Consider the following 56,529-nt stretch of genomic DNA (forward strand, 5'->3'; position numbering starts at 1 on the left):
ACGACGAAGCTTTCGGTCACCTCGACCGTGCCCGGCGCGGCGACCCGGCCGACATCGTTGCGGCCCAGGTCCAGCAGCATCAGATGCTCGGCGCGTTCCTTGGGATCGGCCAGCAGTTCGACTTCCAGCGCCTTGTCCGCCTCGGGCGTCGCGCCTCGAATGCGGGTGCCGGCAAGCGGGCGGATGGTGACCTCGCCGTCCTTCAGCCGGACTAGAATCTCGGGGCTGGAGCCGGCCAGCTGGAAGCCTTCGAAGTTCAGATAGAACAGATAGGGCGACGGGTTCTGACGACGCAGGGAGCGATAGAAGGCGAATGGATCTTCGGTCCAGGGGGCGGAGAACCGATGGCTGAGCACGACCTGGAATATGTCGCCCGCGCCAATGTAGTCCTTGGCCTTCGCGACCATTTCGCCGAACGCCGCCTCGTCCACGGGTGAAGTGAAGATCGGCGCCGGCGTTTCCTGCGGCGCGGCGCGGACGGGCAGGGGCTCGCGCAGCGCGGTCTCGAAGGCGTCCAGTCGCGCCACGGCGGCGTCGAAGGCTTCGCGGGGGGCGATACCGGCATCGGGATAGGCGGCGGAGACCAGAACGATTTCGTGGCGCACGGAATCGAAGATGGCGACCAGCGACGGACGGGTCAGAACGGCGTCCGGCAGATCCAACGGATCGGGGTTAGGCGCCCCCAGCGGCTCCAGCAGGCGAACCATATCGTAGCCGAAGACACCGAACAGGCCGGCGGCCATGGGCGGCAGGCCATCGGGCAGGTCGAACTTCGACGCGGCGATCAGGGCGCGCAGCGATTGCAGCGTGGGCAAGGCTTCAGCCGTGAACCGGCCCTCGGCGATGGCCGGCCCGCGCGACAGTTCCGCCGCATTCGAACGACAGCGCCAGACGACGTCCGGGTCCAGGGTCAGGATCGAATACCGTCCCTTGACCGCACCGCCTTCCACCGATTCCAGCAGACAGGCGTAGGGACGGTGGCGACCCAGTTTCAGATAGGCCGAGACTGGCGTTTCCAGGTCGTCGATGATCCGGCGCACCAACACCTGCGGCCGACCGGCCGATAGGCCGGCGTCGAAGGCGGCGAAGTCGGCTTGCCCAGACGCAGCCTCGGTCATTGCGCCGGGGCTGCGGGCGTCGCGTCGGCCGACAGGCCCAGGGCCGAACGGGCCTGAACCGGGTCGTTCTTGGCCTTGGAGCGCTGGGCGCCGGCGGCGAAGGACGTCTCGACCATGGCCTGGACCAGTTCCTGCGTCAGGCGCGGACGAACCTGTTCTGCCAGCGGCCCTGCGACGGCGGGATTGGCGGCAAGGACGTTGTCCACGCGACCGACGACGTAGGCGGTCTGCGACGCGGGTTGCGAGAAGGCCTGACCCTTGGACTGGCCGAACAGACCTTGCAGCACGCCCTGACCCAGCGAGTCCTGCGTCGCCTGGTTGCGGACGACGCCGGTGCGGACCGTCAAGGGCGCATTGACCGAGCGGGCGACGGCGGCGATGTCCTCGCCGTTGCGGACGCGGGTGGTCAGTTCTTCCGCCTTGGTCGAAAGACGACGCATCGTCTCGCGCTGTATCCATTGGGCCGTCAGGGGCTCGCGCACCTCGGCCAGGGTCGGCAGGGCCGACGGACGGATGTCGTTGACGCGCACGGCGAAATACTGGCCCTGGCCGGCGTCGATCACGTCGCTTTCGCCGCCCTTGGTCAGCCCCCAGGCCGTCTCGAAGATTTGCGGCGGGGCGTTCAGCGCCTCTCCGTTCGGCAGCTTGCCGTCGCGGGTGAAGGGCGGCAGATCGACCACGCGTCCGCCGGCATCGCGGGCGGCGTCGGCCAGGTTCTTGCCGGCCGTGCGAGCGGCTTCGTATTTCTCGACCTTGGCGTAGGTCTGGGTCTTCACGTCTTCGGCGCGCAGTTCCTGGACCAGTTCTTCACGTGCGCTCTCCAGCGTCGCAGGCGCTGCAGGCTGGATGGCGGTGACCTTGGCTACGGCGAAGCCTACGCCGGCCTGAACCGGGTCGGAAACCTGGTTGGCTTGCAGGCCGAAGACGGCGCCGGCCGTCGCGGCGTCGCCGATGGCCGACCGGGGCGTGGCGTCGAAGGTAGCGGGCGTGACGTTGTTGGCGCGACCGACGTCGGCCGGCGACTGGCCGGCGCGGAGGGCGGCGGCGATCTTCTGGGCCGTTTCGCGGTTGGGCGCCGTCAAGGTGACGAAGGTGCGGGTCTCGGGCTTGCCCAGAGTGTCCTTCTTGAACTCGAAACGCTCGCGGATGCGGTCGTCCGTGATCGGCGTCGCGGCCGAGGCTTCAGGCGTGAACAGGACGACGGACACCATGCGGAACTCCGGCGCACGCAGGCGCTCGGCGTTTTCCTGGATGAAGGCGTTCAGCTGGCCGTCGGTCGGGGCAGGGACCTGACCCGCCATTGCAGACGTGACCTCGAACCAGCGACCGTCGCGGCTTTCGAAGGCCGAGCCGGCCAGCAGCGCGCCATAGATGCGTGGCACGCGGGCGCCGGCGAAGACGGCGGCGCCGAAATGTTCGGTGACGTATTGGTCGCGCAGATCCTGTTCCAGCATGGCCGGGGTCAGGTTCTGCTGGGCCAGGGCGGCCTCATAGGCCTGTTGGTCGAACTGGCCGGTGACCGAGTTGAAGAAGGCCGGGATCTGGCGGATCTGCTTGACGATCAGTTCCTTGCCGGGACGGATGCCCGCCTTCCAGGCCCAGTTCAGGAAGCCCAGCTGCTGGGTCTGCTCGGTCAGGAATCGGGTGTGGATGTTCTCTGCGACCAATTCTTCGTTGGTCAAAGGACGGCCGACCTGCTGCTGCAGGCGTTCACGCACCTGATCGAAGGCCGTGCGGAACTCCACCTCGCTCATCGAACGGTCGCCCGCATCGATGACGTGCTTGGGACCCAGGTTCGAGAACACGTCCATCCGCGCGCCGACGATCACGAAACTGATCGCGATCAGGACAAGGAGGGCGGCCGCCCATTTGGATCGAGAGAAGGCGCGGAAGGCGGTGAGCATTCGAAAACCCGAGACTGGCCGAGATTGGGGCCGATGTTGGCGTCAGTGGTCGCGTATAGTCGGGCCGGGCACGCTGCTGCAAGGACGGCATCATGTTCGGATTGCGGCGGGGCCCCTTGGCTTCGCGGTTTTCGCCTTCTAGAGAGGCGACCATGAAACAATCCGTGAAGTTGATCGTCGGCAATTGGAAGATGAACGGCTTGTCGGCCGCCCTGGCGCAGGCTGAATTGATAAGGGACGCCGTTAGCGCAGCGGGGCAGGGGCCCAGGGTCGTCCTGTGCCCGCCTGCCACCCTGATCGACCGGATGCGTGCGGCGCTGGCCGGCAGCGGCGTCGCCGTGGGCGGTCAGGACTGCCATGAGAAGCCGGTCGGCGCCTTCACCGGCTCGGTATCGGCGGAAATGCTGGCCGATGCGGGTGCGGCCGTCGTGATCCTTGGGCATTCGGAACGCCGCGCCGCCTTCGGCGAGACCGATGCGGATGTCTCCGCCAAGGTCGAGGCCGCCATCGCTGCGGGGCTGGAGCCCATCGTCTGCGTCGGCGAAACGCTGGAGCAACGCGAGGCGGGCGAGGCCATCGCCGTGGTTTCCGCACAGGTCGAGGCTTCCTTGCCCATGGGTCTGTCAGAACGCCACTTCGCCGTGGCCTATGAGCCGGTGTGGGCCATCGGAACCGGCCTGACGCCGACGTTGGAACAGATCACCGAAGTCCATGCCGCCATCCGTGCGGCCATGATCAAACTGCTGGGCGAGAGCGCGCGAACCGCGCCAATCCTGTACGGCGGCTCGGTGAAGCCCGAAAACGCCCGGGACATTCTGGCCACGCCGGAAGTCGGCGGCGCCCTGGTCGGCGGGGCGTCGCTGAACGCCGAAGATTTCATGCCCATCGTCAAAGCGGCCGCCTGACGTTTGCTCCAGGCCGGCTTCGATGATAGAGGCCGCCGCTTGATCGGCGCAGATCCGCGCCCACATGAATGACGCCATGCTCCAGACCATCCTGCTCGTCGCCATCATCATCATCGCCGTGTCCCTGACGGGCGTGGTGCTGCTTCAACGTTCCGAGGGCGGCGCCCTGGGGATGGGCGGCGGACCGTCGGGCTTCATGACGGCGCGCGGTGCAGGCAACCTTCTGACGAAGGTGACCTGGATCCTGGCCTTCCTGCTGTTCGGCCTGACCATCGTCCTGACCGTCGTCGGCAACATGGATCGCGCTTCGGTCTCGGTGATCGACGCCGACGCCGTCGGCTCGCTGGCCACCACGCCTCAGATGCAGCAGCAGGCGCCCGCTCAGCAACAGCCCGCCGCTCCGGCGCAGCCGACGGCTCCGTCGCTGGACGATCTGGAAGCCAGCCTGCCGTCGGCGACGACGGCGCCGCCGGCCCAGCAGCCCGCCCAGTAAGGGTCAGGCCAAAGACCCGACTTCCCGAAAGCGCGCCGCAGGGCGCGCTTTCTTCTTTTGATCAACAGTTCGATTCGTTCCGGGTCATGCGCCGGCCGCGAATCATGGAGTAAGGTGTCCGCCCATGGCTCGTTTTGTTATTGGCGCTTTGAATAGTCGCCTTTCAACAAGCACTTCGCCCGCCAGCACGGCATTTGAAGGGTAGAACAGCGTGGGACAGCGTTGGACAGAATTGAACGTTTTTAGCGCCCAAATCGGGCGTAACGCCCCGTTTAGCGCTCCGATGGAGGGCTAACTGTATGGCTCGCTATGTGTTCATCACCGGCGGCGTGGTTTCCTCGCTAGGAAAAGGCCTCGCCTCCGCCGCTCTCGGCGCTCTTCTGCAGGCGCGCGGCTACAAGGTCCGCCTGCGCAAGCTCGACCCGTATCTGAACGTCGATCCGGGCACGATGAGCCCGTATCAGCACGGCGAGGTCTTCGTGACCGACGACGGCGCCGAGACCGACCTGGACCTGGGCCACTACGAGCGGTTCACCGGGGTGTCGGCGGCCAAGTCCGACAACATCACCACCGGCCGGATCTATTCGACCATCCTGGAGAAGGAGCGGCGCGGCGACTATCTGGGCGCGACCGTTCAGGTCATTCCCCACGTCACCGACCAGATCAAATCCTTCTGCCTGACCAAGGCCCTGACCGATGATGGCGAGGAGGTCGATTTCGTCCTGGTCGAGATCGGCGGCACGGTCGGCGACATCGAGGGGCTGCCCTTCTTCGAGGCCATCCGCCAGCTGGGCCAGGACCTGCCGCGCGGCCAGTCCTGCTTCGTGCACCTGACGCTGCTGCCCTTCATCAAGACCGCCGGCGAGATGAAGACCAAGCCGACCCAGCACTCGGTCAAGGAACTGCGCTCCATCGGCATCCAGCCGGACATCCTGCTGTGCCGCTGCGAGTTCCCGATCCCGCCCGAGGAGAAGCGCAAGATCGGCCTGTTCTGCAACGTGCGCGAAAGCGGGGTCATCCAGGCGATGGATTCCGCCGACATCTACGCCGTGCCGCTGGACTATCACCGCGAAGGCCTGGACCGCGAAGTCCTGGCCCATTTCGGCATCGCCGACGCACCCGAGCCTGACCTGACGATGTGGCAGGAGATCGCGCGCCGCCGCCTGCACCCCGATGGCGAGGTCACCATCGCCGTGGTCGGCAAATATACGGTCCTGAAGGACGCCTATAAGTCCCTGATCGAGGCCCTGCATCACGGCGGGGTGGCCAACAACGTCAAGGTCAACATCGACTGGGTCGAGGCCGACACGTTTGAGGGCGACCCGGAGGCCTGCGAACAGCGGCTGCAGGGCGCCCACGCCGTCCTGGTGCCGGGCGGATTCGGCGAGCGCGGCTCGGAAGGCAAGATCGAGGCGGCGCGTTTCGCCCGTGAGCGCAACATCCCCTATTTCGGCATCTGCTTCGGCATGCAGATGGCGGTGATTGAGGCGGCGCGAAATCTGGCCGGCTACGCCAAGGCTTCGTCCACCGAGTTCGGCCCGACCAGCGAGCCTGTCGTCGGCCTGATGACCGAATGGACGCAGGGCAACCAGCGCGTCCTGCGCCAGCAGGGCGGCGATCTGGGGGGCACGATGCGGCTGGGGGCCTATGACTCAACCCTGACGGCCGGATCCAAGATCGCCGAGATCTATGGCTCCACCGCTATAAGCGAGCGTCACCGCCACCGGTACGAGGTCAACATCAACTATCGTGAGGCGATCGAGCAGAAGGCCGGTCTGGTCTTCGCCGGTCTGTCGCCCGACGGCGTCCTGCCCGAGACGGTCGAACGACCGGACCATCCCTGGTTCATCGGCGTCCAGTATCACCCAGAGCTGAAGAGCCGGCCGTTCGCGCCTCACCCTCTGTTCGCCAGCTTCATCGGCGCGGCCGTGGTGCAAAGCCGCCTCGTCTGACGGAACACTGTTCAGGGACTCCATCGGGTCCGCGTTTTGCAGTAGACTGCGCGGAACGGATCGAATTGGCACGATCCGAGATGCGGTGGGCCGTCGATGATCGGCGAGTTGCTCTATCACCTGCACAGGCATTTCCGCCTGGTGCTGATCGCCGGCGGGCTGGTGCTTATCGTCGGCGTGGCCCTGCTCGGCTATGAGGCCGCGCGGCACATGGGTGAGCCGTCGGCCCGCCCGGCCGAAGCCGGACGGGCCTGAGCCGTCAGTCGATCTTCAGCCGCATGAAGATCATCGCGCCATCAGGATCGCCGCCGTAAAGCGGCTCCAGCGCTGTCGGCACGCGGTTCATCGCGTAGAGACCGCCCAGGCCGAACCGGACATGTTCGGCGATCTGCCAGTCCCGCACCACGCCGACCGACGCCTTGCCGACCGTGTAGAGCGGGCCGTGGCCGCCGCCGACGCCGGGAACCAGCTCGTCCGTCTCGATCCGTTCGGCGCGGGCGAAGACCGTCCAGCGGTCGTTGGGGTGGACGGCGGACTCCAGCAGCCAGCCGTCTTTCGACTCGTCGTGATCGTTGGTCTTGCGGCCCCAGGCCAGGGTCGAGGACCACCAGCCGGTCTCGCCCAACCGCCGGGTGTGGATGGCGCTGGCCGACCATTTGGTCTCGTCCTCGTCAGGCTCCAACTGTTCCGGTGCGGAGACATCGGCGTAGGAGGCCTGAAGCGACCATTCGTCGGTCGGGTTCCAGGCGGCCCGCACGGACCAGCTGTCCAGCCGTGGCGAATCGATGCCCCAACGTTTCTCGTCCGGTTCGCGGCCCTTGAAGGCCGAGGTTTCGATCTTGAACCGATCATGCGCCCAGCCCAGAGTCGTCACGCCGAAGACGATATGGGTCGAGTCCAACCAGTGGTGGGTGATGGGCGCCTCGGGACTGGCCATCGCGCTCATGCGGTGCATGAAGGCGGGCGGCCCGAAGGCGGGCTCGCCCGGCAGACCGATGTAGCCATAGACGCTGTCCTTGTCGGACAGACGCTTCGAATAGCTGGCCGACAGCTCCATGAAGAGGTCGTGCGGATGCTGGCGATCGACCAGCGGACTGACCCCGTCCGCCGTCTCGCCTGCCGCCAGAAGCAGCGGATAGCCGGACTTGCCCATCAGGGGATCGGGGCTGAGCATGGCGCGCAGGTTCAGCGTCGAACCGTCGTTGAAGTTGCGCCGCGCCGAGGTCATCAACATCCCGGCGACGAAGGTCTTGTCGCCCCCGCGCGGGCCGGACTGGGCGTCATAGACCAGGTTGAGCATTGCATGGGTCATCACCATCCAGTCGCCCCGGACGGTGTGAATGCCGCCATGTTCGCCGGCGTCGGGTTGCCAGCCGGTGCCCGAGGCGTCGCGGCTCATGGGCCATGGGTCATAGGGACTGGTCATCGCATGACCCATGCCGGCGTGATCAACGGGCGTCGCAGCTGACATCGGCATGGGCAAGTCGTGGCCGGCGTGCGGGTCCGCCGATGGTGCGGTCGTGGTTGGTTGAGCGTGTTGGGAGTGATCCTGCGCCGCCACAGCCTGAGCCAGGGCGAGCAGGGATACGCCGGCGCAGGCGCTGGCGAGAATACGGATAGCCATTCAAGGCCTCCTTTAATGATCGTGACGGAATGCGCCCTCGTAAGGCGCGAGCGGTGTCAGACGATCAGGAGGCGGGGTGGGCCAGGTTCGGGCGACAGAAGCCGACCGGCAGGCATGTCGATCAATCCGGCGGCGAGACGCGCGGGTGAGACCTTCAAGCCGGACAGGGGCGCGGGATCCAGTGTCGGAGTCGCCACGCAGGCGACGCAGCAGATCATCGCCTTCATGGCTTTGGGGGCGTGACTGGGGGCCTCGCCCGGCATGGGTTGGCCTGTTTCATGACAGGGCGCAGCGGCGGCAGGCGACGCGGAGGCGCCGACCGCGCCCAGCGCCAGCACCGCCAAAGCGCCGATCAGCAGCAACAGGGATTGAAGGATCTTCACCGCATCAGGATAGGCGTCGGGGTGATGCGCGGCAATGCGTCAACGGGTCGGCTTCTTGTCCACCAGCGGCAGGCCAGGGGCGTCGGGTGCGACCGAGCCGCCTTCGCCCAGCGCCCGCTGCATGAAGACAACGTCGCGCCAGTCGTCATGCTTCCATCCCGCCGCCTTGAACACGCCCGCGTCGGTGAAGCCGCGCGTGCGATGCAGGGCGATGGATCCTATGTTCTCAGAGTCGCCGATCACCGCCACCATCTGACGAAGCCCCATCATCTCGCAGCGCGCAATCAGGGCATCCAGCAGCGCGCCGGCGACGCCGCGTCCCCTGGCCCAGGGCGCGACATAGATCGAGTCCTCGACCATGTAGCGATAGGCCTGACGGGTTCGAAACGGGCCGGCATAGGCGTAGCCGGCAACCGCGCCCTCAATCTCGGCCACAAGTCGCGGCAGGCCCAGAGCTTCCACCCCGGCCAGTCGCGACGCCATTTCGACTTCGTCGGGCGCCTCCAGCTCGAAGGTGCCGCGACCATTGGCGACGCTCTCGGCATAGATGGCCGTTATCGCGGCGATGTCGTCGGGACGGGCGTCGCGAACCGTCGGTGCGCTCACGCCTTCTCCCAGCCCTTGTCGATGGCCCAGACCGCGAAGGCGTAGTCGTGGGCGACTTCCTTCAGATAGTCGAACCGGCCGGCCGCGCCGCCGTGCCCCGCTTCCATATTGACCTTCAGCAACACAGGCTTGCCCGAGGTCGTCGCGGGCCGCAGCTTGGCGACCCACTTCTCCGGCTCCCAATAGGTGACGCGCGGATCGGACAGGCCGCCTGTGGCCAGCACCGCTGGATAGGCCTTGGGCTCGACCTGATCATAGGGGCTGTAGCTCATCATGTAATCGTAGGCGGCCGGGTCTTCGATAGGATTGCCCCACTCTGGCCATTCCGGCGGCGTCAGCGGCAGGGAGGTGTCGCTCATGGTGTTGATCACATCGACGAACGGCACCTGGCCGATCACGCCGGCCCACAGGTCGGGCCGCATGTTGTTCACCGCCCCCATCAGCAGGCCGCCGGCCGATCCGCCCTGAGCCACGATGTCTCCGGCCGCGGCGTATTTGCGGTCGATCAGATGTTCGGCGGCGGCGATGAAGTCGGTGAAGGTGTTCTTCTTCGTCATCTTCCTCGCGTCGAGGAACCAGCCCCAACCCTTGTCGGACCCGCCGCGGATATGGGCGATGGCGTAGATCCATCCGCGATCCACCAGCGACAGCCGGTTGGTCGAGAAGCTGGCGGGCATGGGGATGCCGTAGGAGCCATAGCCGTAGAGCAGGAGCGGCGCCGAACCATCGACCGGCGTCGATTTGCGCCGCAGCACCGTCACCGGCACCAACTGACCGTCCGCGGCCGGGGCATTCAGGCGCTCGACGACATAGTCATCGATATTATGGCCGGACGGGATCTGCTGGGTCTTGCGCAGGGTCCGCTCGCGCGTGGCCATGTCGTAGTCGAAGGTCTGGGTCGGCGTGGACGGCGAGTTGTAGGCGTAGCGCGTGGTGTTGGTCTCGAACTCGGATGCGCCTGCCAGCGACAGGGCGAAGGCGGGTTCGTCGACGGCGATCTCGTGCTCGGCGCCGGCGCGGTCGCGGATGATGATGCGGGTGTTGGCTTCGGCGCGTTCCTGGCGCGCCAGATGGTCGTTCGTCAGGTCCAGGCCTTCGATGAAGCGACCGGGCTTGTGTGGGACGAGGTCGGTCCAGTTGGCCTTCGACGGCGTCGCCGTCGGGGCCTGGACGATCTTGAAATCGATGGCGTCGTCGGCGTTGGTGCGGATCACCCAGCGGTCGCCCCAGTGATCGGCGTCATAGCGAATGGCCACCACGCGCGGCTCCAGCACCACGGGTTCGGCCGTCGGCGTGGCGGCGGGGATGTAGCGGGCCTCGGACGTTTCCTGGTTCTGGATGCCGATGACGATGAACTGGTCGTCGGCCGTGCGCCCGACACCGATGAACATGCCGTCGTCGGCCTCTTCATAGACCAGCGCAGTTTCGCCGCCGCGCGCCGCACGACGGAAGATCTTGTCGGGGCGGCCGTTGTCGTCGCGATTGGTCCAGAAGATCCACTGGCTGTCGGGCGAGAAGACGAAGTCGCCGGTGGCGCTGTCGATCACGTCGGCCAGGACCTCGCCGGTCGCCAAATCCTTGACGTAGATCTTGTGGACCTCGGAGCCCTGCGCATCCTCGGCATAGGCGAACAGGGTGTGATCCGGGCTGTGGCTCGCAGCCGAGACTTCGGAATAGGCCTTGCCCTTGGCCAGTTCGTTGGCGTCCAGCAGCAGTTGGGGCGTGGGGGCCATGACGAAGTTCTTCGTCACCGGCTGACCGTCCACCATCCATGTGCCCTGGCGCTCGACCCGCATATAGCGGGGATGCTGATCGCCCGTCTGGTATTCGACATAGTAGTTCCAGCCCCTGTCCGGCGCCGGGACGGAGCTGTCGTCTTCCTTGATGCGACCGCGCATCTCCGCAAACATCGTCTGCTGCAGGGGCAGGGTGGAGGCCATCATGGCCTCGCGATAGGCGTTCTCGGCCGTCAGATGCTCCTTGACCTCGGCCTTGATCAGGGTCGGGTCGCGCAGCACGGCCTGCCAGTTGTCGTCCTTCATCCACTGATAGTCGTCGGTGCGGGTGCGGCCCAACTGTTCGATGACGACGGGGATTTTCTTGGCGACGGGCGGCTGGGGCATGGGGGATCCGGTGGACTGGCGGGCGAGCGCAGGGGAGGCCGAGGCGGCGAGCGCCGTGGCAGCGGTGGACATGATCAATTGCCGACGGTTCATCGGTCGCTCCCCCTTGATATTCGAAGACCGAAGTTTGGGCGCGGCCGCCCTGGAACGTCAAATGAAGAAAAGCCGTGAGGCCTAACCGGCCAGGGCGTCCACCGTCATCCGTTGCAGCAGTTCGCCGCCCTGGCCGATGGCCGCCAGACGGCTGGAGACGTGGCCCAGCACATTGGCGGCATAGACCTCGTAGAGACCGAGCTTGCCTTTCAGCCAGGCCGGATCGCCGTCCTGCGCATCCAGCTTCGCCTTGGCCGCCAGCGCGCCCTTGGCCAGCATCCAGCCGCCGACGACGTCGCCCAGCAGCTTCAGATAGGCGTCGGCCGCCGCCAGCACGTCTGCCGCTGCATTCGGATCGGCCTTCTGATCCAGCAGCCAAAGGGTGGCGTCCTGAACCGCCTCGATGGCCGTCGCGAACCGTTCGATCGGCTTGCCGCTGTAGAGGCCGCCGAGATCGATCAGCGTCGCCTTCATGTCCGTGATCAGGGCCTTTGCCGATTCGCCGCCATCCATCGACAGCTTGCGCCCGACCAGGTCCATCGCCTGGATGCCGTTGGTGCCCTCGTAGATCGGGGCGATGCGGGCGTCGCGATAGTATTGGGCCGCGCCCGTCTCCTCAATGAAGCCCATGCCGCCGTGGACCTGGACGCCCATCGAAGCGACCTCGCAGCCGACATCTGTGGACCAGGCCTTGGCGATGGGGGTGAACAGGTCCTCGCGGCCCTTCCAGCGACGACGCTCCTCTTCGGTCGCGGCATGTTTCGCCAGATCGGCGGCGACGCCGGTGGACAGGCAGATGGCGCGCGCGGCCGAAATCTTGGCCTTCATCACGCTCAGCATCCGACGCACGTCCGGATGGTCGAAGATCGGGGCGTTGGCCTCGCCGGTCCAGACCGAACGGCCCTGGCGGCGGTCCAGCGCATAGGCGAGGGCGTGCTGATAGGCGCGTTCGGCGATGCCGACGCCCTCGACGCCGACGGCCAGGCGGGCTGCGTTCATCATCACGAACATATGGGCCAGGCCCTGGTTCGGTTGACCAACCAGTTCGGCGGTCGCGCCCTCATAGCTCATGACGCAGGTGGGCGAGGCGTGGATGCCCAGCTTGTGCTCGACCCCGACCGGGCGGAAGGCGTTGCGGTCGCCCAGGGTCCCGTCGTCCTTGACCGCGAACTTGGGCGTCAGGAACAGGCTGATGCCCTTGGGACCCTTCGGCGCGTCCGGCAGACGGGCCAGCACCAGATGGACGATATTGTCGGTGGCGTCGTGATCGCCCCAGGTGATGAAGATCTTCTGGCCGTTCAGGGCGTAGGTTCCGTCGCCGTTCGGCGTGGCGGTGGCGGTCAGGGCACCCAGGTCCGAGCCTGCACCCGGCTCGGTCAGCACCATGGCCCCGGTCCATTCGCCGCTGACCAGCTTGGTCAGATATTTCGCCTTCTGTTCTTCCGTTCCGACCTGCTCCAGCGCCTCGATCGCGGCCAGCGACAGCATGGGGCACAGGCCGAACGCCATATTGGCGGCATGGACGGTCTCATAGGCCGCCAGTTCCAGCGCCTTGGGCAGGGCCTGACCGCCGGCCTCGGTCGAGGCGGACAGGCCGGTCCAGCCGCCCGCCGCAAACTGGCGGTAGGCGTCGGCGAAACCGGGCGCGGCGGTGACCGAGCCATTGGCGTAGGTCGAACCCTTCTGGTCGCCGATCCGGTTCAACGGCGCCAGCACCTCTTCGGAGAACTGGCCTGCCGCTTCCAGCACGGCCGAGGCGACATCGGCGTCATAGTCGGGAAAGGCGCCGGTCGCCGCCACATCGGCCATGCCGGCCACCGCCTCCAGGGTGAAGGCCAGATCTCGAACGGGGGCGCGGTAGGTCATGGGTTTCCTCAATCGTCTTTGCAGCCTAAGTGCCGCGCCGGGGCCGGTCGCTGCAAGCGTCTTGGCGACGCGCCCCATCTAAGTGCAAGGTGACGTAGTGCCGTCACGGAAGGGAAGACATGGGCGAGCCCCGCAACCGATATTCGATCGTTTCCCTGGTGCTGCACTGGGGGATCGCGCTGGCGGTCCTGGCGCAGATCCTGTTGATCACGGCGCACGAGAATACCGAAGGTCCGATCTCCGGGCAGTTCGTGATGCTGCACAAGTCGGTAGGGCTGACGATCCTGGTGCTCACCCTGGCGCGGATCGGGTGGCGTTTGGCCAATCCTGCCATTCCGCTTTCACGCGACATCCCTCGCTGGCAGCGACTCGCGGCGCGGACGACGCATGTCCTGTTTTATGCGGTGCTGATCGTGATGCCGCTGACCGGCTGGCTGGCGTCGTCGGCGGGCGGGCGCGACATCCAGTGGTTCGGTCTCTTTTCCTGGCCCCTGCTGCCGGTCGGCGGCGGGCGGGACGCGGCGCGTGGGTTCATGGCCATCCACGGGCTGGTGGTGAAGGGGTTGTATGTCCTGATCGCCCTGCACGTGCTGGCCGCGCTGAAGCATCAGTTCATCGACCGGGACAATGTGCTGCACCGGATGATCCCGGTGATCCCGCGCCGGCCATGAGCGCCACGCCGCTTCAGGCGGCCGACGCCCTGCGGCGGGGCGAGCTGATCCTGCTGCCGACCGAGACCGTCTATGGGCTGGGCGCCGATGCAGGCGATGCGCAGGCGGTCGCCGCCATCTTCGCCGCCAAGGGCCGGCCACGGTTCAATCCGCTGATTTCGCATGTCGCGGATGCGGATGCGGCGCAGTCCATAGGGATCTTCGACACGCCAGCCTGCGCTCTGGCCGAGGCGTTCTGGCCGGGACCGTTGACCCTGGTCACGCCGATCAGGGACGCGGCGCGGGTGTGCGACCTGGCGCGCGCCGGTCTGGACAGCGTCGCTCTCCGGGCCCCGGCGCATCCGCTGGCGCGGCAGGTGCTGGAATCCTTCGGCGGTCCGGTCGTGGCGCCGTCGGCCAATCGCTCCGGGCGGCCCAGTCCGACGACGTTCGCGGACGCCGTGGACGAGACGGGATTCGCAGTGGCCGCCGCTGTCGATGGCGGCCCTTGTGAGGTGGGGCTGGAAAGCACGGTCGTGTCGGTGCTGGACGGTCGGGTCGCCCTGCTGCGGCCGGGCGCCGTCACCCGGGCTGAGATCGAGGCCGTCGTGGGGCCGCTGGCGGAAGGCGGGGAGGGACGACGCTCGCCGGGGCGGCTGACGCTGCATTACGCTCCCGACGCCCCGGTTCGGATCGAAGCGGTCGAGGCGATGGACGGCGAGATCCTGCTGGGCTTCGGGCCTGATGTCGGGGAGGGGCGGTGGAGCCTCAGCCCCACCGGCGACATGCGTGAGGCGGCCGCCAATCTGTTCCGGCTGTTGCGCGAAGCGGACCGGCTGAGCCCCGACGGCATCGCCGTGTCGCCCATTCCGATGACGGGGCTGGGAGAGGCGATCAACGATCGTCTTCGCCGCGCGGCGGGATTCGTCGGCTAGCCGAAACGGGCCTGCATATCGACGCTGGCATGGCGGCCGACCGCGCCCAGGCAGTTGTCCAGCCATTCGTCCGCCGCCGCCCGACCGCGTGTCTTCAGCTCGTTCAGGAAGGTCCATTCGGTGTTGAACTTGGACCGCAGCGACAGGTCCGACAGCCAGCGATCCGCCTCGATGGCGTGCATCCGCACGTGGCGATACGGCCCCTCGGCGCCCGCGTCGATCTGGCCCTGGCCGATCATCTCGCCGGCCAGGGTGATGGCGCGAAGCTCGGCGACCAGGGGGGCGTTGAAGACGATCTCGTTCAGCCGGTCCATGATGTCGGCGGCGGTCCGGGGCGGCTCGTCGCGCGTCATGGGGTTCAGCGTCACCAGCAGGACGTCGTCGGGCGTGTCGTCGCCGGTCAGGGGCCACAGGGGCGGATTGGTCAGATAGCCCCCGTCCCAATAGGGCTCGCCGTCGATCTCCACGGCCTGAAACAGGTGCGGCAGGCAGGCGGAGGCCATCAGGACATCGGCGGTGATCTCGCCGGACTCGAAGATGCGCGCCTTGGCCTGGCGCACGGCGGTGGCGGCGACGAAGAGCTTGATGTCCGAGGCCTGAACCGCGCCGAAATCCACCGCCGCCTTCAGCACCCGTTTCAGAGGATTGTGGTTCAGCGGATTGAATTCATACGGGCTCATGGACATGGCCAACTGCTCGCCGGCGCGCCAGAAGGGGTTGTCCTTGATCCAGTCCGGCGGCTGGGCGGCGTTCCAGATGGCGCTATCGCCGAAGACGTTGCGGCCGCCCGACTGGTTCACCTCACGCCACAGCTTGTCCAGCGCGGCGCGGGCGTCGCCAGCGGCGAGGCCCGACACCAGGGCGGTCCCGTTCATCGCGCCCGCCGAGACGCCGGAGACGGCGCGGATGTCCAGACGGTCATCCTCCAGCAGGCGATCGAGTACGCCCCATTGAAAGGCGCCGTGCGCCCCGCCGCCCTGAAGGGCCAGACAGATGGGGCGGCGCCCCTGGGGCTTTGGGGCCTTGTCCGTCGGCTCGACGGCCTTGCGTTTGAAGATCGCCATGCCGCCCCCTAGGTCATCGCGCTATTGAGCGGTCCAGCCGCCGTCGATCGAGAAACTGGCCCCGTTGGCCGAGGCGCCCAGGTCGCTGACCAGATAAAGGAAGATGCCGGTCAGCTGGTCGGTGGTCACGAACCGCTTGGTCGGCTGGGCCGCCAGGATGACGTCATGCAGCACCTGTTCCTTGGAGATGCCGCGCGTGCGGGCCTGATCGGCGATCTGCTTTTCGACGATCGGCGTCTCGACGAAGCCGGGGCAGATGGCGTTGCAGGTGATGTTGTCCTGGGCCAGCTCAAGGGCGACGGTCTTGGTGAAGCCGATGATGCCATGCTTGGCCGCGACATAGGCGGACTTGAACGGGCTGGCGACCAGGCCGTGGGCTGAGGCCATGTTGACGATCCGTCCACGCCCCTGCGCCTTCATGATCGGGATGGCGGCGCGAGTGGCGAAGAAGGCCGAGGACAGGTTGATGGCGATGATCTTCTCCCACTGGTCGGTGGGGAATTTCTCGACCGATTCGACGTGCTGGATGCCGGCGTTGTTGACCAGAATATCCAGACGGCCGAGCTCGCTCTGGGCGAAGGCGACCATGTCTGCGATCTCTTCGCCGCGCGTCATGTCGGCGGGATGGTAGCGAACCCGAACCCCGGACGAGGCTTCCAGCTTGGCGCGCGTGCGCTCGATCTCGGCTGGATCGCCCAAGCCGTTCAGGACGACATCGCCGCCCCCCTCCGCCACGGCCCGCGCAAGGGCCAGGCCGATGCCGGAGGTCGAGCCGGTCACGACCGCGACCTGACCCTTCAGATCGCCGATGCTGCGCAGCGCAGGCGTCTCGCCGTCGGCGCCCGTGGATACATTAGGCCGTTGCGACATAGGTCCGCCCTTCAGTTGGTCGGCGAGAGATTAGCGGCAGGACGGGTCGGGGATCAAGAATTTCCCGACCTGATGAATATCCATTCGCTTTCGGTCGATGCGGCCTTGTCGAACTTGTAACCGTCGCGGTCGAAAGCCTTCAGGTCCTCGACCCGTTCCACGCGTTCGTCGATGGCGAAGCGGGCCATGGCGCCGCGGGCCTTCTTGGCGAAGAAGGAGACGATGCGGCTCTCGCCGTTCTTCTGCTCGCGGAACTGTGGCGTCACGACCGGCAGTTTCAGCGCCTTGGCGTCCACGGCGCCGAAATATTCCTGGCTGGCCAGGTTGACCAGGGTGGGATCGGCCTGGCCTTCGGCGTCGGCGTTCAGCTGTTTGGAGATCCGGTCGCCCCAGAAATCATAGAGGCTGGACCCGCGCCGGGTCTTCAGCCGCGTCCCCATTTCGAGCCGATAGGGCTGGATCCGGTCGAGCGGGCGCAGCAGACCGTAGAAGCCGGACAGGATGCGCAGATGATCCTGAGCGAAGGTCAGAGCCTTGGCGTCCAACTCGCGCGCCTTCAGGCCTTCATAGACATCGCCGGCGAAGGCGAAGGCGGCCTGGACGCCGTCGGTCGATTCGGGATCGAAAGCCTTGAACCGCGCGACGTTCAGGGTAGCCAGATCGTCCGATATGCCCATCAGGCGGCGCAGGTCGGCCTTGGTCTGGCGCCGGGCCGTCGTCGCCAGACTGGTGGTGTCCTCCCGGAAGCGGCGCTCCGTGGCGGGAACGGCCGGGTCGGCCTCGGTGAAGTCGAGCCGCTTGGCGGGAGAAAGGACGATCAGCAAGAGGCGGCTCCGTGGTGGCGGGGTCCACATAGGCCGCTTCGGCGACGATTTGAACCGGGTGCGGCCATGCGGACAGGGGTGATCAGCCTCGCGCTTTCGCTGCGAAGTGGGTGGAGGACTGGGCGGAGCGCCGGGCCTTCGCCCGGAGTTCTGTTGTGGTGTTACCGTTTCGACGAAGGATATGACGCTCCGCGCGAAGGGTTGGCCGCAGGCAGGGGGCTTTTAAGCGGCGGTTCTTACGCCTCCCCCCCAATGCCGACGACGGGCAGGTCGGGGCTGCGCGCCCCGATCCCTGGTCCGGCCGTGGTTCCCACCCCGACCCTCGTTACGACGCTTCAGACACCGGGCGGACCCGACCGATAAGACGCCGAACTCGCACGGGCCGTCTCAGACCCGCCCCCGTTCTCTCCGCTCCCGCCGCCGCAAGGTCGCAGGCCTTACGAGCCCTCCATGCGACGAGACAGGCCTAGAATACGCGCGTTTGGGAGGGGGGATGGGAAATGGGGGACATAATTCGCCAACCGGCTGGATTCGTTGGGAAGGGACCAGCGTCATTGTGCGGGTTGGGGCCGGCTGAGCCCTGCCTCCGCCCTACATGCCCCACTCCCGTCATCCTCGGCCTTGTGCCGAGGACCCACGGTTAGGCGGATGCGAACGTCAAAGACGATGCACCACAGTGGATGCGCCTTGCTGCTGATCGTGCGGCGGACGGGTGGATCCTCGGCACAAGGCCGAGGATGACGGGGTGAAAAGGGGAGAGGCGTCTGTGGGACGGCGAGAGCCCCTCCACCACGCTGCGCGTGGTCCCCCTCCCCACGGTGTGGGGAGGAGACGGCCGTGTCTCAGCCGCCGAAGCCGCCTTCGTCGAGGAAGGCCTGTTCCTGCGGCGTGGTTTGGCGGCCAAGGGCGGCGTTGCGGTGGGGGAAGCGGCCGAAGCGGACGATGATGTCGCGGTGGATGCGGCCCCATTTTTCCAGATCGGCGTCGCCGGCGACCAGGGCCATGTAGCGGTCCTGATCCTCGATCCGTTCGGAATGTTCGAAGGGCAGCAGGAGGAAGTTCTTCAGCTCGGGCGCGACCTGCAGATGGAGGTCACGGGCCACAGCCTGCTCGGCGAACATCAGGGCCAGGGGGTCGGTGGCGAATTGGTGCGCCGTGCCGCGAAAACTGTTTCGGGGATACTGGTCCAGCAACAGGATCAGGGCCAGGGCGCCCTCGGCGGTCGCCATCCAGTCGTCCAGTTCGCGCCGCGCGGCGGCCCAGTGGACGGCGCGGCCGCTGTCGCGGAACAGGGTGTCGAACGCCTCGTCCTTGGCGAACCACTTTTCGGGACCGGCGTCTTTCCAGAAGGCGACGACGGCGGAAGGGGTTATGAGAACGGCCATGACCCAGACCATATCCAATCCATTGCCCGTCTTCCATGACCGCGACTGCGACCTGTCGATCATTCGCGGCAAGCGCGTCGCCGTGATCGGTTACGGCAGTCAGGGGCGCACCCATGCGCTGAACCTGCGCGATTCGGGCGTGACCGACATGGTGGTGGGGCTGAAGGCGGGCTCGAAGACACGCGAGCAGGCCGTCGCCGACGGGTTCCGCGTCATGACGGCCGCAGAGGCGGCGGCGGGCGCCGATGTCGTGGCGGTGATGGTGTCGGACGAGGCGCACCGCGACCTGTGGCGCGATGAGCTGGAACCCAACGTCCGGCCGGGCGCCGCCCTGGTCTTCGCCCACGGCCTGTCGGTGCGGTTCGGCCTGGTGGAACCGCGCGCGGACCTGGATGTGATCCTGGCCTCGCCCAAGGGCATCGGGCCGCGCATCCGCGACCTGTACGAGGCGGGCGAGGGGGTGTTCTGCCTGTTCGGCGTGCATCAGGACGCGACGAGCGAGGCCCATGCCCTGGGTCTGTCCTATGCGGCGGCGCTGGGATGCGGGCGCAAGGGCATTCTCGAGACCTCGATGAGGGACGAGTGCGAGAGCGACCTGTTCGGCGAACAGGTGGTGCTGTGCGGCGGGATCGCCGAACTGATCGATGCGGCCTTCATGAAGCTGGTCGACGCCGGTTATCCGCCCGAGGTGGCGTGGTTCGAATGTTTCTACGAGAGCAAGCTGGTCACCGACCTGATGTATGAACGCGGCATCGCCGGGGCCTTCGCCAAGATCTCCAACACGGCGGAATACGGGGCCTATCTGACCGGGCCGCGCATCATCGGCGACGCCTCTCGCGCCGCCATGGATCGGGTGCTGGGCGAGGTTCAGGGGGGCGACTTCGTGCGACGTCTGATGGCGGATTACGACGCCGGTTCGCCCGATCTGCTGGCGCGGCGCAAGGCGCTGGGGCGGCGCAGGATCGAATCCGTCGGGGCGCATCTGAATGCCGTGGCGCGCCAGGCGAAGGAGACGGCGGCGAACGACGACTGACGCATTCAGCGGTCGCGGCGGGTAGAAACCCGCCGTCGCGCCGTCGATATCGATAGAAGAGAAGATGGTCGGAGTGAGAGGATTCGAACCTCCGACCCCTGCGTCCCGAACGCAGTGCTCTACCAGGCTGAGCCACACTCCGACCGTGGGGACGGGCCTGGCGGCGTCGCCCCGAAGTGAGGACGCGGCTTATAGCCATGGGTTCGGGAGGCCGCAAGCGCCCATTTCACCCCATCTTTCCGGCGTGCGAAAATAGTCCTGATGGAGGGTGTTGCATCCCAAAACGGCTTGGCGTATCTGACCGCCTCCGCCGCACAGAGTGCTTCGGAACGCCGGTCCTGCTGGGGAATGGTGTAATGGTAACACTACGGTTTTTGGTACCGTCATTCTAGGTTCGAGTCCTAGTTCCCCAGCCATCCGCCTCTCAAATGCGCGTGGACCCACAAATGTCCTCCTGAAGGACGATGCTGTTCGCGGTCACGGTTTCCTCTCGTCCATCCAATCGTTGCGCGCCCTGTCATAGCGATGGGCGTCGCTTTTGTGTGGTCGGCTTCAAATCGAATGGGAATCGGCGGCTGGCGGAAGCGGTGGGATTCGAACCCACGGACGGCTCTCACCGTCGCTGGTTTTCAAGACCAGTGCCTTAAACCACTCGGCCACACTTCCTCGCCGCCGGAGCGGAGGCGGACGCCATAGCAGGCGAACGGGTCATTAACCAAAGCGGAAATGTCTTCGATCATCCTGTTTTCGTATTCTTTGACGAGGCGGACCGATGACGTGTGGACAGTGGGTGCGCGGCGCCCTGATCTTGGGGCTGTTCTCGCTGCTGGCCGCCTGTTCGACGGCGGGCGGCGCCAGTGTGGGCGCTACGCGCGGCGAGGCGCGCCTGCCCGTGGTCAAGGATCCGGCGCCGATCGTGTCGGGGACGATGCGGCCGTATCAGGTGCGCGGACGCTGGTACACGCCCAAGGAGCAGCCGGACTACGAAGAGGTCGGGATGGCGTCCTGGTACGGCGACGCCTTCAACGGGCGGCCGACCTCGACCGGCGAGCGGTTCGACATGCATGCCCTGACGGCGGCGCACAAGACACTGCCTTTGCCCGGTCTGGTCGAGGTGACGAACCTGGACAACGGGCGGCGGCTGGTGGTGCGGATCAACGACCGGGGGCCGTTCGTGGACAGCCGGATCATCGATTTGTCGCGCGAGGCGGCGACGGAACTGGGGATGCTGTCGCAGGGCGTGGGGCGGGTGCGGGTGCGTTATCTGGGCCGGGCGCCGCAGCAGGGCGGGGGCACGCTGTTGAGGGCGTCGGCGCCCGCGCTGCGCGTTTCGGCGCCGGTGAGTGCGCCTGTGCAGATGGCGGTCGCGCCGGCTGCGCCTGTGATAACCGAGGTCTCGATCTATTGGGTGCAGGCGGGGACCTTCTCGGATCAGGGCGAGGCCCGGCGAATCGCCGACAGCCTGAGCGGCTGGGTAAGGGCGGACCTCAACGGCGGACGGTTCAACGTCGTGGTTGGGCCGTGGGACAGCGCCAATGCGGCAGAAGCCGCCCGACAATCGGTCGTGGCGCGGGGTTACACGGGCGCCCTGTTGATATCCGGCAACTGATCGCGCGCGCGGGCTTGCGCCGGACGGCGCCCGCGCGCCATGAAGGCGCGTGACCCGTGGACAATTCATAAGCTTCGAAGGCGGCGAGGGCGCCGGCAAGTCGACCCAGGTCGGACGGCTGGTCGCGCGGCTGCAAGGCGTGCTGGGCGAGCGCAATGTGGTGCGCACCCGCGAGCCGGGCGGATCCAAGGGGGCGGAGGTGATCCGCAACCTGGTCGTGGCCAATGACGCCGAGCCGTGGTCAGCGATGACCGAAACCCTGCTGATGTACGCCTCGCGCTCGGATCATTTGGAGCAGACGATCCGGCCGGCGCTGGCGGCCGGCGACTGGGTGGTGTGCGACCGGTTCGCCGATAGTAGTCGAGCCTATCAGGGTGCTGGCGGCGGCGTGGCCCAGAGCTTCATCGAACAGATTGACGCGGGCGTGGTCGGGGACGACCAGCCGGACCTGACCCTGGTGTTCGACCTGCCGGTCGAGGTGGGGCTGGAGCGGGCGTTTGGGCGCGGCCTGTTCGAGACGCGGTTCGAATCCAAGGGCGTGGAATTCCATCAGCGACTGCGCGAGGGCTTCCTGCGCATCGTCGAGGCCAATCCGCAGCGCTGCGTGCTGATCGATGCTGTGGGATCGCTGGACGAGGTCGAGGCGCGGGTGTGGCGGGCGGTTCAGGACCGGCTGCTGTGAGCGAGGAGCATCCCCGCGACCGGTTCGATCTGGTCCCTGATGCTGCGGCTGAAGCGGCCTTTCTGGACGCCTGGGAGCGGGGGCGGCTGCACCATGCCTGGCTGTTGTGCGGGGTCGAGGGGACGGGCAAGGCGACCTTCGCCTATCGCGCGGCGCGGCGGCTCCTGGGCGCGGCGGCCGATCCGGCGCGAGGGCCGCTGGGCGCGCGACGCGAGGATCCGGTCAGCCGGCTGATCTCGGCCCAGTCGCACCCGGACCTGCTGGTGCTGGAACGGCTGGTCGAGGGCGGGAAGACCAAGAAGTCGATCTCGGTTGATCAGTCGCGCGACCTGCCGGAGTTCTTTTCCAAGAGCCCGTCGCAGGCCCAGCACCGGGTGGCGATCATTGATGCGGCCGACGACCTGAACATCAACGCGGCCAACGCCCTGCTGAAGGTGCTGGAGGAGCCGCCCGAGCGGGGCGTGCTGTTCCTGGTGACCCACGCGCCGGGGCGGCTGCTGGCCACGATCCGGTCGCGCTGTCGGCGACTGAGCTTCCCTATCTGGACGCCGGAGCGGCTGGAGACCCTGGTGCGCAATCGCACGGGGGCGGAGCCGGAGGAGGCCGAACACGCGGCGGCCATGGCGGGCGGGTCGCCGGGCGCAGCCCTGGCCCTGGCCTCGGGCGCGACCTTCGAGATGGATCAGTTGGCGCGTCGCTGGGTCGAGGGGGATGTGGACCGGGCCGAAGCTCTGGCCATCGCCGACAAGTTCCGGGGCGCGGAAGGGCAGGAGCGGTTCGAGACCCTGATGGACCGGCTGATCGCGGCGGTTCGGATGCGGGCGTTGCAGAGCGCGCCGGGCGCCGGCAATCGCTGGGCCGAACTGTGGGAGCGGCTGCAGCCGTTGCCGGAACGGGCGGCGGGACTGAACCTGGACAAGGCCGATGTGCTGGCCGGGGCGCTGGCGGACTTGAAGCGGGTCCAGGCCCAGCAGGAGCGGATGGGCTGATGCTGATCGACAGCCATGTAAACCTGCACGCGCCCCAGTTCGACGAGGACCGGGACGAGGTGATCGCCCGGGCGCGCGAGGCGGGGGTCGGTCTGATGGTCGAGATCTCGGACAAGCTGACCACCTTCGAGGCGACCCATGGGATCGCCATGGCAAACCCGGACATCTGGTGCACGGTGGGCGTCCATCCGCACGAGGCCAAGGATGCGGCGGACCTGACGGCGGCGACCCTGATCGAGCTGGCCCAACGGCCCAAGGTGGTCGGGATCGGCGAGTGCGGTCTGGACTTCCACTATGACTTCAGTCCGCGCGAGATCCAGGCGGCGGTGTTCCGCCAGCATGTGGCGGCGGCGCGGGAGACGGGCCTGCCGCTGGTGATCCATACCCGCGAGGCGGATGAGGTCATGGGGGCCATCCTGAAGGAGGAGCACGCCGCCGGGCCGTTCAAGATGCTGATGCACTGCTACACCAGTGGGGCTGAACTGGCGGGAATCGCAGCGGAACTGGGGGCCTGGTTCTCGGCTTCAGGGATCGCCACCTTCAAGGCGGCCGAGGATGTGCGGGCGGTGATCCGGGACATGCCCGGCGACCGTATAATCGTCGAGACCGACTGCCCCTATCTGGCGCCCATCCCGCATCGGGGGCGGCGCAACGAGCCGGCCTATATCAGCCATGTGCTGGACAAGCTGGCCGAGATCCGGGGCTGGAGCGCCGAGGATGCGGACCAGAGAACCACCGAGGCCTTCTTCGGCCTCTTTGACCGGATACCGAGACCGGCATGAGCTTCGAAGTCGTCATCCTGGGCAGCGGATCCTCCGGCGGGGTGCCGCGCGGCGACGGCGACTGGGGCGTCTGCGACCCGGCCGAGTCGAAGAACCGGCGGACGCGCTGCTCGATGCTGGCGAGAAAGACCGGGGCGGGGGGGGTGACCAACATCCTGATCGACACCTCGCCGGACCTGCGCGAACAGATGCTGGCCAGCGAGACCAAGCATGTGGATGCTGTCCTCTATACCCACGACCACGCCGACCAGACCCACGGGATAGACGATCTGCGCACCTTCGCCGCGCGGTCGAGGAAGCGGATCCCGGCGTGGATGGATGCGGCGACGCATGGCTCGCTGACGCATCGGTTCGACTATATCTTCGAGAGCAAGTTCGGCTATCCGCCGCTGCTGGACGGGCGGATCATTCCGCCGCACGGGACCTCTTGGTCAGTCGAGGGGGCGGGTGGGGCGATCCCGGTCACGACCTTCGACCAGGCGCACGGGCCGATCCGGTCGGTAGGGTATCGGCTGGGCGACATGGCCTATTCCAGCGACGTATCCGATCTGGACGAGGCGGCGCTGGCGGCTGTGGCCGGATGCAAGATCTGGATCGTGGACGCCCTGCGTTACGCGCCGCACCCGACCCATGCGCATCTGGACCGGGCGCTGGAATGGATCGCCGCCGCCGATGTGGAACGTGCGGTGTTGACGAACCTGCATATCGACATGGATTACAACGAACTGTCGGCGATTGTTCCCGCCAACGTCGAGGTCGGGTTCGATGGCTGGAGGATGATCGGCTGAGGCTGGCATGTTTGGCGGGCGGACAGCGCAGCCTATGCGCCGCCTCTTGTCTACGCCGCCACCTTCGCGCCCATCGACCGGGCGACGGCTTCGGCCACCTTGATGCCGTCGACGGCGGCCGACAGGATGCCGCCCGCATAGCCGGCGCCTTCGCCGGCAGGGAACAGGCCGCGCACGTTCAGGCTTTGAAAGTCGGCGCCGCGGGTCATTCGGATCGGGGATGAACTGCGGGTTTCGACGCCCGTCAGAACCGCCTGGGCGTCGTCGTAGCGAGCGATCTTGCGGCCGAAGACGGGCAGGGCCTCGCGCATGGCGGCGATCACATAGTCGGGCATCAGCGGCGCCAGATCAGTCGGGCGCACACCCGGCTTGTAGCTGGGAATGACTTCGCCCAGCGTGGTCGAGGCGCGGCCCTCCAGGAAGTCGCCGACCAGTTGGCCGGGCGCGAAATAGTCTCCGCCGCCGGCCGCATAGGCGCGGGTCTCCAGATCCCGTTGCAGTTCGATGCCCGCCAGCGGGTGGTCGCTCCCGTAATCCTCGGGCGAGATGCCGACCACGAAGCCGGAGTTGGCGTTCCGCTCGTTGCGCGAATATTGGCTCATGCCGTTGGTCACGACGCGGCCGGGCTCGCTGGTGGCCGCGACCACGGTGCCGCCCGGGCACATGCAGAAGCTGTAGACGGTGCGACCGTTCGAGCAGTGGTGCGAGAGCGTATAGGCCGCCGCGCCAAGATCGGGGTGGCCGGCGCAAGGACCGAACATCGCCCGGTCGATCCACGACTGCGGATGCTCGATGCGGAAGCCGATCGAGAACGGCTTGGCCTCGATATGGACGCCGCGTTCGTAGAGAGTCTGGAAGGTGTCGCGCGACGAATGGCCGATGGCGAAGACCACGTGGTCGGCCTCCAGCGTCTCGCCGGTGTGCAGGCGCACGCCCCGGATAACGCCCTTGTCGAGATCGATGTCCGTGACCCGGTGCTCGAAGCGATATTCGCCGCCCAGTTTTTCGATCTTCTCGCGCATGGCCTCGACCATGGTCACCAGGCGGAAGGTGCCGATGTGCGGGTGGGCCTCGGTGAGGATTTCCTCCGGCGCTCCGGCCGCGACGAACTCGGTCAACACCTTGCGGGCCAGGAAGCGCGGATCCTTGATCTGGCTGTAGAGCTTGCCGTCGGAAAACGTGCCGGCCCCGCCCTCGCCGTACTGCACGTTGGATTCCGGGTGCAGCTTGCCTTTGCGCCACAGCTCCCAGGTGTCCTTGGTCCTCTCACGGACCACCTTGCCACGGTCGAGGATGATCGGCTTGAACCCCATCTCGGCCAGGATCAGCCCGGCGAACAAGCCGCACGGCCCGGCCCCGATCACGACCGGCCGAAGGCGCTCGGTCCTGGGCGCGACCGCGACCGGGCGATAGGCCACGTCTGGCGTCGGCGATACGTGCACGTCGTCCGCAAAGCGGGCCAGCACCGCCGATTCATCCCTCAGCTCGACGTCGAGGATGTAGACTTTCAGAATCGCGGATTTCCTGCGGGCATCGTGCGCCCGCTTCCATATCGACCAGGACACGAGATCGTGCGGCGGCACGCCCAGGCGGGCGGCGATCGCGGCGGGCAAGGCCTCAGGCGAGTGGTCGAGGGGCAGCTTAAGTTCTGACAGGCGCAACATTTGGGGCGTTCTAGCCGGTCGCGACGCCAAAAGCATGAGGCAAGATCCAGAGGGCGGTGCTGGGAACCCCGCCCCTGATGGAGGCGATCAGGGCCTGAAACGATAGGGCTCTGCGCCTCCACCCCAAGTCCGCCATGTGGAACAGAAGACGTGGCGGGGCCCGTCTGATCACCGTCATCCTAGGCCTTGTGCCTAGGATCCATACGCTCGGTGTGTAGCGTCGGGCGCGGTCGGCGGATGTGCGATCGTTCCTGATATTTGAGTCTATGGATCCTAGGCACAAGGCCTAGGATGACGGGCGTTGGGCGTTGGGCGTTGGGCGTTGGGCGTTGGGCGGGGGCGAGGACCCGCTCAATCCGATCCCGCCTTATGCCCCTTCCAGTCGAACAGTTCTTCCAGCACCTGCACCGCCTGGCCCCGCTCGGACGTCAGATCGGGGTCGCGGTTCAGGATCAGGCGGGCGTCGTCGGCGGCGGCCAGCATCAGGGAGCGGTGGCGGATCGGGTCGGCGAAGCGGTAGGCGGGGAAGCCGCTCTGTTTCAGGCCCAGGGGGTCGCCGCCGCCGCGCAGGCGGAAGTCTTCCTCGGCGATGACGAAGCCGTCCTCGGTGCGGCGCAGGGTTTCGAGGCGTTCTTTCGCGGTTTCACCAAGGGCGCCGTCCTGGCCGCCGTACAGCAGGATGCAGGAGCTGGCCTTCGAGCCCCGTCCGACGCGGCCGCGCAGCTGGTGCAACTGGGCCAGGCCGAACCGGTCCGCGTGTTCGATGACCATGATGGAGGCGTTGGGCACGTCCACTCCGACCTCGACCACCGTGGTGGCGACCAGCAGGGGAATGCGGCCGTCGGCGAAGTCGGCCATGACGGCTTCGCGCTCGGCGCCCGGCATCTGGCCGTGGGCCAGGCCCACCTCGACGCCCAGCAGGCGACGCAGGTCGTCGGCGCGGTCGACGGCGGCGGCGAGGTCAATGGCCTCGGATTCGGCGACCAGGGGGCAGATCCAATAGGCTTGGGCGCCGGCGTCCAGCGCCGTCTTCAGCCGGGCGGCGACCTCGCCGATACGGGCCAGAGGGACGACGGCGGTGGTGACAGGGGTGCGGCCCGGCGGCTTCTCCATCAGGCGGCTGACCTCCAGCTCGCCGTACTGGGTCAGTTCCAGGGTGCGGGGGATGGGGGTGGCCGACATGGTCAGCAGGTGGACGGCGCCGATGCGCGGATCGCCCTTGGACTGAAGCCGCTGGCGCTCGCTGACGCCGAACCGGTGCTGTTCGTCGATGACGGCCAGGGCCAGGCGGTCGAAGCGGACGGCGTCCTGGAACAGGGCGTGGGTGCCGATGGCGACCTGGGCGTGACCGGAGGCCAGGGCGGCCAGCTTCTCGCGCCTCTGGCCGTTGGTGTCGCGGCCGGTGAGCAGGACGGAGGCGACGCCGGCCGCCTCCAGCAGGGGGCCGAGTTTCTCGTAATGCTGGCGGGCCAGGATTTCGGTCGGGGCCATCAGGGCGGACTGGAAGCCGCTGGAGGCCGCATCGGCCAGGGCCAGGGCGGCGACGGCGGTCTTGCCCGATCCCACATCCCCCTGAAGCAAGCGGCCCATCTGTTTGCCGGAGGCCAGGTCGCGACGGATTTCGGCGACGGCCTGGGCCTGGGCGTTGGTCAAGGTGAAGGGCAGGGCCTGGAGCAGGTGTTCGGAGGCTGCTCCAGGCGCGATGACGGGCGAGGGTTTGATCTCGCGGGCGCGGCGACGGCGGGCCAGGGCCAACTGGTGGGCCAGGAATTCGTCATAGGCCAGGCGCTGGCGGGCCGGGGCGTCGGGCGTCAGGTCCAGCTCGCCCGCCGGGGCATGCAGGGCGTCCAGCGCGGCGCGCCAGCCCAGCCAGTTCTGCTTCTTCAGCCAGGCGGGGTCCTGCCATTCCGGCAGGTCGGGGGCGGCGGGCAGGGCGGCCTGGACCAGTTTGCGCAGCTGGCGCGAAGTCAGGCCTTGCGTCGCCGGATAGACGGGTTCGGAAGCCGGGATGTCGGCGGCCTTGTCGGGCGTCACGATGTCCGGGTGGACGATCTGGACTTCGCCGTTGAAGCGTTCGACCTTGCCCGAGACCAGCCGGGTCTCGCCGCGCGGCAGCAGCCGGTCGATATGCTGGGGCGAGCCGCCGAACCAGACCAGGTGAACGAAGCCGGTCGGGTCGCTGGCGCGGACCTTCAGCGGTGCGCCGGGGCGGCTGGGGACGAACAGGCGGTCGATGACGATCTCGAAGATTCCGACCTCGCCGTCCACGGCGGTCGCGGCCTCCATCGCACGGCGGACAATGACGCCGGAGGGGCTGAGGAAGGCCAGATCGCGCACCAGCGGGCCCGCCACCTTCTGCACCAGGGGCAAGGCGCGGGGGCCCACGCCCTTCAGGCTGGAGACCTCGGCGAACAGGGGAAAGAGAATCTGCGGACGCATCGCGGGGAACATAGCGTGACCATGACGGGTGGCGAAGTCCGTTCAGGAACGCTATCTGCGCTTCTTCCATTTGAGGATGCTGACGCTCGCCACGCGGTGGCTCGCGGCTTGAGCGTCTTCCAACTTTGCCGGGCAAGGAATCTTGTGGCCGAAATCGACGCGCGTCCTGAAGACGAAATGACCCCGGAGCGGAAACAGCGGCTGGGCCGAATCCAGTTCCGGTCCTGGCGGCGGGGCTTCCGCGAGGCCGACATGGTGCTGGGTCCCTTTTCGGACCAGGTGGCGCCGACGCTGACGGACGCCGAGCTGGACCAGTTCGAGTTGCTGATCGACGAGGAAGACCAGTGGCTCTATGGCTGGATCATCGAACGTGATCCGACGCCGTCCGAGTTCGAGACCCCGGTGATGGCCAAGGTCCGCGCCTTCATGCGCGAGCATGTGGCGGCCGAGGTCGGCAAGGGCATCGGCTGATGGATCAACAGGTCACTGCACAGCACCGGACCGACGCCGATCTGGGCGGGGCGCCCGAGGGGCTGGACGCCTTGGTCGTCGCCGAGCGGATCAAGGCGAACGGCGGGGTCGGCGTCTTCGTGGCGCGCGATTATCAGCGGTCGGGCGGGTTTGTTCAGGCGTTCCGCTTTTTCTCACAAGATATAGAAATCCTTGAATATCCGGCCTGGGACTGCTTGCCCTATGACCGGCTGAGCCCGACAGCGGGCATCGCCGCCCAGCGGATGGCGACCCTGACGCGCTTGGCCCAGCGCAAGACGGGCGACGCGCCGGTTCTGGTGGTCACGACCGTCGGCGCAGCCATGCAGAGGACGCCGCCCAAGTCGGTGACGACCCAGGCGGGGTTCGAGACCAAGGTCGGGCGCGATCTCGATATCCAGGCGCTGGAGCGGTACTTCGCCGCCAACGGGTATGTCCGGGCCTCGACCGTGTCGGAGCGGGGCGAGTTCGCGGTGCGGGGCGGGGTGGTGGATGTCTATCCGCCGGGCTTCGAGGAGCCGGTGCGTCTGGACATGTTCGGTTCGGAATTGGAATCGATTCGCACCTTCGACCCCGAGACCCAGAGATCGACGGGCCAGATGACGGCGGTGTCGCTGGCCCCCGTCTCGGAGGCCTTGCTGGATGCGGAGGCGATCTCGCGTTTTCGCACCGGCTATCTGAAGCTGTTCGGGGCACCCGGCGACGATCCCCTGTATGCGACGATCAGCGAGGGCGCGCGGCGTCAGGGCATGGAGCAGTGGCTGCCGCTGTTCTACGAGACCCTGGATTCGCTGTTCGACTATCTGCCGGATCAGGCCCAGATCTTCCTGGACAATCAGGCCGAGAGCGCGCGGGCCGAGCGGTGGGACCTGATCGCCGACGCCTATGAGGGGCGGACGGAAGCGGCAAAGACGAAGGGGCATGCGGCGGCCAATCGCGCGCTGCCCCCCCGGTCGCTGTATCTGGACGCCGGCGACTGGAATCAGGCGCTGGCGGGACGCGCCGTGCGGCGGTTCACGCCGTTTTCCGGCGGTGGCGAGGACGCCGGCGGCCGGCTGGGCCGGACATTCGCGGCCGAGCGGGCGCAGGACAGCGTCAACCTGTTCGAAGCCGTCGCGGCCCATGCTGCGGCGCTGAAGGCTGACGGCAAACGGGTGCTGTTCGCCTCGTGGACCGAAGGCTCGTCTGAGCGTCTGGCGACCATGCTGGCCGACCACGGCCTGGATCATATCGTCGCCGTGCGCGACTGGGCCGATGTTCAGGCGGCGCCCAAGGACCTGTATCTGCGCGGCGTGCTGCCGGTCGAGCATGGGTTTGCGACGGACGAGGTCGCCGTCATTTCCGAGACCGATATTCTGGGTGATCGGCTGGCGCGGCCGCGCAAGAAGCGGCGGGCGTCGAACTTCCTGGCCGAGGCCTCGGCCCTGACGACCGGGGATCTGGTGGTTCACCTGGATCACGGCATCGGGCGGTATGAGGGGCTGAAGACGCTGGAGATCCAGCAGGCGCCGCATGATTGTCTGGAGCTGTTGTACGCCGGTGAGAGCAAACTCTATTTGCCGGTTGAAAACATTGATCTTCTGACTCGTTATGGGTCGGATTCAGAAGGCGCGCAGCTGGACCGGCTGGGCGGCGCCGGATGGCAGGCGCGCAAGTCCAAGGCCAAGGAGCGTCTGCGCGCCATGGCCGAGGGGCTGATCGCGCTCGCCGCCAAGCGCGCGCTGCGCGAGACCGACGCGGTGGTGCCGCCGCCGGGCCTGTTCGCTGAATTCTGCGCCCGCTTCCCCTACGAGGAGACGGACGATCAGCTGAACGCCATCGGCGACGTGCTGGAGGATCTGGGCAAGGGCACGCCGATGGATCGCCTGATCTGCGGCGACGTCGGCTTCGGCAAGACCGAGGTGGCGCTGCGGGCCGCCTTCGTGGTGGCCATGACGGGGCAGCAGGTGGCCATCGTGGCGCCGACGACCCTGCTGGCGCGCCAGCACTACAAGACCTTCACCGAGCGGTTCGCCGGCTGGCCTGTGAAGGTGCGCCAACTGTCGCGGATGGTGGGGGGCAAGGAGGCGGCGGAAACGCGCGCCGGCCTTAAGGACGGCTCGGTCGAGATCGTCGTCGGCACCCATGCGGTGCTGTCCGAACAGGTCGGTTTCCGCGACCTGGGCCTGGTCATCGTCGATGAGGAGCAGCACTTCGGCGTCAAGCATAAGGAGAAGCTGAAGTCGCTGCGCGCCGACGTTCACCTGCTGACCCTGACCGCCACGCCGATCCCGCGCACCCTGCAGATGGCGCTGTCGGGCATTCGCGAGATGTCGATCATCGCCACCCCGCCGGTCGATCGCCTGGCGGTGCGGACCTATGTCACGCCGTGGGACCCGGTGCTGGTGCGCGAGGCCCTGCTGCGCGAGAAATATCGCGGGGGCCAGGCCTATTATGTCGCGCCGCGCCTGAAGGACCTGCCGGCCATCGAGAAATTCCTGCGTGAGCAGGTGCCCGAGGTGAAGTTCGTCGTCGGCCACGGTCAGATGTCGGCGACCCAGCTCGAGGAGGTGATGAGCGCCTTCTACGACGGCGAATACGACGTGCTGGTCTCGACCACTATCGTCGAGAGCGGGCTGGATATTCCGACGGCCAACACCTTGGTGGTGCACCGCGCCGACATGTTCGGCCTGGCGCAGCTGTACCAGATCCGGGGACGGGTCGGGCGGTCCAAGGCGCGGGCTTTCGCCTATCTGACCACGGATGCAGTCAAGCCGATGACCCTGTCGGCCGAGCGGCGATTGCAGGTGCTGCAGTCGCTGGACAATCTGGGCGCCGGCTTCCAGCTGGCCAGCCACGATCTGGACCAGCGCGGCGGCGGCAATCTGCTGGGCGACGAACAGTCGGGCCATATCCGCGAGGTCGGCGTCGAACTGTACCAGCAGATGCTGGAGGATGCGGTGGCGGAACTGCGCGAGAAGGGCGAGGGACTGACTGTCGATCGCGGCTGGTCGCCGTCGATCAATGTCGGCGCTTCCGTTTTGATTCCAGAGGAATACGTCCCGGACCTGAATGTTCGTCTCAGCCTGTACCGCCGCCTGTCCGACGCAGAACAGGCCGAGGATCGTGAAGCCCTGGCCGCCGAACTGATCGACCGGTTCGGGCCCCTGCCGGACGAGGCGCAGCAACTGCTGAAGATCGTCGGCATCAAGTCGAACTGCCGCCGCGCCTGTATCGAGAAAATCGACATCGGGCCGCGGGGCGCCGTGCTGACGCTGCGCGACAATAGCTTCCCGAACCCGATGGGTCTGGTCGGGCTGATCCAGAAGAACCAGGCGTTCTGGAAGATTCGACCGGATCAGAAGATCGTCGTGACGGGCGACTGGCCGACGGCGGAAGAGCGGCTGAAGGTGGCGGAGCGGATCACCGCCGACCTGGCGCGGGTGGCGGGGGCGTAAGCCCTCAGCGCGTCTTTTCGAACAGGTCGGCGGAGGCGCGTTCCAAGAGGGCGGCCGCGCTTTCGTTCGGTTGCATCTCGGCGGCGCCGACGTCGAATTCGGCGACGAAGGGCGAGCGGTCGGGGCCGGCGTCGAAGGCGGTGCAGCCGATGACGGCGGCGATCCGTTCTGCGGCGAGACGCGCCGGATCGGCATGGGTCGCGGGCAGGGCCAGGGCGAAGACTTCCTTGGCCAGGCGGGCAGGGGTGTCCTCCACCCGCACCAGGCGCGAGACCATGGCGCCGATCTGGGGCATGGCGCGGTCCAGCCAGCCGCCCTGACGCGCCCAGGTGACCGATTCGGTTTCGCGGACACGCAGGACGCAGACAGACAGAGGACGTTTGCGGGCGCGAGACGCGTCTGCGACGCGGCCCAAATGGCTGGCGAACAGTTCGGGGGTGAACAGGCCGGTCGCGGGATCCATCAGTTCCAGGCTGCGGACCGAATCGAGCGTCTTGCGGATGCCCAGGTGGGTACGGTGGGCGCCGGCCAGGGCGAGAATACGCTCGGCCGTCTCGCCTTCCGGCGTATCGACCGAGGCCACGTCGGCGAAGCCGCGGTTGAACAGCTCCGAGAGGCTGATCTCGTTCTTGCCGCGCAGATAGAGCATCAGCGGGATGTGATAGAGGCGGGTGTTGCGCTTCATGCCCGCCGCGATGGACAGGGCCGGCGCATGATCCTCGGCGCCCCACAGCACGGCGGCGTCGAACGGGCTTTCGTGCAGATAGTCGAAGGCGGTGTAAGGGGTCGGGGCGGCGATCACCTCGACGCCGGCGGCGGTCAGGGCGTTGGACAGGGCCAGGAAGCGGCGATCCGCAACGCCGGCGGCCAACACGCGCAGCGGCCCGTCGTCATCGGATCGGGCGTCCAGGCCGACGCCGCGCGTGGCGAAGGTCGTTACGCGCAGGCGGAACTCTTCTTCCGCGATGGCGGCGCGTCCCAGTTGCTCCAGGCGCAGGGCGGCCTGGGCCGGGTGGGGCGGCGTGGACATGGTCAGGTCCGCGCCCTTCACCGAATCAGGGCGCGCGCCGATGACCATGATGGGCAGGCGGCGTGGCTCGGCGGCGGCGCGCAGGCGCAGGGCCGCATCCTCGCCCAGGGTGTCGATGTCGACGATGGCGGCTTCCAGCGGAAAGTCTTGAAGCGTCATTTCGGCCGAGACGAGGTCCCGCGCCGTGACGGTGCGCCAGCCCAGCGCGTCCAGCCCCGCAGCGAGCGGCCCGATCCGGCCGTCGTCAGCCGCCAGGATCAATACACGCGCGTCGAAAGCCAAGCCGGTCGTCTCCGTAAGTCGCCGCGCCCATAGCCGGTCGAAGGCGCGCGGACCATAGCGACGAGGGTGTTAAGGATGCAATGTCGGGTGGGCCGGAAGTGGGTAAAGATGACGCTCACGCGGATGAGACTTTCCCGGCCAACGAAATCCGCTAGGTTCCGCCGCTTCTGGCAACGGTTGTGGGGACCGGTTTGAGTGAACAGCTGACGCGATCGGTCCTGAAGGCGCCCGGATTCTGGGGCGGACTGGCCGTGCGAGCCTTCACCCGCAGTTGGGGGCGAGACGTGATGCTCTACACGGGCGGCGTGTCCTTCTTCGCCCTGCTGGCGGTATTTCCGGCCATCGCCATCCTGATCGGCTTCTACAAGATCGGTCTGTCGATCAGCGAGGTCAGCGCCCAGGCGGCCGCCCTGTCGGACCTGCTGCCCAGCGCGGCGCAGACCATCTTTCAGGACGAGATCGCGCGGCTGAGCAACGCCTCGGCCCGCACCGTGTCGGCCCAGAGCGCGTTCGCCCTGTTCGTAGGCGCTTACGCCGCGCACAGGGGTTTCAAGGCCTTGTTGGCGGGACTGAACCTGATTCATGACGAGACGGAGCCGCATGGCTTCTTCAAGTTCAACCTGCTGGCCTTCTTCGTCGCCATCTTCGCCTTTGCGCTGTTCACCGTGGTGTCCGGCGCGGTGGTGACCGTGCGAATCCTCGCCCATGCCTCGTCATCGGCTGCGGGCGCGCCGATGGGCGGCGGCCTGGCGCCGTTGGACGCGTTTCTGCCGGCGGTCGGTTTGGTGATCGGGCTGACGCTGCTCTACCGCTACGCCATGAGCCACAGGACGCCGGTGGCCTGGCTGCCGTCCATCGCTGGCGGCCTGGTGGCGACGCTGATGTCGGTAGTGTCGTCCTGGCTTTGCGCCATCTATGTCGAGCAGATCGCGCCGCTGGGGGCCACCTATGGGTCGGTCGGCGCCGTGGTCGTGTTGCTGATCTGGCTGTCGTGGAACGTGAACGCCATCTTCTACGGCGGAGCCTTTGCCACGGAGATGGAGATGGCGGCCAAGGCCCGCGCGGTGGTGCAGACGCCGCCGGCCGGAGTGGTCAATCTGTCGGAGCGCCGGGCCAGTCGCCGGTCTCGACCGTAAGGCGAAGCAGGCCGTCGGCCTCGTCCACCGCGATCATCCGGCCGTTGCTCTGTGACATCATAAAGGGCACGTCGATGCGCGCCATCGGATCGGTGGCCAGCAGGACGAAGCGGGAACCAGGCGCGGCGCCGGCCATCGCCTTCATCAGTCTCAGGCTGGGCATGGGGCAGCGGTGGCCCCGCGCGTCGACGACGACGGGGTCGCTCACGCCAGTCGATCCGCCAGCAGCTCCAGGGCGAAGCGGACGCTAGCCAGACGGACGTCGTCGCGGCCGATGTCGCCGAATCGCTCGACCCGGTGGATCAGGCCGGCGGGCCCCTGCGCCGCGAAATGCACCAGACCGACCGGCTTGTCCGCCGAGCCGCCGCCGGGACCGGCGATGCCGGTGACGGAGACGGAGACGGCCGCGCGAGACCGGGCGACGGCGCCAGCCGCCATGGCGCGGGCGGTCGCCTCCGACACCGCGCCGTGGGTGGCGAGGGTCGTGGCAGGCACGTTCAGCATCTGCATCTTGGCCTCGTTGCTGTAGGTGACGAAGCCCCGGTCCAGCGCGGCCGACGAGCCGGGGACGGCCGTCAGGGCCGCCGCCACCAGGCCGCCGGTGCAGCTTTCAGCCGTGGCCAGCATCAGGCCCCGTTCGGTCGCGGTTGCGACGATCTGTTGCGCCAGGCGCTGTATGTCTTGCGGAAACATGGCCTTTTCATAGGCCGCGAGTCCCGCTCTAACCAGAGCCATGACCGAGGCTGTCGATCCGCTGCGCCCCTCCGCCAAGACGTCGGATCGCACTGCGCCGATCCTGTTCGCCGTCGCCATCTTCACCTCGGCCTGTCTGGTCTTCGTCGTCCAGCCGATGGTGACCAAGCTGGTGCTGCCGACGCTGGGCGGATCGCCGTCGGTGTGGAACGCCTCGATGGTCTTCTTCCAGACCGCGCTTTTGGCGGGATACCTCTATGCTCACCTGTTGCAGCGCATCCCCGTGATGCGGATCCAGGTGATGGTGCATCTGGCCCTGCTGGTGCTGGCGGCGCTGTTTCTCCCGCTCAGGGTCAGCGGATTGCTGGGCGACCCCGATCCGTCGCAACCGGCCATGTGGCTGCTGGCGACCCTGGCCCTGTCGGTCGGGGCGCCGTTCGCGGTGCTGTCGGCGACCGCGCCGTTGTTGCAGGCCTGGTACGCGCGGGTGAGGGCGGGGCATGCGGACGGCCAGAACCCCTATGTCCTGTACGCCGCGTCGAACCTGGGCAGTTTCCTGGCGTTGCTGGCCTATACGGTTTTGATCGAGCCGCTCGCCAGTCTGTCGGATCAGCGATTGGGGTGGAGCCTCGGCTACGGCCTGTTCGTGCTGATGGTCGTGGGGCTGGGCGCGCAGGTCTGGCGACGACGCGAGGTCGGGATGGCGGATCCGGCGCCCCTGACGATCAGCCCGCCGATCGCCTGGCGCGAAAAGGGGATGCTGGTGCTGCTGGCCGCCGCGCCTTCCAGCCTGATGCTGGGGGTGACGGCGCATCTGACCACCGATGTGGCCTCGGCGCCCTTTCTGTGGGTCATTCCGCTGGCGCTGTATCTGCTGACCTTCGTGATCGCGTTTCAGGCGCGTCCGGCCATTCCGGCGGGTTTGGCCCTGGGCCTGCAGGCGGCGATGGGGGCGGCGTGCGCCGCCATGGTCGCGTTTCGGACGGGCGAGTGGCTGCTGGTCTTCACGGTCAATCTGGCGGCTTTCTTCTTCACCGCGCTGATGTGTCACCAGCGGCTGGCGGCGCGGCGGCCGGCGCCGGATCGGCTGACGGAATTCTATCTGCTGCTGTCGCTGGGCGGCGTGGTCGGCGGGGTGTTCAACGGCCTGATCGCGCCGGTCGTGTTCAATATGGTGTGGGAGTATCCGCTGGTGCTGGTGGCTGCGGCCCTGCTGCGGCCGTGGCGTCGGGGCGACATTCGGTCGTGGGAGATCGTCTGCTGCGTCGCCGGGGTGGCCATCGCCTTCCTGGGGCCGCTGTCGATGGAGGCCGTGCGCTATGCGCCGGACGTGCGCGCGGCGATCCCGGACGCCCAACTGGTGCGGATCGCGCAGGGCGTGCTGGGCGTGGCGGCGCTGTTCGCCTTTCTGGTGCGGGACCGCGCGGTGCTGTTTGCCGTGGTTCTAGCCGCCATCGCCTGGTCGGGATACCATCTGGCGCGCGGCTATGACTGGGCGCTGTCGGACCGCAGCTTCTTCGGCGTCATGCGGGTGGCCAAGATCGACGATCCGCTGATGGGCGGGCCGGTCCATGTGCTGATGCACGGCACGACCCTGCATGGGGCGCAGGCGCAGGGACGGTCGCACATCTGCCAGCCGACCCTCTATTATGCGACCTCGACGCCGCTGGGTCAGGCGATGCTGCAGATGCAGGCGCGGCGGCTGGACGGCGCGCGTGTCGGGGTGGTGGGCCAGGGGTCGGGGGCGATGGCGGCCTACAAGCGGGCGCAGGACCAACTGACCTTCTTCGAGATCGATCCGATGGTGGACCGGCTGTCGCGCGACCCGCGCTGGTTCAGCTTCATCAATGGTTGCGCCGACGGGCCGGTGCGGACGGTGATCGGGGACGCGCGGCTGACGATGGATCGCGAGCCGGCGGGTTCCTACGATCTGCTGGTCATCGACGCCTTCTCGTCGGACGCGGTGCCGACCCACCTGCTGACGGTCGAGGCGATCCGTGGCTATCTGCGGCTTCTGGCGCCGGACGGAGTCGTGATGCTGCACCTGTCGAACCGCAATCTGGAGATCACTCTGCCGGCCGAGGCGGCGGCCCAGACTCTGAAGGTCCCGCATCTGCATCAGGTCTATATCGAGCGGCCGGGGTTGGGGGCGATGGCCGAAGCCTCGACCGAGGCGCTGTTGATCGGCAAGAGCCAGGCGTCGCTGGAGGGGTTCGGCACGGACGGACGCTGGCGCGTACTGGCGCCGACGACGGTGCGGCCCTGGACCGACGACTATGTCAATCTGTTCGGCTCCCTGGTCCGTCAGATGGACCTCGCAAGCTAGGAAGCGGGCAGTTCGACGGTGGCCACGGCCTGGGCGGCGAGGCCTTCGCCACGGCCGGTGAAGCCCAGGCCCTCGGTCGTCGTCGCCTTGACGCTGACCGCGTCGAGCGGAAGGTCCAGCAGGGCGGCGATCCGGTCACGCATGGCCTGGCGGTGCGGCTTCACCTTGGGGCGTTCGCAGATCAGGGTGACGTCCACATTGACAATGCGGCCGCCGCGCTGGGCGACCAGTTCGGCGGCGTGGACCAGGAACTGATCCGACGAGGCACCCTTCCACTTCGGATCGGTCGGGGGGAAGTGGTCGCCGATATCGCCCGCCGCGATGGCGCCCAGAATGGCGTCGGTCAGGGCGTGAAGACCGGCGTCTGCATCGGAATGGCCGATCAGCGTCTGGTCGTGCGGCACCTCGATCCCGCACAGCCATACCGAACCGCCGGGACCCCAGCGATGAACGTCATAGCCGGACCCGATGCGGGTCTGGAAACGGGCCGCTTGGGGCAGCAGGGCCTCAGCCATGGCGAAGTCCTCCGGATAGGTCAGTTTCATCAGGCGGGCGTCGCCCTGAACCAGCGCGATACGGCCGCCGTTGCGCTGAACGACGACGGCTTCGTCCGTCGGGGCGTCGGGGCCGGTCCAGGCGGCGTCGGCGGCTTCGATTATGCGGCGGCGGAAGGCCTGAGGGGTTTGCGCTCGCCACAGGCCGTCGCGTTCCACTACATCCGTCATCACCTCGGCCTCGCCACGGCGCAGGCTGTCGGCGACGGGCAGGACGGGCAGGGCGCCGTCGGCAGTCTCCAGGGCGGACAGCAGGCGGTCGATGACGGCGCGGTCAAGCAAGGGGCGGGCGGCGTCGTGGATCATCACGGGCTGATCCGGCGCGCAGGTCAGGGCCGCGAGGCCGGCGCGAACCGAATCTGCTCGGGCGGCTCCGCCTGCGACGGCGCGCCAGCGAGGCAGGTCGGACAGTACGTCCGCCGCGCGATCCAGGGCATCGGGGGCGACCACGATGATCAGTTCATCGGCGCCGGCGTTCAGCAGCGCCTCAGCCGACCAGCGCAGGACAGGCTTGCCGCCCAGCGTCCGCCACTGTTTGTCGCCGCCTGCGCGCGAACCGGAGCCGGCCGCGACGATGATGCCCGAAAAAGTCATGCGGCCTTCTAGAATGCGCCGCGACGGGACGAAACCATCAAAGCGCCGCCGTCGTGCTTGACGAAGGGCCATTCGATGCGGCGAAAGACGGAAATGGCCAAGACCCTACAGATCGGCGACGTGACCGTGCCCGGCCAGGTGCTGATGGCGCCGATGACCGGGATCACGGACCTGCCTTTCCGCGTGCTGGCGTCAAGGCTGGGCGCCGCCTATGTCGCGACCGAGATGGTGGCTGCCAAGGAGCTTGCGCGCGCGCGGCCCGATGTCGTGCGGCGTGCGGCGGTGGGCGCAGGCCTGCCGCTGACGGTAATCCAGCTGGTTGGGCGTGATCCCGAACAGATGGGCGAGGGCGCGCGGATGGCCGAGAAGGCCGGCGCCGACATCGTCGATCTGAACTTCGGTTGCCCGGCCAAGGAGGTCACCGGCTCGGCCGCCGGTTCGGCCCTGATGCGGACGCCCGATCTGGCCTGCCGGATCATGGAGGCGGCGGTCCAAGCCACCAATCGGCCCGTGACGGTCAAGATGCGGCTGGGTTGGGACGACGACAGTCGCAACGCCGCCGAACTGGCCAAACGCGCCGAGGAAATCGGCGTCAAGGCGGTGACGGTGCATGGCCGCACGCGCAAGCAGTTCTATACCGGCCGGGCGGATTGGGATGCGGTCGGGGCGGTCAAGGCGGCGGTGGGCATCCCGGTCATCGTCAATGGCGACATCATTACGGCGGACGAGGCGCGCCAAGCGCTGGCCCAGTCTGGCGCGGACGGGCTGATGCTGGGACGCGGCGTCTATGGTCGCCCGTGGCTGGCAGCGCATCTGGAGCGGGCACTGATCGACGGCGTGGCCTTGGACGAGCCCGGGCCTGAGGAACGGCTGGCTATCGTGATCGAGCACTTGCGGGCGTCGGTCCAATTCTACGGCCTGCCGCTGGGCCTGAAGATGTTTCGCAAGCACCTCGGCTGGTACATCGAACAGGCGCCTTGGCCGGCCGATCCGCAACACCGTCGAGAGGCGAAGGCAAGAATTTGCCGGGTCGAGGAGCCGGAGGCCGTTGAGGCGGCCATGGCCGCGCTTTGGCGGAGGGATTTGCCGCAGATCGGTAACTCAGTTGTTGAATATCCGCCACAGGTGTTGGAGACTGCTGTGGCATGACGGATACGCCTTCAGCGACGACCACTCCACCCGACCGCGTGTCGGACGATGGGTCGTTCTGGGGGCGGATGGACGCCGAGCGGGCGCGCACAGGCTTCGGACTGGCCTATTTCCTTGCGGTCGTGATCACGGCGGCGGCGATCTGGCTGGTCGTCGTTGCCCCCGGAGCGACCACGGGCGATGCGCGAGGGTCGAGCAGCCAACTGGCGTTGATCGTTCTGATCGGCAATCTGCTGCTGATCTGCGGTCTGGCGTTCATCGTGGGTCGTCGCGTTCTGGCGCTGGCGAGAAGCACCGAGGAAGCCGGTTCCCGGCTGCATCTTCGATTCGTCGCGTTGTTCTCCATGGTGGCGCTGATCCCTTCGGTGCTGATCGCCCTGGTGTTCGGCGTGTTGGTCAACCGGGGCGTGGACCAGTGGTTCAGCCAGAACGTCCAAGCGTCAGTCGAGAATGGCGCAGTTGTCGGCCGCGCCTACGTCCAGGATGTCGCATCGGGCATGGATGCAGACCTGCTGACGATTTCCGAGCAGTTGGACAGCGCGCGTGGGCTGTTCGACAACCGCATCCAGTTCAACGCCGCGCTGGCCCAGGTGGGAGACATTTTCGGTTACCCCGCTATCTATATTCTGAACGGCGAAGGCGAGGTCTTGGCGCGTGCCGAGCAGCCCGATGCGCCGCCCTATCTCGCCCCGCCGCGCACCTATCTGGAGGACGCCGCACAGGGCGGGAAACCGCCGACGGATGTGACACAACACCCCGACACGGTGCGATCCGTCATCGCCCTGCCGGCCTATGGCGACGCCTATCTGTATCTGGTGCGTCCGCTGCAAGACGGCTTGGTGGCGCGCATGAACGCGTCGGTTCAGTCGATCCAGGCCTATCGTGAAGCACAGGAAAGTCGTGCGCGGATCCAGTCGGCTTTCGTTCTCAGCTATTTGGAAACGGCGCTGCTGGTGCTGGTGGGCGCGGTATGGCTGGGAATGTCGGCCGCCAGCAGCATTTCGGCGCCGATCGGGCGGCTGGCGAAAGCGGCGGGCCAGGTGGCGGGCGGCGACTTCAGCGCACGCGTGGACAGCGACGGCGCCCCTGCAGAGATCGCAACCCTGTCGGACGCCTTCAACAGCATGACGGCCGACCTGCAGGCGCAGCAGACTGCGCTTAAGGCGGCAAGCGACGAGGCCCAGGACCGAAGCCGGTTCATCGAGACGGTGCTGTCCGGCGTCAGCGCAGGGGTCATCGGCCTGGACAAGCGCGGGCGCGTGTCCGCCATCAACGACAGCGCGCTGCAACTGCTGCACATCGAAGATGCCGAAGTGCTGGGTCACGAACTGGCGGCCCTGTCGCCGGAACTGAGCGATCTGGTCCGTCGCGCCGAGGCCCATATCGAAGAAGACATCGACGTCAGCCGCGACGGCGAGACGCGTCGGCTGCGGGTGCGCATTGAGGGCGGGCTGGGCGGCGAGATGGTCCTGACCTTCGACGACATCACCCGGCTGGTGACGGCGCAGAGAAACGCCGCCTGGCGCGACGTGGCGCGGCGCATCGCCCACGAGATCAAGAACCCCCTGACGCCGATCCAGCTGTCGGCTGAGCGGCTGAAGCGCAAATATCGCTCCAGGATCGGCGAGGATGTCGAGATCTTCGACCGCTGCACCGACACCATCATTCGCCAGGTCGGGGACATCGGGCGGATGGTGGACGAGTTCTCGTCCTTCGCGCGAATGCCGGCGCCGCGTTTCGCGCCGGAAAATCCCGCCGAAATGCTGCGCGAGGCCGTGTTCGCCCAGCGAGTGGCGGCCCCAGACATCGTCGTGGACATCACCGAGCCCCTGCCCAAGGCGACCCTGCAGGCCGACGGCCGGATGGTGGGGCAGGCGCTGATCAACATTCTGAAGAACGCGGGCGAATCCGTCGCTGCGCGCCGTCTCGCGGCCGGCGAGGCGGCGGCCTCGGAAGCTGCGGGCGTGATCGCTACGCTGACGGTCGACGATGGCCACGCGACCTTCATGGTCGAGGACGACGGCGTGGGCCTGCCCGCGCGGGACCGCGACCGTCTGACCGAACCCTATGTCACCACGCGCGAGAAGGGCACGGGCCTGGGCCTGGCCATCGTCAAACGCATCTGCGAGGACCACGGCGGCGAGCTGAAACTGGCCGACGCCGAGACGCTTCGCGGTGCGCGCGTGTGCATGATCTTCCCCCTGAAACCCCACGGCAAAAGCGGCGACGGTGCGGAGCGCAGGCTCCAGACCCTGGCCGCCGAATAGCGAGGCAAGATGCGACCAACCGGTTCCGACATTCTCGTCGTCGATGACGAGGCCGACATCCGCGACCTGGTTTCCGGCCTTCTGGAAGACGAGGGGCACGCCGTACGCGTCGCCGCAAACTCCGACGAGGCCCTGGCCGCGATCCGGGCCAGGAAGCCTTCGCTGGCGATCCTGGACATCTGGATGCAGGGCGGCGGTCTGGATGGGCTGGAACTGCTGGAAGTGGTCAAGGAGCTGGACCCTGACCTGCCGGTGGTGATGATCTCGGGCCACGGCAATATCGAGACGGCGGTGACGGCGCTGAAGCGCGGCGCCTACGACTTCATCGAAAAGCCGTTCAAGTCGGACCGGCTGGTGGTGGTCGTCGAGCGAGCGATCGAGGCGGCGACGCTGAGGCGCGAGAACCGCCGGCTGCGCGTCCAGACCATGACGCCGTCGGGCCTGATCGGCCGGTCGCAGGCGGCGCAGGCGCTGCGCAGCACGATCGCCAAGGTGGCCCAGGCCAACAGCCGCGTCCTGATTGCCGGTCCCGCCGGGTCGGGCAAGGAACTGGTCGCGCGCCAGATCCACGAGGGCAGTCCACGCGCGCGCGCCGAGTTCGTCGCCATTTCGGCGGCAGGGATGACGCCGGAACGGCTGGATGTCGAACTGTTCGGCGAAGAGGGGCAGGACGGCCGGCCACGCAAGATCGGCGTGTTCGAGCGCGCTCACAATGGCACGCTTTATCTGGACGAAATCAGCGACATGCCGCGAGAGAGCCAGAGCCGCATCCTGCGTGTCCTGGTCGACCAGAGGTTCCGGCGCGTCGGCGGCGAGCAGGATGTGCAGGTCGATGTCCGTGTCGTGACCTCTACCTCTCGCGATCTGAAGGTCGAGATTACGGAGGGGCGTTTCCGCGAGGACCTGTTCCATCGCCTGAACGTGGTGCCGATCCGCGTGCCGGCCCTGTCGGAGCGGCGTGAGGATATCGCCGAACTGGTGGACTATTTCGTCGAGACGATCAGTTCGTCGCAGGGGTTGCCCAAGCGGATCGTCGGCGACGACGCGGTCGCGGTGCTGCAGGTCCATCCGTGGCCGGGCAATATCCGCCAGCTGCGCAACAATATCGAGCGGCTGCTGATCCTGGCGACCGGTGATCCGAACGAGCCGATCACCGCCGACATGCTGCCTCAGGAAGTCGCCACCTCGAACGGCGGTTCGGCGTCGCTGGGCGCCGAACGCACCATCGCCCTGCCGCTGCGCGAGGCGCGCGAGGTGTTCGAGCGGGAGTATCTGGCCGCACAGATCATGCGGTTCGGCGGCAACATCTCACGCACCGCCGCCTTCATCGGCATGGAGCGGTCGGCGCTGCACAGGAAGCTGAAGTCGTTGGGCGTATCGCCGGCGCGCGGCGGCGAAGAGGAAGAGCCGGCCTGATGTCTCGCGTCGCCTATGTGAACGGCGCCTACAGCCCCCACGGCGAGGCCGTGGTCCATATCGAGGACCGGGGCTTCCAGTTCGCCGACGGCGTCTATGAGGTCTGGTCGGTGTTCGACGGCAGGCTGGCCGATTTCGAAGGCCATATGACCCGCCTGCACCGCAGCCTGAACGCGCTGAAGATCGAGATCCCCATGAGCGCGGTGGCGTTGGGCGTGGTTCTGCGCGAGACGATCCGGCGCAATCGGGTGCGCGACGGCCTGGTCTATCTGCAAGTCACGCGGGGGACGGCGTCACGCGATCACGCCTTTCCGGCGGACATCGCCCCCAGCGTCATCGTCACCGCCAAGCGTCTGGACCTGGCCAAGGGCGACGCGATGGCGATCAAGGGCGCGGCCGGGGTGACCCGACCCGACATCCGTTGGGGGCGTTGCGATATCAAGGCGGTGGGGCTGCTCCCGAACGTGCTGGCGAAACAGGCGGCGCGCGAACGCGGGGCCTATGAGTGCCTGATGTACGACGAGATGGGTCTGATCACCGAGGGGGCCTCCACCAACGCCTGGATCGTGGACGAGGAGGGCAGGCTGCGGACGCGCGATACGCAGGCCAACATCCTGCGCGGCGTAACTCGCGCGGCGATCCTGACGCTGGCCGAGGCCGAAGGCTTCGAATTGGACGAGCGACCTTTCTCGGTCGATGAAGCCAAGCGTGCGCGCGAGGTGTTCGTCACCGCCGCCAGCGCCTTCGTCATGCCGCTGGTTTCGCTGGACGGGGTGAAGATCGGCGACGGCAAGCCGGGCCCCATCGCGACCCGTTTGCGTGAGCTCTATCTTCAACAGGCGCGCCGAGACGCCATTTAGGCCGTTGCCCGAGCGGGGAGGCGGCGGTTATTGTCGACGCCGGTCGCATCGGCCACGCCGCTTCCACGGCGATAAACAACCAAGAACAGGAAAAACCTGCCATGTCGCAAGACAAACGTCAGAACCTTCAGGACACCTTCCTCAACTCGGTCCGCAAGACCAAGACGCCGCTGACCATCTTCCTGGTCAATGGGGTCAAGCTGCAGGGCATCGTGACCTGGTTCGACAACTTCTGTGTGCTGCTGCGCCGCGATGGCCAGTCCCAGCTGGTGTACAAGCACGCCATCTCCACCATCATGCCGTCCGCGCCCGTGCAACTGTACGAGCCCGACGCCGAAGAAGATTGACGCATGGCGTCAACCCTCGGGCTTGTCCCGAGGGCCGGGTGTCGCGCGGAAAGACTGTCGAGCGCCTATATAGGGCGTAGAAACAACGACCACCGCACCGACGGCGGAACCTCCGACCCTCGGGTCAAGCCCGAGGGTGACAGCGGAGGTGGTCCCAAAAGTAGAGACCATTTGAGCAAGCTTATCGACCACGCCGTCCCGCTGATCCGGGCGGTCGTCATCCATCCCGACCGACGCTCCGACAGCCCTCGGCTGGCGAGCGAGCGCCTTGAAGAAGCGGCGGGCCTAGCACGCGCGCTGGACCTTGACGTGCGCGCCGAGGAGATCGTGCGGCTGCGCGGGACTACGCCCGCGACCCTGTTCGGCTCTGGCAAGGTCGAGGAACTGGCCGCCCTGGTCCGCGCCGCCGATGCCGAGGCGGTCATCATCGACGACGCCTTGACGCCGGTTCAGCAGCGCAATCTGGAAAAGGCGTGGGAGGTGAAGGTCATCGACCGCACCGGCCTGATCCTGGAAATCTTCGGGCGTCGCGCGCGGACCAAGGAAGGCCGGTTACAGGTCGAGCTGGCGCGGCTGGACTACGAGCGCTCGCGCCTGGTGCGAACCTGGACCCACCTTGAGCGGCAACGCGGCGGCACCGGCTCGACCGGCGGTCCCGGCGAAACCCAGATCGAGCTGGACCGCCGCCTGATCGCCGACCGGATCGTCAAGCTGAAGGCCGAGCTGGAGGATGTGCGCCGCACCCGCGGTCTGCACCGAAAGCAGCGCCAGAAGGCGCCGTTCCCGACCATCGCCCTGGTCGGCTACACCAACGCCGGAAAGTCGACCCTGTTCAACCGTCTGACGGGGTCGGAGGTCTTCGCCAAGGATCTGTTGTTCGCCACCCTGGATACGACCCAACGCACCATCCGCCTGCCGCAAGGGCGGCCGGCCATCGTCGCCGACACGGTCGGTTTTATTTCCGACCTGCCGCACGAACTGGTCGAGAGCTTCCGCGCCACCCTGGAGGAGGTGGGCGAAGCCGACCTGATCCTGCACGTCCGCGACATCGCTTCGGCCGACAGCGACGCCCAGGCCAGGGATGTCGAGACGGTGCTGAAACAGATCGAGACGCCCGAGGGCAAGACCCGGCGGGTGCTGGAGGTCTGGAACAAGATCGACCTGCTGGACGACGAAGCGCGCGAGGCCGTTCTGGGCCAGGCCGAACGTCTGGCCAAGGACGGCGAGGCAGTCGCGGTCTCTGCCTGGACGGGCGAGGGGATCGAACCTCTGCGCCAGATCATCGCCAGCCTGATCGACGACGATCCAGAGACGCGGCTGCGGCTGGAACCAGAACACGGCGAGGCCCTGGCCTGGCTGTACGAACATGGCCGGATCACCTTGCGTGAGACGGACGAGCTTGGCCGCACTCACGTCACGGTGCGCCTGCACCCTGCGGCGCTAGGGCGATTCGAACGCCTGTATCCCGACCTGACCGACTGAGTTCCCATGCATCTGATCGAAACCGTCCTGCTTCTGCTTCTGGCCGTCGTGGTGTCGGGTTCGGTCGCGCGGATCACGCGCATCGCCCTGCCCCTGGTGCAGATCGGGCTGGGCGCCGTCATCGTTCTGGTGACCGGCACGACGGTGGATCTCGAGCCGGACATCTTCTTCCTGCTGTTCCTGCCGCCGCTGCTGTTCCTCGACGGCTGGCGCATCCCCAAGGAGGCGCTGTTTCGCGACCGGGCGGTGATCCTGGAGCTGGCCTTGGGACTGGTGCTGTTCACCGTCGTGGGCCTGGGCTTCCTGATCTGGTGGATGATTCCGGAGATGCCGCTGGCGGTGGCCTTCGCCCTGGCGGCCATCCTGTCGCCGACCGATCCCATCGCGGTTCAGGCCATCGCCGCGCGGGCGCCGATCCCCAAGCGGCTGATGCACATTCTGGAAGGCGAATCGCTGCTGAATGATGCGACAGGCCTGACCTGCATGCGGATCGCCGTGGTCGCAGCCACGACCGGCGCCTTTTCGATCGGCAGCGCAGTAGGAACCTTCGCCTGGCTGGCGCTAGTCGGCGTGGCGGTCGGCGTTCTGATGACCATGGCCATCAGCTTGGCCAAGACCTTCGTCAGTCGCCGCTGGGGTGAAGACGTCGGGGCGCAGATCCTGATCAGCCTGCTGATTCCGTTCGCCGCCTACCTGGTCGCGGAAGAGGTCCATGCGTCAGGCATCCTGGCGGCGGTCGCGGCCGGCGTGACCATGAGCTTCACCGAGCGGGGCGGCGGCGTGGGCGGCCAGTCGATGGCGATAACCCGCATTCGGCGCGGCGTGGTGTGGGACACGGTCCAGTTCGTGGCCAACGGCATCATCTTCGTCATCTTGGGCGAGCAGATGCCGTCGATCCTGGCGCGGGCGGCCGAGGTGGTGCGGGGCACCAGCCGGCCGGAAGTCTGGTGGCTGGCGGTCTATGTGTTCGCCATCGTCGGCGCCCTGGCGGCGCTGCGTTTCGTGTGGGTGTGGACGTCGCTGAAACTGACCCTGTTTCGGCGTCGCCATCGCGGCCCGCCGGCCAAGGTGGGTCTGCGCCTGACCCTGGTGATGTCGCTGGCGGGGGTGCGCGGGGCGATCACCCTGGCCGGCATCCTGACCCTGCCGTTCGTCTTGGGAGATGGATCGCCGATGCCGTCACGCAACCTGGCGATCTTCCTGGCGGCCGGGGTGATCATCGTCTCGCTGCTGGTCGCCACCTTCGCCCTGCCGCGATTGATGAAGGGCGTGGAGCTGCCGCCGGAACCGTCGCAGGAGCGTGAGGAGGACCGCGGACGGGTCGCCGCCTCCGCCGCCGCCTTGCGCGCCATCGAAGACGCCTCACACGCCATGGCCGAGGGCAAGACCAATCCTGACCTCTATTCCGACATCGCCAGCCGGATCATGGAGGTCTATCGCCGCCGTATCGAGACCCACACCCGCACCGACGAGGACGACGCCGTCCTGGCGCGCAAGATCGATGATGTGGAGCGCCGGCTTTGGCTGGCGGCCCTTGCAGCCGAGCGGGAAGAGCTGGGTCGGCTGGCGCGCGCCCGGCAACTGGACGAGGTCGCCGCCCGCAAGATGATCCGCGAAGTGGATCTGCAGGAGCTGCGGTATCTCTGAAGCCCGCGAGTGACGGCGGCTATCGGTCCATGAAGGCCGCGACGGCGGCATAGCTGGCGGCGATGTGGTGGGCGCCGCGCGCGACCAAGCGTTCGGCATGGCCGTCGCGGATGTGGCCTCCAGCGGTCAGGCCGACGACGGTCATGCCGGCCGCGACCCCGGCGGTGACGCCCGCCTCGCTGTCTTCGATCACCAGAACGCGGGCCGGATCGACGCCCATTCTGTCGGCGGCGTGCAGGAAGATGTCGGGATGGGGCTTGCCGCGCTCGACCACCAGGCCGGTGAAGACGGCACCGTCGAAATGATCGGTCAGGCCGAACAGCTCCAGGCCGACGCCGATCCAGTCGGGACCGCTGGACGAGGCGATGCAGCGCGCCTCGGACCGGGCGGCGACGAAGTCGAGCATCCCCGGCACGGGCTTCAGATGGGTCGGTGCGCGCTGGCGGCAGGTCGCGAACCAGATGGTGTGGAAGTCTTCGGGACAGGCGCGGCCCAAGGCCGCCTCAACCGCCGGTCGGTTATCGCGCCAGCGCTTGCCCGTATAGGCGGCCAGCACGTCGTCCAGGCTGGTGGGCAGGCCGATGGCGGTCAGTTGTTCGGCCATGACGGTGCTGTTCAGCACCTCGCTGTCGGCCACGACGCCGTCGTAGTCGAAGATGATCAGGTCGTAGGTCATGGGCGGCTCAGTTCGCGGGAGCGGCCTTCTCGGCGACCTTTGCGGCGTCCCAGAGGCGGTCCATTTCCTCCAGCGTCGATTGATCGGGGGTTCGACCGTCCTTGGCCAGTTCGGTCTCGATGAAGCCGAAGCGGCGCACGAACTTGGCGTTGGTGGCGCGGAGCGCATCTTCGGGCTCGACGTCCAGCTTGCGGGCCAGGTTGGCGACGACGAACAGCAGGTCGCCCAGCTCCTCGCGCGCCTTGGCCATGTCGCCGGCCGCGATCTCGACGCGCAGTTCCGCGACCTCTTCGGCTAACTTGTCGAATACCTCGTCGGTCGAGGGCCAGTCGAAGCCGACGCGACCGGCGCGCTTCGTCAGCTTGGCGGCGCGGGTTAGGGCGGGCAGGCCGACCGGGACATCGTCGAGCACGCCGGGTTTCTTGCGGTCCTTGCGTTCGGCGGCCTTGATGGCCTCCCAGGCGACGGTCTGTTCTTTTGAAGACCGTTGGGCTTCGTCGCCGAAGACGTGGGGGTGGCGGCGTTCCAGCTTGTCGGCGATGGCGGTGACAACGTCGTCGAAGGCGAACAGGCCCTGTTCCTCGGCCATGCGGGCGTGGAAGACGACCTGGAACAGCAGGTCGCCCAGTTCGCCCTTCAGCTCGTTCAGATCGTTGCGCTCGATGGCGTCGGCGACCTCATAGGCCTCTTCGATCGTATAGGGAGCGATGGTGGCGAAGGTCTGCTCCACGTCCCAGGGGCAGCCGCCGTCAGGGTCGCGCAACCGCTCCATGACGCCGAGCAGGCGGTCGATGGGTTTCAAGTGCGGGCTCCGTCGCGGGCTTCGAGTGCGAGGCGGATCTCGTCGTGGCGTTTCGGCGTCAGGGGATAGCCCTTCAGCACCCAGGCGGCCGCCGCCAGCAGCAGGCCGGGGACCAGGATGAACAGAATCTGGAGCGTCAACAGGGAGAAGTCGCTGTTTCCGCCCGCTTCCGGGATTGCCTTGAAGCCCACCCATTGCAGGATGAGGTAAGGGATCAGGGCCACGACATGGCCGATCTTGGTCGTCGCCGACAGGATGGAGAACATCAGGCCGGTGCGGTCCACGCCGGTCTCCAGACGCACCTCGTCGCCAGCGTCGGCCATCATGGCCCGCAGCAGGAACAGGCCGGCGGCATAGGGCAGGCCGGCGATGAACATGGCGCCTGCCGTCAGGGCGAAGTTGCCGCCGGGGACCAGGGTGGCGGCGATATAGAGGGCCGCGAAGATCAGGCTGGCGACCGCCAAGGCCTTGTCCTTGCCGATCCGCGTGGCCAGCCAGGCCCAGATCGGCGCGCCGCACAGGCCGGCGACGAAATAGAACAGCATGAACAGGCCGGCCTGGCTGTGGTCGTAGCCCTTGATCTGGCCAAAGAAGAAGAACAACAGCGAGCCGGTGATGCCGGGCGCGACGCCCAGCAGCAGGTCTGCGATCAGCAGTTTGCGCACCGTCGGCATCTTCAACAGGGCCAGATAGGCGCTCAGCCCCCCGTGGGGTTGATCGCCCGCATTGACCGGCTCGGGTACGGCGACCATGGCCAGGCCGATGGTCAGGGGCAGGGCGATCAGAATGGCCCAGCCCATGATCCGCACGCCGTCGGCATAGGTCCCGATGCCGGTCTGGACCACCACGGTCGGCAGGACCAGAATCAGGATCACGCCGATAATGTTGAACACCTGCCACCAGCCATAGACGCGGCTGCGCTGGTCATACTGGGGGGCGAGGACGGCGGCCCAGCCCAACTGGCCCAGGGTGCCGATCGAGAAGCCGAGGTAGAGGACCAGCAGCCAGCCGAACAGATAGGCGGGCCCGGCGCCCGGCTGGACCACCACGAACATCATGAAGGCCGACAGCATCAGGATCGGCGTCGAGAGCGCCATCCAGGGGCGATAGCGGCCGAACCGGGTATTGGTCTTGTCCATGCCCCAGCCGATGAAGGGGTCGAAGACGATGTCGATCAGGCGCACGGCCATGAAGACGGCGGCCACGACGCCCAGTTCCAGACCCACATGGGTGGCGTAAAACTCGGGCAGTGTGACGGGCAGGGCAACGCCGAAGGCCGCCAGCGGCAGGCAGGGACCGGAAAAGGCGGCGAGCACCGCATTGGAACGGCGGGGCGCGGTCGGCGCGGCGGTGGACATGCGTCGGTCCGAAAGGCGCGGCGCGAGTCGGCCGCGCGCCACCATGCCAGCGATCGGCGAAGCATGCACTTGTGAGATCGACCGGCTTGGGGCTTCCTGTGCGCCATGTGGCGAAGCCCTCTTGCGTTCCTGTCCCTTTGCTTTGCGTTGGTCTTCGCCGGCGGCGCGCGTGCGGCCGGCCCCTGCCACACCAATGCCGACGGTTGGCAGGCGCAGGGACTGGCGAATGCAGCCTCGGCCTATGGGATGGAATGGGCGCCGTTCGGGGCTGCGGAGTGGGGGTGGCAGGCCTATCTGCCGCTGGTCCAGCACGAGCTGAATACGCCCTGCGGCCCCGGCACGCCGATCTTCGCGTCGCAACTGGCGGGGTTCCAGCAGACTCACGGCCTGGCGCCAACCGGCCTGTTCGACCCCGCGACGTTTCAGGTGTTCAGAGGGCTATGGCAGGAGCGGCGGCCGTTCGTGATGGCGCGGGTCGGCGGCGCCTGTCCCGAGCCGCCGCCGATCAACCAGCTGGGTTATCTGGTCGCGTCCGAGGAACATGCGGACCGTCTGACGCGCCTGTTGCGGCGCGACGTGCTGGACGCCTATCGCCGGCTGGTGGCCGCCGCTCGCGCCGAGGTTCCCGAGGTGGCGGGCAATCCCGAGCTGTTGCAGATTTTCTCGGGCTTCCGCGACCCAGAAGCGGACGCCGCCCGTTGCGCCCAGCAGGGCAATTGCGACGGGTTGCGCCGCGCCGTCTGTTCACCGCACAGGACAGGGACGGCGGTCGATCTGTATGTCGGCCAGGCGCCGGGGCAGGGCGTCGATTCCACCTCGCCGGCCAGCCGCGAACATATGGCGCGGTCGGCGACCTATCGTTGGCTGGTGGCGAACGGTGGACGGTTCGGGTTTACGCCCTACGTCTATGAGCCTTGGCATTGGGAGTATGTAAGGCCGTGGGATCCTTCGTTCGCGCCCTGACCGAGGGTGAGGCGGCCCTGGGGCGCGAGGCGTTCGGGGCGGCCTTGCGCCTGGAGACCGTACGTCTGATCGGCTGGCCGTTCCGGCGCGCCTTCGTCGCCGGCCGCTGGTTCGGGCGCGACTGGATCGTCTGGCCGCACAGGGCGATGGTCGGTGACTTCGCCTCGGCCTCGCTGCATCTGCAGGGCGTGCTGGTGCATGAGCTGACCCATATCTGGCAGGCGCAGCAGGGGGTGAACCTCTTGTTCGCCAAGTTGAAGGCGGGAGACGATGCGGCCGCCTACGCCTATTCCGCCGATCCGGACTGCCGTTGGGATGGGCTGAACATCGAGCAGCAGGCGATGGTGATGGAACATCGTTTCCATAGAATGCGCGGAGGCAGGGCGCCGGGCAGCGCGGCCTTCTATGAGGCGGTCTGTCCTTTCGTGCGTTGAAACCTTGCCGGGGGGTTGCATGGGCCGAAGGGACACGCCAAGTTAGCAACGGTCGTTGTTGCGAATTACGGCCGGTCATTCCAACGGAGCCTCTCCAATGCCCAAGATCCTCGTCCTCTATCACTCGACCTATGGCCACCTCGAAACCATGGCCGAAGCCGTCGCCGAGGGCGCGCGCGAGGTCGAAGGCGCGGTGGTGGACATCAAGCGCGTGCCGGAAACCGTGCCGGAAGAGCTAGCCAAAGCCTCGCACTACAAGCTGGATCAGAAGGCGCCGATCGCCAAGATCGACGACCTGAAGGACTATGACGCCATCATCATCGGCGCCGGCACCCGCTTCGGCTCGGCTGCGTCGCAGATGCGCGCCTTCCTGGATCAGGCCGGCGGCCTGTGGTTCAGCGGCGCCCTGATCGGCAAGATCGGCGGCGCCTTCACCGCCACCGCGACCCAGCACGGCGGTCAGGAAACGACTTTCCAGGGGCTGCACAACTTCTTCATGCACCACGGCATGCCGGTCGTGGGCCTGCCTTACTCGTATCAGGCGATGATGACGCTGGACTCGGTCGAGGGCGGTTCGCCCTATGGTGCGACGACGATCACTGGCGGCGACGGTTCGCGTCAGCCCAGCGAGATCGAACTGGGCGGCGCCAGGTTCCAGGGCAAGCATATCGCCGAACTGGCTAAGAAGCTGCACGGCTGATCCGATGCGCCAGCCCGCCGTCTTCTTCGGTCACGGTTCGCCCATGAACGCGCTTGGCGGTCCCTATGGGGCTGCCTGGCGCACGCTGGGCGAGGCCATCGGCAAACCCAAGGGGGTGGTGATGATCTCCGCCCACTGGGAGACGCGCGGGCTGGGCGTCACTGCGCAGGACCGACCCGAAACCATCCATGATTTCGGCAACTTCCCGCGTGAACTTCAAGAGATGCAGTATCCCGCGCCCGGGTCGCCCCAACTGGCGGCTCGGGTGGCGGAGTTGACCGGCGCGGTCCAGACGCAGCAATGGGGACTGGATCACGGAACCTGGTCGGTGCTGGTTCACGTCTGGCCGGACGCCGATGTGCCGGTGGTGCAGCTGTCGCTGAATCGCGAGCTGACCGCGCGTCAGCACTACGAACTGGCCAAGGCCCTGCGGCCGCTGCGGGACGAGGGGATCGTCATCGCCGGCTCGGGCGACTTCGTGCACAATCTGCGGACCTGGAAGCGTGAGGACGGCGCCGAACCCTACGCCTGGGCGACCGGGTTCAACGAGGCGGTGAAGATAGCGTTCGAAAAGGGCGACCACTACGCCCTGATCGACTGGATCGGCCTGGCCGAGGACGCCCAGATGAGCGTGCCGACCGACGAACACTATCTGCCGGTGCTGTATGTCGCCGCCCAGCAGGAGCCGGGCGAAGCGGTCAGCTTCTTCAACGACCGCATCGACGGCGGCTCAATCTCGATGACGGGCGTCAGGATCGGCTGATCAGGCCGACTTTTCGGCCTCGACCATCTTCTGGATCGTCACATAGTCCGTTTTGCCGGTGCCCAGGACCGGCACTTCGGCGACCTTGACTATCTTCTTGGGCACGATCAGCTCGGGTGCGCCGTTGGTGCGGGCCCATTCGGCCAGGGGGGCGACCTGGGCCTCGGCGTGGTCGGTGACCAGGACAAGTTTCTCGCCCTTGCGGCTGTCGGGGATCGACACGACGGCGTGGCGCTGATCCGGCCAGACGGCGCCGGCGATGCCTTCCACGGCGGTCAGGGAAACCATTTCGCCGCCGATCTTGGCGAAGCGCTTGGCGCGGCCCCGGATGGTGACATAGCCCTCGGCGTCCACATCGACGATGTCGCCGGTGTCCAGCCAGTCGTCGCCGATCGGATCCCAGGCCAGGGGTTCGGCCGAGGTGACATAGCCGCTCATGACGTTGGGACCGCGCAGCATCAGACGGCCGCCCGCATCGATGCCCTCGACCGGCTCCAGCGTCCAGTCGATGCCGGGGAGGACCTGGCCCACGGTGCCGGGCGCGTTGCGGTCGGGGTGGTTCACGGCGATCACGGGCGAGGCTTCGGTTGCGCCATAGCCTTCCAACAGCACGACGCCGCCGAACTTTTCATCGAACAGGGCGCGGGTTTCGGGCCTCACCTTCTCGGCGCCGGCGACCACGAACTTCAGCGTCGAGAAGTCGTTCGGCTCGGCGACGCGACCGTACTGGTTCAGGAACGTGTCGGTGGCGAACAGGATCGAGGCGTTAACCTGGGGCAGCAGGTCGGTGATCTGTTTGGCGTGCAGCGGCGACGGATACTGAAACGCCTTCAGCCCTTGCAGCAGCGGCAGGATGACCCCGCCGGTCAGGCCGAAACAGTGGAAGGTCGGCAGGGGATTGAACATCACCCATTCCGGCAGCAGGTCGATATGGGCCGCCACCTGGCGGGCGTTGGCGACCAGATTCTCCTGGCTCAGCACCACGCCCTTGGGCGTGCCGAAACTGCCGGAGGTGAACAAGACGACGCCCGGAGCGTCCGGGTCGGTCTTCACACGGAACCGCTTGGGCGCCGCGCCGGCGGCGAGGCCGTACAGCTTGTCGGCCAGGCCTATGGTCTTGCGCACGTCGTCCAGCCAGACCACGTCGGCGACGGTCTTTAGTTCGACGATCAGGTCGTCCAGCTTGGCCTGGTCGATGAAGCGTTTGGCGGTCAGCACCTTCTTGACGCCCGAGGCCTTGATCGCGGCCTTCAGATTGGCCTCGCCGGCGGTGAAGTTCAGCATCACCGGCACGCGGCCGTGGGCGTGCAGCCCGAAGAAGGTGACGACGACGCCCATCGATGACGGCAGCAGGATGGCGACCCGCTCGCTCAATTCGGTCATGTGGGCGATCTTGCGGCCCAGCACGAAGGCGGCGCGGATCAGGCCGGTGTAGGTGAGGGGGTGGCGATCCTGGTCCTCCAGGATTTCCTTGTCGCCGAACCGTGCCCGCGCATCGATCAAGGCGTCGATCAGGGACGAGTCGTAAAGCGAGGAATCCAGGGCCTGGCGCAAGCGCGTCTCCTACGGAGGGCGCGGGCGGCCCTCTCTGTTGTTCGGGCGTCTGTCATTAATGACGCCGTGTCATCTTGAAAAGATGCGTAACGTCGCGTGAGTTCCGAGGCGCGATCACGCCTGCGGCAAGTCTGTTACCCGGTGTGCCTTGCCTTAACGCCTTCAAAGTCCGAAATACCGGGAATGGTCACCCTGATCGACACCCTTCAGCGCAAACCTTCCGAGCTGCGTCACCCCGAAAAGCAGAACCGGCCCGAGTCGGTCGTTCTGAAAAAGCCAGACTGGCTGCGGGTCAAGGCGCCCGGATCGGGCCAGTACAATGCGACCAAGGAGATCGTGCGCTCCAAGGGGCTGGTGACGGTGTGCGAGGAGGCGGCCTGTCCGAACATCGGCGAGTGCTGGAGCCAGAAGCACGCCACCCTGATGATCATGGGCGACACCTGCACGCGGGCCTGCGCCTTCTGCAACGTCAAGACGGGCCTGCCCCAGCCGCTTGACCCGGAAGAGGCCGGAAAGGTCGGTTTGGCGGTCCAGCAAATGGGCCTGAACCATGTGGTGATCACCTCGGTCGATCGCGACGACGTGTCGGACGGCGGCGCTGCCCACTTCGCCGAGGTTGTGCGCCAGATCCGCATCCAGGCGCCGGGCACCACCATCGAGATCCTGACGCCCGACTTCCTGCGCAAGGACGGGGCGGCCGCCGTGATGATCGACGCCAAGCCGGACGTCTTCAACCACAACCTTGAGACTGTTCCGCGCCTGTATCTGAAGATCCGACCCGGCGCCCGC

Annotated in this window: 49 protein-coding genes and 3 tRNA genes (2 of these 52 running past the window's edge); 29 read left to right on the forward strand and 23 right to left on the reverse strand. The window is 67.3% G+C overall.

What is annotated here, in order from left to right; genetic code table 11:
- Nucleotides 1-1,118, reverse strand: partial view of an anthranilate synthase component I gene (trpE, locus tag ACODSC_RS04675; protein ID WP_488812256.1) — the 5' portion only. Its footprint begins 400 nt before the window's first position; only the first 1,118 of its 1,518 coding nucleotides appear in the window; it begins with the start codon at nt 1,116-1,118; the stop codon falls past the left edge of the window.
- The gene (locus ACODSC_RS04680) at nt 1,115-3,022 is read right to left on the reverse strand and encodes a peptidylprolyl isomerase (protein WP_488812258.1); all 1,908 of its coding nucleotides are present in this window, start codon (nt 3,020-3,022) and stop codon (nt 1,115-1,117) included. Before ACODSC_RS04680 ends, trpE begins: the two co-directional genes overlap by 4 nt.
- Nucleotides 3,023-3,174: 152 nt before the next feature.
- Between ACODSC_RS04680 and tpiA the strand changes: the two genes are divergently transcribed.
- The 4 genes from tpiA (at nt 3,175) to ACODSC_RS04700 (ending at nt 6,627) form a co-directional block, all read left to right on the forward strand.
- Nucleotides 3,175-3,927: a triose-phosphate isomerase gene (gene tpiA / locus ACODSC_RS04685; protein ID WP_488812260.1), complete on the forward strand. Its 753-nt coding sequence runs from the start codon at nt 3,175-3,177 to the stop codon at nt 3,925-3,927.
- 64 nt (nt 3,928-3,991) lie between these two features.
- Nucleotides 3,992-4,420 (forward strand): preprotein translocase subunit SecG, encoded by a 429-nt coding sequence (gene secG / locus ACODSC_RS04690; protein WP_488812262.1) that lies wholly within the window; start codon nt 3,992-3,994, stop codon nt 4,418-4,420.
- 299 nt (nt 4,421-4,719) lie between these two features.
- On the forward strand, nt 4,720-6,372 hold the full coding sequence (gene pyrG, locus ACODSC_RS04695) for a CTP synthase (protein WP_488812264.1): 1,653 nt from the start codon (nt 4,720-4,722) through the stop codon (nt 6,370-6,372).
- 96 nt (nt 6,373-6,468) lie between these two features.
- Nucleotides 6,469-6,627: a hypothetical protein gene (locus tag ACODSC_RS04700; protein ID WP_488812266.1), complete on the forward strand. Its 159-nt coding sequence runs from the start codon at nt 6,469-6,471 to the stop codon at nt 6,625-6,627.
- 4 nt (nt 6,628-6,631) lie between these two features.
- Here the strand turns inward: ACODSC_RS04700 and ACODSC_RS04705 are convergent, their stop codons facing one another.
- The 5 genes from ACODSC_RS04705 to ACODSC_RS04725 form a co-directional block, all read right to left on the reverse strand.
- Entirely contained in the window at nt 6,632-7,996 is a 1,365-nt protein-coding gene (locus tag ACODSC_RS04705) for a hypothetical protein (RefSeq protein ID WP_488812268.1), read from the reverse strand.
- 56 nt (nt 7,997-8,052) lie between these two features.
- A complete protein-coding gene (locus ACODSC_RS04710) occupies nt 8,053-8,379 on the reverse strand; it encodes a hypothetical protein (protein ID WP_488812270.1) in 327 nt (108 codons plus the stop codon).
- A 39-nt stretch (nt 8,380-8,418) separates the two neighbouring features.
- Nucleotides 8,419-8,985, reverse strand: coding sequence for a GNAT family N-acetyltransferase (locus ACODSC_RS04715; RefSeq protein WP_488812272.1), 567 nt, complete (start codon nt 8,983-8,985; stop codon nt 8,419-8,421).
- Entirely contained in the window at nt 8,982-11,201 is a 2,220-nt protein-coding gene (locus ACODSC_RS04720; RefSeq protein ID WP_488812274.1) for a S9 family peptidase, read from the reverse strand. The genes ACODSC_RS04715 and ACODSC_RS04720 overlap by 4 nt, the downstream gene beginning before the upstream one ends.
- Before the next feature lie 81 nt (nt 11,202-11,282).
- Entirely contained in the window at nt 11,283-13,067 is a 1,785-nt protein-coding gene (locus ACODSC_RS04725; RefSeq protein WP_488812276.1) for an acyl-CoA dehydrogenase, read from the reverse strand.
- Between the two features lie 119 nt (nt 13,068-13,186).
- On the opposite strand from ACODSC_RS04725, the gene ACODSC_RS04730 reads away from it, so the two are divergent.
- Both ACODSC_RS04730 and ACODSC_RS04735 read left to right on the forward strand, forming a co-directional pair.
- Entirely contained in the window at nt 13,187-13,738 is a 552-nt protein-coding gene (locus tag ACODSC_RS04730) for a cytochrome b (protein WP_488812278.1), read from the forward strand.
- Nucleotides 13,735-14,652 carry an L-threonylcarbamoyladenylate synthase gene (locus ACODSC_RS04735; protein ID WP_488812280.1) on the forward strand — a complete coding sequence of 306 codons (918 nt, stop codon included), beginning with the start codon at nt 13,735-13,737 and terminating at the stop codon, nt 14,650-14,652. The genes ACODSC_RS04730 and ACODSC_RS04735 overlap by 4 nt, the downstream gene beginning before the upstream one ends.
- Here ACODSC_RS04735 and ACODSC_RS04740 read toward each other — a convergent pair.
- From ACODSC_RS04740 to ACODSC_RS04755, 4 genes are all read right to left on the reverse strand, one after another.
- Complete coding sequence (locus tag ACODSC_RS04740) at nt 14,649-15,716, reverse strand: patatin-like phospholipase family protein (protein ID WP_488812282.1); 1,068 nt, start codon at nt 15,714-15,716, stop codon at nt 14,649-14,651. The two genes, ACODSC_RS04735 and ACODSC_RS04740, sit on opposite strands and share 4 nt — an antisense overlap.
- 21 nt (nt 15,717-15,737) lie before the next feature.
- Nucleotides 15,738-16,586: a 3-hydroxybutyrate dehydrogenase gene (locus ACODSC_RS04745; RefSeq protein ID WP_488812284.1), complete on the reverse strand. Its 849-nt coding sequence runs from the start codon at nt 16,584-16,586 to the stop codon at nt 15,738-15,740.
- 53 nt (nt 16,587-16,639) lie between these two features.
- A complete protein-coding gene (gene yaaA, locus ACODSC_RS04750) occupies nt 16,640-17,410 on the reverse strand; it encodes a peroxide stress protein YaaA (RefSeq protein ID WP_488812286.1) in 771 nt (256 codons plus the stop codon).
- 842 nt (nt 17,411-18,252) lie between these two features.
- Nucleotides 18,253-18,795, reverse strand: coding sequence for a DUF924 family protein (locus tag ACODSC_RS04755; RefSeq protein ID WP_488812288.1), 543 nt, complete (start codon nt 18,793-18,795; stop codon nt 18,253-18,255).
- Here ACODSC_RS04755 and ilvC point away from each other — a divergent pair.
- Complete coding sequence (gene ilvC / locus ACODSC_RS04760; RefSeq protein ID WP_488812290.1) at nt 18,794-19,828, forward strand: ketol-acid reductoisomerase; 1,035 nt, start codon at nt 18,794-18,796, stop codon at nt 19,826-19,828. The two genes, ACODSC_RS04755 and ilvC, sit on opposite strands and share 2 nt — an antisense overlap.
- Nucleotides 19,829-19,893: 65 nt before the next feature.
- Here the strand turns inward: ilvC and ACODSC_RS04765 are convergent.
- Nucleotides 19,894-19,970 (reverse strand) — tRNA-Pro (locus tag ACODSC_RS04765).
- A 200-nt stretch (nt 19,971-20,170) separates the two neighbouring features.
- Here ACODSC_RS04765 and ACODSC_RS04770 point away from each other — a divergent pair.
- Nucleotides 20,171-20,244: transfer RNA gene (locus tag ACODSC_RS04770), tRNA-Gln, on the forward strand.
- A 160-nt stretch (nt 20,245-20,404) separates the two neighbouring features.
- On the opposite strand, the gene ACODSC_RS04775 is transcribed toward ACODSC_RS04770, so the two are convergent.
- Nucleotides 20,405-20,494 (reverse strand) — tRNA-Ser (locus ACODSC_RS04775).
- Between the two features lie 106 nt (nt 20,495-20,600).
- Here ACODSC_RS04775 and ACODSC_RS04780 point away from each other — a divergent pair.
- Genes ACODSC_RS04780 through ACODSC_RS04800 form a run of 5 tightly spaced genes read left to right on the forward strand, consistent with a single transcriptional unit; the run spans nt 20,601 to nt 24,678 of the window.
- Complete coding sequence (locus ACODSC_RS04780) at nt 20,601-21,437, forward strand: septal ring lytic transglycosylase RlpA family protein (protein ID WP_488812292.1); 837 nt, start codon at nt 20,601-20,603, stop codon at nt 21,435-21,437.
- Nucleotides 21,438-21,486: 49 nt separating this feature from the next.
- Nucleotides 21,487-22,119 (forward strand): dTMP kinase, encoded by a 633-nt coding sequence (gene tmk / locus ACODSC_RS04785; RefSeq protein ID WP_488812294.1) that lies wholly within the window; start codon nt 21,487-21,489, stop codon nt 22,117-22,119.
- The gene (locus ACODSC_RS04790) at nt 22,116-23,108 is read left to right on the forward strand and encodes a DNA polymerase III subunit delta' (protein ID WP_488812296.1); all 993 of its coding nucleotides are present in this window, start codon (nt 22,116-22,118) and stop codon (nt 23,106-23,108) included. Before tmk ends, ACODSC_RS04790 begins: the two co-directional genes overlap by 4 nt.
- Nucleotides 23,108-23,890: a TatD family hydrolase gene (locus tag ACODSC_RS04795; protein WP_488812298.1), complete on the forward strand. Its 783-nt coding sequence runs from the start codon at nt 23,108-23,110 to the stop codon at nt 23,888-23,890. The genes ACODSC_RS04790 and ACODSC_RS04795 overlap by 1 nt, the downstream gene beginning before the upstream one ends.
- A complete protein-coding gene (locus ACODSC_RS04800) occupies nt 23,887-24,678 on the forward strand; it encodes an MBL fold metallo-hydrolase (RefSeq protein WP_488812300.1) in 792 nt (263 codons plus the stop codon). Before ACODSC_RS04795 ends, ACODSC_RS04800 begins: the two co-directional genes overlap by 4 nt.
- 50 nt (nt 24,679-24,728) lie before the next feature.
- Here the strand turns inward: ACODSC_RS04800 and ACODSC_RS04805 are convergent, their stop codons facing one another.
- Nucleotides 24,729-26,342, reverse strand: a complete 1,614-nt coding sequence (locus tag ACODSC_RS04805; RefSeq protein WP_488812302.1) for an NAD(P)/FAD-dependent oxidoreductase — start codon at nt 26,340-26,342, stop codon at nt 24,729-24,731.
- 351 nt (nt 26,343-26,693) lie between these two features.
- The gene (recG, locus tag ACODSC_RS04810; protein WP_488812304.1) at nt 26,694-28,781 is read right to left on the reverse strand and encodes an ATP-dependent DNA helicase RecG; all 2,088 of its coding nucleotides are present in this window, start codon (nt 28,779-28,781) and stop codon (nt 26,694-26,696) included.
- A 177-nt stretch (nt 28,782-28,958) separates the two neighbouring features.
- On the opposite strand from recG, the gene ACODSC_RS04815 reads away from it, so the two are divergent.
- A complete protein-coding gene (locus ACODSC_RS04815) occupies nt 28,959-29,252 on the forward strand; it encodes an FAD assembly factor SdhE (RefSeq protein ID WP_488812306.1) in 294 nt (97 codons plus the stop codon).
- Nucleotides 29,252-32,707 carry a transcription-repair coupling factor gene (gene mfd / locus ACODSC_RS04820; RefSeq protein ID WP_488812308.1) on the forward strand — a complete coding sequence of 1,152 codons (3,456 nt, stop codon included), beginning with the start codon at nt 29,252-29,254 and terminating at the stop codon, nt 32,705-32,707. The genes ACODSC_RS04815 and mfd overlap by 1 nt, the downstream gene beginning before the upstream one ends.
- 4 nt (nt 32,708-32,711) lie before the next feature.
- Here the strand turns inward: mfd and ACODSC_RS04825 are convergent, their stop codons facing one another.
- Nucleotides 32,712-34,019, reverse strand: a complete 1,308-nt coding sequence (locus ACODSC_RS04825; protein ID WP_488812310.1) for a diguanylate cyclase domain-containing protein — start codon at nt 34,017-34,019, stop codon at nt 32,712-32,714.
- Between the two features lie 191 nt (nt 34,020-34,210).
- Here ACODSC_RS04825 and ACODSC_RS04830 point away from each other — a divergent pair, with 191 nt between their 5' ends.
- A complete protein-coding gene (locus tag ACODSC_RS04830) occupies nt 34,211-35,155 on the forward strand; it encodes a YihY/virulence factor BrkB family protein (protein ID WP_488812312.1) in 945 nt (314 codons plus the stop codon).
- Here ACODSC_RS04830 and ACODSC_RS04835 read toward each other — a convergent pair.
- Complete coding sequence (locus tag ACODSC_RS04835; RefSeq protein WP_488812314.1) at nt 35,112-35,363, reverse strand: sulfurtransferase TusA family protein; 252 nt, start codon at nt 35,361-35,363, stop codon at nt 35,112-35,114. The two genes, ACODSC_RS04830 and ACODSC_RS04835, sit on opposite strands and share 44 nt — an antisense overlap.
- Nucleotides 35,360-35,848, reverse strand: coding sequence for a CinA family protein (locus ACODSC_RS04840; RefSeq protein WP_488812316.1), 489 nt, complete (start codon nt 35,846-35,848; stop codon nt 35,360-35,362). The genes ACODSC_RS04835 and ACODSC_RS04840 overlap by 4 nt, the downstream gene beginning before the upstream one ends.
- Nucleotides 35,849-35,888: 40 nt before the next feature.
- On the opposite strand from ACODSC_RS04840, the gene ACODSC_RS04845 reads away from it, so the two are divergent.
- Nucleotides 35,889-38,174, forward strand: coding sequence for a spermidine synthase (locus ACODSC_RS04845; protein ID WP_488812318.1), 2,286 nt, complete (start codon nt 35,889-35,891; stop codon nt 38,172-38,174).
- Here the strand turns inward: ACODSC_RS04845 and ACODSC_RS04850 are convergent.
- A complete protein-coding gene (locus tag ACODSC_RS04850) occupies nt 38,171-39,322 on the reverse strand; it encodes a bifunctional 2-C-methyl-D-erythritol 4-phosphate cytidylyltransferase/2-C-methyl-D-erythritol 2,4-cyclodiphosphate synthase (RefSeq protein WP_488812320.1) in 1,152 nt (383 codons plus the stop codon). The genes ACODSC_RS04845 and ACODSC_RS04850 overlap by 4 nt on opposite strands.
- Nucleotides 39,323-39,415: 93 nt before the next feature.
- Here ACODSC_RS04850 and dusB point away from each other — a divergent pair, with 93 nt between their 5' ends.
- The 7 genes from dusB to ACODSC_RS04885 all read left to right on the forward strand — a co-directional run bounded on the left by dusB (nt 39,416) and on the right by ACODSC_RS04885 (nt 48,490).
- A complete protein-coding gene (dusB, locus tag ACODSC_RS04855; protein WP_488812322.1) occupies nt 39,416-40,471 on the forward strand; it encodes a tRNA dihydrouridine synthase DusB in 1,056 nt (351 codons plus the stop codon).
- Nucleotides 40,468-42,738 (forward strand): sensor histidine kinase NtrY-like, encoded by a 2,271-nt coding sequence (locus ACODSC_RS04860; RefSeq protein ID WP_488812324.1) that lies wholly within the window; start codon nt 40,468-40,470, stop codon nt 42,736-42,738. Before dusB ends, ACODSC_RS04860 begins: the two co-directional genes overlap by 4 nt.
- A gap of 9 nt (nt 42,739-42,747) precedes the next feature.
- Nucleotides 42,748-44,154 carry a nitrogen assimilation response regulator NtrX gene (ntrX, locus tag ACODSC_RS04865; RefSeq protein WP_488812326.1) on the forward strand — a complete coding sequence of 469 codons (1,407 nt, stop codon included), beginning with the start codon at nt 42,748-42,750 and terminating at the stop codon, nt 44,152-44,154.
- Nucleotides 44,154-45,014: a D-amino-acid transaminase gene (locus tag ACODSC_RS04870; protein ID WP_488812328.1), complete on the forward strand. Its 861-nt coding sequence runs from the start codon at nt 44,154-44,156 to the stop codon at nt 45,012-45,014. Before ntrX ends, ACODSC_RS04870 begins: the two co-directional genes overlap by 1 nt.
- A gap of 101 nt (nt 45,015-45,115) precedes the next feature.
- Complete coding sequence (gene hfq, locus ACODSC_RS04875; protein WP_003164861.1) at nt 45,116-45,361, forward strand: RNA chaperone Hfq; 246 nt, start codon at nt 45,116-45,118, stop codon at nt 45,359-45,361.
- 171 nt (nt 45,362-45,532) lie between these two features.
- Nucleotides 45,533-46,843, forward strand: coding sequence for a GTPase HflX (hflX, locus tag ACODSC_RS04880; protein WP_488812330.1), 1,311 nt, complete (start codon nt 45,533-45,535; stop codon nt 46,841-46,843).
- A gap of 6 nt (nt 46,844-46,849) precedes the next feature.
- Nucleotides 46,850-48,490: a Na+/H+ antiporter gene (locus ACODSC_RS04885; RefSeq protein WP_488812332.1), complete on the forward strand. Its 1,641-nt coding sequence runs from the start codon at nt 46,850-46,852 to the stop codon at nt 48,488-48,490.
- Nucleotides 48,491-48,509: 19 nt separating this feature from the next.
- Here the strand turns inward: ACODSC_RS04885 and ACODSC_RS04890 are convergent, their stop codons facing one another.
- The 3 genes from ACODSC_RS04890 to ACODSC_RS04900 are packed head-to-tail and all read right to left on the reverse strand — an operon-like array spanning nt 48,510 to nt 51,326.
- Nucleotides 48,510-49,166: an HAD family hydrolase gene (locus ACODSC_RS04890; RefSeq protein WP_488812334.1), complete on the reverse strand. Its 657-nt coding sequence runs from the start codon at nt 49,164-49,166 to the stop codon at nt 48,510-48,512.
- 7 nt (nt 49,167-49,173) lie between these two features.
- A complete protein-coding gene (gene mazG / locus ACODSC_RS04895; protein WP_488812336.1) occupies nt 49,174-49,968 on the reverse strand; it encodes a nucleoside triphosphate pyrophosphohydrolase in 795 nt (264 codons plus the stop codon).
- On the reverse strand, nt 49,965-51,326 hold the full coding sequence (locus tag ACODSC_RS04900; RefSeq protein ID WP_488812338.1) for an MFS transporter: 1,362 nt from the start codon (nt 51,324-51,326) through the stop codon (nt 49,965-49,967). Before ACODSC_RS04900 ends, mazG begins: the two co-directional genes overlap by 4 nt.
- Nucleotides 51,327-51,473: 147 nt before the next feature.
- Here ACODSC_RS04900 and ACODSC_RS04905 point away from each other — a divergent pair, with 147 nt between their 5' ends.
- The 4 genes from ACODSC_RS04905 (at nt 51,474) to ygiD (ending at nt 54,186) form a co-directional block, all read left to right on the forward strand.
- The gene (locus tag ACODSC_RS04905) at nt 51,474-52,289 is read left to right on the forward strand and encodes a D-alanyl-D-alanine carboxypeptidase family protein (RefSeq protein WP_488812340.1); all 816 of its coding nucleotides are present in this window, start codon (nt 51,474-51,476) and stop codon (nt 52,287-52,289) included.
- Nucleotides 52,265-52,723: a hypothetical protein gene (locus ACODSC_RS04910; RefSeq protein WP_488812342.1), complete on the forward strand. Its 459-nt coding sequence runs from the start codon at nt 52,265-52,267 to the stop codon at nt 52,721-52,723. The genes ACODSC_RS04905 and ACODSC_RS04910 overlap by 25 nt, the downstream gene beginning before the upstream one ends.
- Before the next feature lie 97 nt (nt 52,724-52,820).
- Nucleotides 52,821-53,423, forward strand: a complete 603-nt coding sequence (gene wrbA, locus ACODSC_RS04915; RefSeq protein WP_372691907.1) for an NAD(P)H:quinone oxidoreductase — start codon at nt 52,821-52,823, stop codon at nt 53,421-53,423.
- A 4-nt stretch (nt 53,424-53,427) separates the two neighbouring features.
- On the forward strand, nt 53,428-54,186 hold the full coding sequence (ygiD, locus tag ACODSC_RS04920) for a 4,5-DOPA-extradiol-dioxygenase (protein WP_488812344.1): 759 nt from the start codon (nt 53,428-53,430) through the stop codon (nt 54,184-54,186).
- Here the strand turns inward: ygiD and ACODSC_RS04925 are convergent, their stop codons facing one another.
- On the reverse strand, nt 54,187-55,740 hold the full coding sequence (locus ACODSC_RS04925) for an AMP-binding protein (protein ID WP_488812346.1): 1,554 nt from the start codon (nt 55,738-55,740) through the stop codon (nt 54,187-54,189).
- Nucleotides 55,741-55,923: 183 nt separating this feature from the next.
- Here ACODSC_RS04925 and lipA point away from each other — a divergent pair, with 183 nt between their 5' ends.
- Nucleotides 55,924-56,529, forward strand: the 5' portion of a protein-coding gene (gene lipA, locus ACODSC_RS04930; RefSeq protein ID WP_346496864.1) for a lipoyl synthase. Its footprint extends 357 nt past the window's final position; 606 of the gene's 963 nt are visible here — the first part of the coding sequence; it begins with the start codon at nt 55,924-55,926; its stop codon lies off the right edge, out of view.

Source organism: Brevundimonas sp. FG128 (assembly GCF_057809775.1).

Coding starts and splice junctions, on each gene's coding strand:
- ACODSC_RS04680 (WP_488812258.1), bottom strand. CDS start 3,022: ATGCTCACCGCCTTCCGCGCCTTCTCTCGATCCAAATGGGCGGCCGCC.
- tpiA (WP_488812260.1), top strand. CDS start 3,175: ATGAAACAATCCGTGAAGTTGATCGTCGGCAATTGGAAGATGAACGGC.
- secG (WP_488812262.1), top strand. CDS start 3,992: ATGAATGACGCCATGCTCCAGACCATCCTGCTCGTCGCCATCATCATC.
- pyrG (WP_488812264.1), top strand. CDS start 4,720: ATGGCTCGCTATGTGTTCATCACCGGCGGCGTGGTTTCCTCGCTAGGA.
- ACODSC_RS04700 (WP_488812266.1), top strand. CDS start 6,469: ATGATCGGCGAGTTGCTCTATCACCTGCACAGGCATTTCCGCCTGGTG.
- ACODSC_RS04705 (WP_488812268.1), bottom strand. CDS start 7,996: ATGGCTATCCGTATTCTCGCCAGCGCCTGCGCCGGCGTATCCCTGCTC.
- ACODSC_RS04720 (WP_488812274.1), bottom strand. CDS start 11,201: ATGAACCGTCGGCAATTGATCATGTCCACCGCTGCCACGGCGCTCGCC.
- ACODSC_RS04725 (WP_488812276.1), bottom strand. CDS start 13,067: ATGACCTACCGCGCCCCCGTTCGAGATCTGGCCTTCACCCTGGAGGCG.
- ACODSC_RS04730 (WP_488812278.1), top strand. CDS start 13,187: ATGGGCGAGCCCCGCAACCGATATTCGATCGTTTCCCTGGTGCTGCAC.
- ACODSC_RS04735 (WP_488812280.1), top strand. CDS start 13,735: ATGAGCGCCACGCCGCTTCAGGCGGCCGACGCCCTGCGGCGGGGCGAG.
- ACODSC_RS04740 (WP_488812282.1), bottom strand. CDS start 15,716: ATGGCGATCTTCAAACGCAAGGCCGTCGAGCCGACGGACAAGGCCCCA.
- ACODSC_RS04745 (WP_488812284.1), bottom strand. CDS start 16,586: ATGTCGCAACGGCCTAATGTATCCACGGGCGCCGACGGCGAGACGCCT.
- ilvC (WP_488812290.1), top strand. CDS start 18,794: ATGACCCAGACCATATCCAATCCATTGCCCGTCTTCCATGACCGCGAC.
- ACODSC_RS04755 (WP_488812288.1), bottom strand. CDS start 18,795: ATGGCCGTTCTCATAACCCCTTCCGCCGTCGTCGCCTTCTGGAAAGAC.
- ACODSC_RS04780 (WP_488812292.1), top strand. CDS start 20,601: ATGACGTGTGGACAGTGGGTGCGCGGCGCCCTGATCTTGGGGCTGTTC.
- ACODSC_RS04795 (WP_488812298.1), top strand. CDS start 23,108: ATGCTGATCGACAGCCATGTAAACCTGCACGCGCCCCAGTTCGACGAG.
- ACODSC_RS04800 (WP_488812300.1), top strand. CDS start 23,887: ATGAGCTTCGAAGTCGTCATCCTGGGCAGCGGATCCTCCGGCGGGGTG.
- ACODSC_RS04805 (WP_488812302.1), bottom strand. CDS start 26,342: ATGTTGCGCCTGTCAGAACTTAAGCTGCCCCTCGACCACTCGCCTGAG.
- recG (WP_488812304.1), bottom strand. CDS start 28,781: ATGCGTCCGCAGATTCTCTTTCCCCTGTTCGCCGAGGTCTCCAGCCTG.
- ACODSC_RS04815 (WP_488812306.1), top strand. CDS start 28,959: ATGACCCCGGAGCGGAAACAGCGGCTGGGCCGAATCCAGTTCCGGTCC.
- mfd (WP_488812308.1), top strand. CDS start 29,252: ATGGATCAACAGGTCACTGCACAGCACCGGACCGACGCCGATCTGGGC.
- ACODSC_RS04840 (WP_488812316.1), bottom strand. CDS start 35,848: ATGTTTCCGCAAGACATACAGCGCCTGGCGCAACAGATCGTCGCAACC.
- ACODSC_RS04845 (WP_488812318.1), top strand. CDS start 35,889: ATGACCGAGGCTGTCGATCCGCTGCGCCCCTCCGCCAAGACGTCGGAT.
- ACODSC_RS04850 (WP_488812320.1), bottom strand. CDS start 39,322: ATGACTTTTTCGGGCATCATCGTCGCGGCCGGCTCCGGTTCGCGCGCA.
- dusB (WP_488812322.1), top strand. CDS start 39,416: ATGGCCAAGACCCTACAGATCGGCGACGTGACCGTGCCCGGCCAGGTG.
- ACODSC_RS04860 (WP_488812324.1), top strand. CDS start 40,468: ATGACGGATACGCCTTCAGCGACGACCACTCCACCCGACCGCGTGTCG.
- ntrX (WP_488812326.1), top strand. CDS start 42,748: ATGCGACCAACCGGTTCCGACATTCTCGTCGTCGATGACGAGGCCGAC.
- ACODSC_RS04870 (WP_488812328.1), top strand. CDS start 44,154: ATGTCTCGCGTCGCCTATGTGAACGGCGCCTACAGCCCCCACGGCGAG.
- hfq (WP_003164861.1), top strand. CDS start 45,116: ATGTCGCAAGACAAACGTCAGAACCTTCAGGACACCTTCCTCAACTCG.
- ACODSC_RS04885 (WP_488812332.1), top strand. CDS start 46,850: ATGCATCTGATCGAAACCGTCCTGCTTCTGCTTCTGGCCGTCGTGGTG.
- ACODSC_RS04890 (WP_488812334.1), bottom strand. CDS start 49,166: ATGACCTACGACCTGATCATCTTCGACTACGACGGCGTCGTGGCCGAC.
- ACODSC_RS04900 (WP_488812338.1), bottom strand. CDS start 51,326: ATGTCCACCGCCGCGCCGACCGCGCCCCGCCGTTCCAATGCGGTGCTC.
- wrbA (WP_372691907.1), top strand. CDS start 52,821: ATGCCCAAGATCCTCGTCCTCTATCACTCGACCTATGGCCACCTCGAA.
- ygiD (WP_488812344.1), top strand. CDS start 53,428: ATGCGCCAGCCCGCCGTCTTCTTCGGTCACGGTTCGCCCATGAACGCG.